Source organism: Corynebacterium nasorum, assembly GCF_032821635.1.
Classification (GTDB): domain Bacteria; phylum Actinomycetota; class Actinomycetes; order Mycobacteriales; family Mycobacteriaceae; genus Corynebacterium; species Corynebacterium kefirresidentii.
The window spans coordinates 56681-113890 of record NZ_JAVBIE010000003.1; the positions used below are offsets into that span (position 1 = coordinate 56681).

The window sequence follows — 57210 nt, forward strand, 5'->3', positions numbered from 1 at the left end:
GAACTCACGTGGGATGAGGCTGTAGAGCGCACCATTACCGGGACGCGGAGGTATGTGCGCCGTCAGCGCTCCTGGTTTAACCGTGATAAGCGCATTACATGGCTGGATGCTGCGGGCGATACGGCCGCCCAGGCTTTGCGCGCGCTAGGGTAGGGAACATGAAATTTGCCAAGGGCCATGGAACTGAAAATGACTTCGTCATCGTGGAAGACCACGCGGCTGCCACGCCGCTTAGTCCCGAGCGCGTAGCGGCGCTGTGCGATCGCCGCGCCGGTATCGGAGGCGATGGTTTGCTGCGCGTCGTGCGCGCCGATGCTTTGCTCGCAGCCGGTGAAATCGCCGAACTGGCCGAGGGCATTGCGCCCGATGATTGGTTCATGGATTACCGCAACGCCGATGGCTCCGTGGCCGAAATGTGCGGCAACGGAACCCGCGTATTCGCCCACTGGCTGCGCTCGCGCGGTCTGGTGGACGAAGATAAGTTCACCATCGGCACTCGGGCGGGCGCCAAGCTCGTTACTGTCCATTCGTGTGATGCACACGCGGCCGAGGTCACGGTGGAGATGGGGCCGGCCGAAGTAACTGGCGTGTCCACCGCATCCATGGCGGGGGAAAAATATGCCGGTTTGGGCGTAGACATGGGAAACCCCCACCTGGCGGCCGTGTTGCCGGGGCTGGAGGCTAAGGAGCTCGCGGCAAAGACGCTGGAGCAACCCGTTGTCGATGCGGCTTTCTTCCCGGATGGCGTAAACGTCGAGCTGGTGACTCCACTGCGCGACGGCCACGTGCACATGCGTGTCTTCGAGCGCGGAGTAGGAGAGACTCGCTCCTGCGGCACCGGCACCGTAGCAGCAGCGACCGCCGCACTTGCCGACGCCGCCGTTGACCACACCAGCACCCCCCACGGCACCGTGCACGTACACGTACCGGGCGGGGAAGTTATCGTCGATATTTACGAGGGCGGCTCGCGCTTGACCGGACCTTCCGCGATCGTCGCCACCGGCGAGACCTCGCTGTAGACCGCCTCGTGTCTGGCTAGTGTTTAGGCGCTGCGCCCTTCGCCTTCCTCGAAGGCTTGCTCTTCGAGTTCTTGGCGGCGCAGCGCGCGATTTTCTACTTCGTTCTTTTCATACTTCGGCCCGAGCGCGAAGGCAGCACGGCGGGCAGACAACCACGTTTCTTTCAGTTCGCGGGCGCGCTCATCGGTGACCCTGAGCAAAGATTCCAACTCGTTGGTGCTAATTTCTTCCGCATTAACGCGCAAGTTCAACCGACGCAGGAACCGCCGGGCGCCGGAAAGCTCGTAATGGAAGGCTTGGATGGTGGGGTCGGAACAATCCAAATCTAAAAGCGCCGGCCGGTAGAGCGTGCGGTCCGCCATTTTTTCGGCGGCCGCGGAGGAGCGGAAGTCCTCGTATTCCGCCACGACGTCGTCGATGTCTTCCGCCGAAAGGCGAATAGAACTGCGCAGGGCTGCCTGCTCTGAGGCATCCGGCCGGGTATGCAGCATAAGCAGCGCCGCCGCGATGAGCAGCGCTGCAATGAAAACCCCGGGGACTTTCAGGGTTGCCACAACCGCTGCTGATCCCACCAGGATCAGCACGAGAACCATTACCCGCCGGTTCCTCGCATTTTCAGGGAAGGGCATCCACACAGCTATTTCACCAGGCCTTTATGTCCGTTCTAATGGCCGCCGCAGCCGCAGCCACCGGAGCCACAACCGCAGCCAGCGCCATCGCCGCAACCGCCGCTGGGCAGCTCAATAGACGCCGTAAGCATCGCGGTACCGGCCACGATAGAGTCCTTCGCCGGTAGCTCGCCGGCTCCCACTGGCAGGCAGAGGTCGAAGGGGAATAGGCCATCCATGACGAGGTGAGCGAATTTCTCCCCGGTCAGCTCGTTGGTGCGCCACTCAGATTCCATGACGCGTGCGGCAAAGGAGGCGGCAGGGGTCGGGACCTTGGCACCGGAGCCAGAGGAGATAACCTTGGCCCCCGCGGATTCGAAGAGCGCGGGGAACTCGCCCTCGGCCGCCTCATAGGCAGCGGCGGAATCGTAGGTGCGCACATCCAGCCCCATGGCGGTTAGGGAAATTTGCTGCCACTGCTGCAAGGGTTCGTCGACAAGCAAAGGCCCCTGCGCCAGGTTTGCGGTGGCCTGGGCGATGGTGGTGCCGAAAGGATCGATGATTTCCAGCAGGGCCAGGACATCGTTGACCATCTCCACGTGGGCAAACCCTTGCGTGACGGCATCGAAGCCGATGAAGGTAGCAAAGGGCTCTACCGCGAGGATATTAAGCTGCGCGCCCGACGGATCGGTGAACTGAATGAGCTGGCCACCGCGCACCTCACCGGTAACGGCTAAGCGGTCGCTGGCGATGGCCGCCTCGACCGCATCCTGCCAGCGCTCGAAATTGAGGCCAATGGCCTGCATCTCGGTATTCTGCTTCACCCCAGTGTCCTTAACGTTCATGCCCGCCATTGTATCGCCTTGTCCAGCCAGCTAAGAATCCGAAATTCCCGCTTTCGGCCGCAACATGCAAAAATGAAAGGTAGTATGACCGAATTTTCCCAGCATAATAACGACGATCTCCTCGCCCGCGCCTTTCGCGATAACGACGCCCCGGCCACGCCGGAGGCGACGCCCACCACCGGTGACCTCGATCTGGCAGAGCGCAACGCCTTCCGCCGCGTTACCCGTGAGACCACCATCCGCGCCGAGGACACTACCGATGGCTACGAGGTGGAGTACCGAAAGCTGCGCCTCGAGCGAGTCATTTTGGTCGGCGTGTGGACCGAAGGCACCGTGGCCGAAGTGGAAGCCACCATGGACGAGCTGGCCGCGCTTACCGAAACCGCCGGCGCCGAAGTAGTGGAGATGATTTACCAAAAGCGCGATAAGCCGGACTCCGGCACCTACATCGGCTCCGGCAAAGTGAAGGAATTGCGCGATATCGTCGAGGCCACCGGCGCCGATACCGTGGTCTGCGATGGTGAGCTTAACCCCGGCCAGCTCACCGCACTCGAGCGTGCGCTAAACACCAAGGTCATTGACCGCACCATGCTCATCCTTGACATCTTTGCCCAGCATGCGAAATCAAAAGAGGGTAAGGCCCAAGTCTCATTGGCGCAGTTGGAATACCTGTATACGCATACCCGTGGTTGGGGTGGCAACCTCTCGCGCCAGGCAGGCGGCCGCGCGGGATCCAACGGCGGCGTGGGCCTGCGTGGTCCCGGTGAGACCAAAATTGAGACAGACCGTCGCCGTATCCGCACGGAGATGGCCCGCCTGCGCAAGGAACTGCGCGCCATGAAGACCGCACGTGAGGTCAAGCGTTCCAAGCGCCAACGCTCAACCATTGCGCAGATAGCTATTGCGGGCTACACCAATGCCGGAAAGTCCTCCCTCATTAACGCCATGACCGGCGCCGGGGTATTGGTGGAAGACGCGCTCTTTGCCACATTGGACCCCACCACTCGCCGTGCCACGCTTGCCGACGGCCGCCAGGTCGTCTTCACCGATACCGTCGGCTTCGTCCGCCACCTGCCCACGCAGCTGGTCGAGGCCTTTAAATCCACCCTGGAAGAGGTACTAGCCGCCGATATTATGCTGCACGTGGTCGATGGCTCAGACCCGTTCCCACTAAAACAGATTGAGGCGGTCAATCAGGTCATCTATGACATCGTCTCTGAGACAGGGGAGCAGGCCCCGCCCGAAATTATCGTGATCAATAAGATCGACCAGGCCGATCCGCTGGTGCTTGCTGAGCTGCGCCACGTCCTTGACCATGAGGACGTCGTCTATGTATCTGCCCGTACCGGTGAGGGAATCGACGAGCTTACCGCGCGTGTGGAACTCTTCCTCAACTCCCGCGATAGTCACGTTAAGCTGCAGGTTCCCTTCATGCGCGGGGATGTGGTGGCACGCGTGCACGCCGAGGGCACGGTGCGCCACGAGGAGTATACGGCCGATGGCACGCTTGTCGACGTCCGCCTTCCCGCACCCACCGCCCGTGAACTCGCTGAATTCATCGTGGAGGACGTTTCCTAAACCAGCTCCGGTGATCCATAATTAAGGCTCGTGAGCTTAAAAGGTTGGACCGTCCACGGGGACGGTAAAAAGATTGCCCCAGGCGCGGTGGTGGCGCCGGAAGAACGACTCAGCTGGGGCCGCACCATCGGCATCGGTATGCAGCACGTGGTGGCCATGTTCGGCGCCACGCTGCTAGTTCCCACCCTGACCGGATTCCCCGTCAACACGACGCTGCTCTTTTCCGGCCTCGGCACAATTTTGTTCCTGCTTATCACGCGCAACCGGTTGCCGTCCTACCTCGGCTCCTCGTTCGCGTTCATCGCACCGCTTTCGGCGTCGCAGCAGTACGGTATCGCCGCGCAGGCCGGCTCCATTTTGGTTACTGGCCTTGTCCTTGCCGCGGTGGGCGTCGCCGTAAAGTTCGCCGGCCGCCGCGTGTTGGACGCAGTCATGCCGCCGGCCGTAACCGGTGCGATTGTGGCACTTATCGGCCTGAACCTGGCACCGAATGCGGCCGAGAACTTCGCCTCCCAGCCGCTCGTGGCGGCGGTGACGCTGATGGTAATCCTGCTGGCCACCGTCGCCGGCCGCGGCATGGTTTCGCGCCTGTCCATTCTCCTCGGCGTGGTCGTGGGCTGGATTTTCGCCGCTCTCACCGGCAACCTCGGCGATGACGCCGTCGCGGCCATTGATGCCGCCCCGTGGGTGGGCCTGCCGCAATTCCACGCACCTTCCTTCAACGTCTCCGCCATTGCCGTCGCGCTTCCCGTGCTGGTGGTCCTCATCGCGGAAAACGTCGGCCATGTCAAGGCCGTTTCCGAGATGACCAAGCGCGACTTGGATGACTTGGCCGGTGACGCTCTTATCGCCGATGGCCTCGCATCCACCCTCGCTGGCGGCTTCGGCGGCTCTGGCACCACGACCTATGCTGAAAATATTGGCGTGATGGCCGCTACCCGCGTCTATTCCACCGCCGCGTACTGGGTAGCAGCCTTTACCGCCATCCTTCTGGCTTTCGTGCCGAAGTTTGGCGCGCTGATTTTCACCATTCCTACCGGCGTTCTTGGTGGGGCCTGCATCGTGCTTTACGGCCTTATTGGCATGTTGGGTGTGCGCATTTGGATGGACAATAAGGTCAATTTCAATAACCCGGTCAACTTGACCGCGGCCGCAGTGGCGCTCATCGCGGGCATCGGCAACCTGACTCTCAGCGTTGGTGGGGTTTCCCTAGAAGGCATCGCGTGGGGTTCAGTGGGCATTATCGTCGCCTATCCGATCATGAAGAAGCTATACGATTCCGTCGGCGAAGGCTACGCCGCCAAGTACTAATTTTTCTGCTGTGGATAATTGCCCGCCGCGCGCCCGCGGCGGGCAATTTTGTTGACGGAGCAACGCGGGTTATCCACACCGCTCCTGTACCTGGCTCGCGTGGGCTTGCGCGGGCTGTTTAACTCAGCGGCATGACCGCATTGGACGCATACTTAGACGCCATGAGCGCCGGAATGGACATCGTCGCCGCCGCTCAAGGGCTCAGTGATCGCGAGCTCATCGCGCAAGGTGCTTCCGACATTGCCGCGCGTGACCTGCTACGACTGTGCGATACTTACTTTGGCAAGTGCGGCTTTTCTGCCAAACAGCGAGCAGCGCGACAGACTACTCATTCCCTCGACGTGCTGCTGCTCATTGAAAAATACGCCCTGCGCTTGCCGACGCAGCGAGATGCCTGGACCCTACGCTGCGAACTGTGTGCCTTTCGTGGCAGTGCTACAGCACTAGAAAAGCGTGCTCGGGCCTTGGTCCGCGAGCTGCGCCCGCGCCGCACACCGGAAAAAGGCGTGCGCATTACCCGTCGTTCCGGCGGCCCGTGGTCGCTGACCATTACTGGGGATTCAGCCGATGTAGCAGATATGCACGCCGCATTGGATGCCAATAAGCCGCTGGAATCTGCCAAAGACCTCTTTTTCGGGAAAGCGAATGCAGCACGCACGACGGTAACGACACAGGTAGTGCTCACCCTCGATGAGCTCGACCGAATAGTCGACGGTGGGGGCGAAGAAATTACCCTGCAGTTGACCAATGGCGCTCAAATGACGGGAGCGGAGCTCGTGGCGCGGACACTAAGCGATCACGGCTATGTCACACTCGTCCACCCGCACGAGGGGCCGGTAAACCTTTATCGAACCTCGCGGCTAGCCAACGACAAGCAGCGGCTGATGGCGGCTGCGCTAAACCCGGTGTGCCCGTGGGAGAGCTGTAATTTTCCCGCGGATGAATGCCAGGTCCACCACCTGAAGGCGTGGAAGCACGGCGGAGAGACTAACGCTGCGAACCTCGCGACTTGTTGTCCCTACCATAATGGAGTCAATGACGATGACCCCAATGCCCCGCCTCGCCGAGGACGGCTGGCCCGGGTGAACGGGCAGGTGAGCTGGGTGCCACCGTGGGGATAGGTGGCGTCGGCAAGCGAAAAGCTCCCCACCACACAGGCGGGGAGCTTTAAAGCGAACCGTTTTAGGGCTTAGGAAGCGTCTAGGTCCTTTTCGATGAGGGCAGCAATCTTTTCTACCGCTTCTTCGTTGTCGGAAGTAACAGTAACCTCATCGCCCTGTTCTGCGCCAAGAGCCATAATCATCAAAGAAGAGGCCGCATCGGTCTCATCTTCATCGTCATCGCCAACGAGGTTGAGGAAGATGTCTTCGTCGAACTCGCCAGCTGCGTCCGCGATAATGGAGGCGGGACGTGCGTGTAGGCCTACAGAGGAACCTACCTTTATAGTCTTGGAAGCCATGGAAAAGATCCTTTCTTATGGGGATTGTTGCAATCCAGTGTACGAGTGTTTGGTTTATGCCGCCACGTTCTGAGCAGCTTCTTCGACGGCTTTATTAGGCCAGAACTGCTTCATTGCCAGCACCGCTGCGGTCGAGACAACCACACCGGCCGCGATAGCGACGAGATAGCCCCAGAACGGGTCGATGGCGAAGAGGACGAACACACCGCCGTGTGGAGCTCGGGAGCCGACCGACAAGGCCATCGAAACCGCGCCTGTCACCGCGCCGCCGGCCATCATCGAAGGGATAACGCGGAAGGGGTCGGCCGCGGCGAACGGGATGGCACCCTCCGAGACGAAGGACAGGCCCAGCAACCAAGCGGACTTGCCGTTTTCCTGCTCGGCCGGAGTAAACAGCGACTTGCGGATGAACGTGGCCAGGGAGAGCGCAATCGGTGCAACCATGCCGGAGGCCATAACCGCGGCCATGATCTGCATGGAGGACTCGTCGCCGGTAGAAAGTCCGGCCGTAGCGAAGAGATAAGCCGCCTTATTGACAGGGCCGCCCAAATCAAAGCACATCATCAAGCCGAGGATGATTCCTAGGAGCACGGCCGAGGAACCGGACATCGACGAAAGCCAATTCTGCAGGCCATCCATGATGGCTGCCAGCGGTGCGCCCAGCAGTAGGTACATCGCAAGGCCGACGACGAGCGAGGTCAGTAGTGGGATGATGACAACTGGCATAAGCGAGCCCAGCCAGCGTGGTACCTTCCAATTGCCAATCCACAAAGCGACGAAGCCCGCCAGAAGACCAGTTACCAGGCCACCGATAAAACCAGCACCTAGGGTAACCGCGATCGCGCCGCCCGCGAAGCCTGGGGCGATGCCTGGACGGCCGGCGAGCGCGTAGGCGATATAACCGGAAAGAGCAGCAACGATAAAGCCCATCGCTGCTTGGCCAATGGCGAAAAGAACAGCACCGAGATACAGCAAGAACCCGGAGCGCTCGAAATGCATAAGTTCGCCGTCCACGGTTACGTCATGACCAGGAAGATTGCCTAGCGAAAAGTCCGTCGACAGTGCCTGCCAACCGTTTGCCATATCGGCGCCGCCAAAAAGGAACCCAAGGGCAAGCAGAAGACCACCGGCCGCGACGAACGGAACCATATAGGATACGCCGGTCATGATGGCCTGCTGGATGCGCTTGCCCCAACCGAGAGACTTTCCCTCTTCTTCTGCATCGGCTCGGGTAGCGGTGCCGGATACCCTGTGCGCGTGGGGGTTTCGGGCGGCGGCGATGGCCTCGTCGAGCATGGTGCCAGGCTCGTTGATAGCGCGCTTGACACCAGACTCAATTACCGGCTTGCCAGCGAATCGCTCCCGGTCGCGTACGCCAACGTCCGTGGCGAAGATGACCGCATCGGCCGCATCGATGGCGGCTTGGGAGACGGACTCATTATTCGACGAACCTTGCGTTTCTACGGTCAGCGCTACGTCATCGCGTTCGGCCGCGGTCTGTGTGAGGGCGTCGGCCGCCATGTAGGTGTGGGCGATGCCGGTAGGGCAGGCGGTGATGGCCACGATGCGGGTGACGTTGTCCGAAGAATCCGCGGTAGTTGGGGTCGCGGCCGAGGACGAGCCGTTGGAGGCGGCGGAGGAGCCTGTACCGGCGGCACCAGCGGCGGGGGCAGTCGACTCGGTGGCCGGTTTCTTCTTTGGCTTTTCTGCGTTGACTACATCCAAGACAAGGCGAACGATTTCTTCCTTGGTGGGGGCGCTGCGCAGTGCCTCGAGGAAGTCTTTTCGGACAAGGGCGCGGGCTAGCTTGGACAAAATCTTTAGGTGAGCCTTGCCGCCACCGGCCGGAGCGGCGATGAGGAAGACCAACTGGGCGTCTCCATCAGGGCCGGAGAAATCTACACCGCGGCCTAGGCGGGCGAATGCGAGGGTTGGTTCGGTGACAGCCTCGGAACGGCAGTGCGGGATGGCAACACCGCCGGGTACGCCGGTGCCGGCTTTAGCCTCGCGGTCGATGGCGGGTTGGGCCAATCCGGCGACGTCGGTGGCTCGGCCGGTGTCGTGGACTAGCGTGGCTAGGTTGGTAATGACGGAGTCAACACTGTCGCCAAAGTCGGCGTCAAGGGCGACAAGTTCCGTAGTAATGAGTTCGGAAGCCATTTTGGGGCGCTCCTTAGGCTAGCGAGTTAACGGTGGTATTAGCGATATCTATTTCTTCAGGACGAGGAAATTGCGTGCCTTGCTTGGATGCAGCCGCGGTCCCGTAGGCCACGGATCGGGCAAGGCTTGCGGCCGGAGATTTACCAGCGGTGCGGCCGAGAAGGTATCCGGCGAGCGCTGCGTCTCCAGCACCTACGGTGGATTTCACGGTGGCTGGAGGGGGAGTGGCAGCCCATGCTCCTTCAGCCGTAACCAGTACGGCACCGGCGCCACCGAGGGTGACGAGCACTTCTGCGATGCCTCGCTTGACGACGTCGCGTGCCGCGCTAACCACTCCCGAATAGTCACCGCGTGCAGCTTGTGCTTCCAGCTCGCGGCCGTCGGTGCCGGTGAGTTGGCCGAGCTCTAGACCATTGGGCTTTATAAGATCGGGTGCCGAAGACTCGAGATTTTTCCCGATGGCCAGCATCGGAGCATCGGAGGTATCTACCGCGATGCGGGCCTGTGGTGCGGCCGCACGGACAGCGGAGATGAGCTCGCAATACCAATCGGTGTCCACGCCGCGCGGTAAGGAACCTGCCAGCACCACCCAGTCGGCCGCGAGGGCGCGGGCGGTGAGGGTGGAGGTAATGGCTTGGGCATCGGCGTCGGAAAGCACGGGGCCTGGGCCGTTGACCTTGGTGGTGGTGCCGTCGGGCTCGGTGATGGTGGTGTTGACGCGAATGGAGCCATCCATAGCAGTAGCCGAAGAAGGCAATCCGGCCGCGTGGATGAGATTCAGGAAGGAATCGGAGTCGTGGGACGGAAAAAGTGCCAGGGTTTGCTCGCCGGCTAGGTGCACGGCATGGGTGACGTTTACGCCCTTGCCGCCTGCAACCTGTGTGACCTCGCTGGCACGGTGGACACCACCGGAAGTTAAAGGCCCGCTGAGTACGAGGGTGGCGTCGATACTGGGATTGGGGGTCAGCGTGAGAATCAAGTTGTCCCTTTCGCAGGTTATATATTGGGGCCGAACGCCGCTGGAGAGAACCTTTGGGAATGGCCCGCCCTTAATGTTGATTCTTGTCCGAATGTGTCCGAAAGTCAACAGAAAACTGTGGTATACATTGCTTTTCTATCCGTTTTGTGGTGTTCTGGAAGTCAATAACCGCTATCTTCGAAGGAAGTATGCTCATGGAAAACGCGTCTCAGTCCACAATCAAAGGCACCGGTGTCGTTGCCGGAGTCGCCTACGCCGAAGCCGTGTGGGTCCGCCCTCGCCCGGCCCTGCCTACCGAGGGAAGCATTGACCCAGAGCAAGCGAGTGAATCCGAGTACAACCGCTTTCTTGCGGCCGTAGATACGGTTGCTAATCGATTGGAGAAGCGCGCGGCAGCCGCAGAGGGCCAAGCGGCCGAGGTTCTCACTGCAACCGCCGGTATGGTCAAAGACCGTGGCTGGCACAAAACAGTGCGCAAGAATATCCGCACCGGTAGGAATGCGGAATTTGCCACTGTTGGCGCGACTGACAAGTTTGTCACCATGTTCGAAGCCGCTGGTGGCGTGATGGCCGAGCGCACGACCGACTTGAAGGACGTACGCGACCGCGTCATCGCTGAGCTACGTGGTGAAGATGAGCCAGGCCTCCCTTTGGTAGATGGCGAGGCCGTCTTGTTTGCAGATGACTTGGCCCCGGCCGATACCGCAACGCTAGATACCAAACACATTAAAGCCCTTGTTACGGAGCTCGGTGGCCCCACTAGCCATACGGCCATCATCGCGCGCCAATTGGACATTCCGTGCATCGTGGCGGTGGGCGCTTCGCTTGGCGACATTGAAAGCGGCACGCTGGTATTTGTCGATGGCGCAGTAGGAACCGTGACTTGTGGTGCTGATGCGGAGACCTCCACCAAGGCCGTCGCTGAATACCGTGAGCGTGCAGCACGCGTTGCTCAGTGGCGCGGACCAGCTAAGACCAAGGACGGTCACAGCGTGCAGCTGCTGGCAAATGTTGCTGATGGCAATGCCGCCCGCATCGCTTCGGAGTCTCAGGCAGAAGGCATCGGCCTGTATCGCACGGAGTTGTCCTTCCTTTCGGCCAGCGAAGAGCCCAGCGTGGAGGAACAAGCAAAGATCTACGGAAAGGTTTTCAAGGCCTTCCCCGAATCCAAGGTTGTTGTGCGCACATTGGACGCAGGCTCCGATAAGCCAATTTCCTATGCCACGCTAAGCTCTGAGGAAAACCCGGCATTGGGCGTTCGCGGTCTGCGTATCGCGCGCGACAATGAAGCTTTGCTGACCCGGCAGCTTGATGCAATTGCGCAGGCTGCCGAAGCCCGTGATGATAAAGCCTCTACGTGGGTGATGGCTCCCATGGTTGCCACTTCTACCGAAGCGCAGTGGTTTGCCAACTTGTGTCGTGAACGCGGCCTGACTGCTGGCGCTATGATTGAGGTTCCCGCCGCAGCGCTTATGGCGGATAAAATCATGCCGCACCTCGACTTCGTATCCATCGGCACCAATGACCTGACTCAGTACACGATGGCTGCAGACCGTCTGTCCCCGCAGTTGGCCTACCTGACCGACCCGTGGCAGCCGGCCGTGCTGCGACTTATCCAGCACACCTGCATTGTGGGCCAGGCCAATAACGTTGCGGTAGGCGTATGCGGAGAAGCAGCGGCCGACCCCATGCTGGCCTGCGTGCTTACGGGCTTGGGCGTGAATTCGCTGTCCGCAGCGTCTACTGCAGTAGCAGGCGTAGGCGCACAGTTGGCAGAAATTACCTTGGAACAGTGCCAACAGCTCGCTGAGGTGGCATTGGATGCGGAAAGCCCTGATGCCGCCCGTACTGCAGTGGTAGAAACCATGGCATCCTTCGCCTAGCTTGAGGCGAAGGAGCGGGATTTATTCGCTGGCGAGTACGACTTCAATTTCGTGCTCGCGCAGCGCCTCCACAAAGGAATCGGGGGCTGCGGCGTCAGTGATGACGACATCGATATCAGCGGCGGGGGCGAAGCTTACCAAGTAGTCATTGCCCAGTTTGCTGGAATCGCACATCACTACGACCTTGTGGGCGTTGGTGACAAAGGCAGACTTGATGGCTGCTTCTTGGGGATCGGCCGTGGAAAGCCCGTGATCCAGGGTCAGGGCATTGGTTCCGATGAAGGCGACGTCGGCGCGCATGAGCGCTAGCGTGCGCAGGGCGGTGTCGCCGACGACAGCTTGGGTGATCGCGCGAACCGTGCCGCCAAGCAGCTGGACGTCCGGTACTCCGCTGCCTGCTAAGGACAAGGCGATGGGCAGACTATTGGAGACGATGTTGAACTGGCCTTGGGGGTATTGCTGTCCTATCAGCTCAGCAAATGCATTAATCGTAGTTCCCGCGTCGAGGAAAATGCTGCCGCCGCCGTGGGGAAGAAAATCCAGCGCAGCTCGGGCGATGGCGGCTTTCGCGCCGGAGGCGGAACGCTGCCGGGTGTCTAGGGTAAGTTCCGCAGTTTGAAAGGACTGGGATGCTACCGCGCCGCCATGCACGCGATGGACGACGCCCTCTCTATCCAGCACCGCTAGATCGCGTCGAATGGTTTCGGCCGTGACTTCGAAGCGCTCGGATAGCTCAGTGACGTTGACGCGACCTTCAACGGCGGTGAGAGACGCTATCTGGCGGCGCCGCTCTTCTGCGTACATTATTCCTCCTTGGAATTAAGCACACCGCGGGGAGTAGCGGGGGTAAAAATTCCCGGATTTTGTGGATAGGAAAGTCCCGCGATGTTGTTTTTCTTAGTCCATTGTCTCAAAAATCGGGAATAACCGGACTAAAGCAAAAATTTGCACAGCTATCGCCGTGCCGCGAAGTATGAAAATAGCTGGTCAAGACAAAAAGTGGGAAAGTGGGATTTTCGTCTCCTTTGCTGTCTGGGTCCAAAATGGCGCCAAAATGGGGGTGGCTGGCGGAGAAGCTATCTCAATGCTAAATGTGCGCAAATAAGCCCCGCACGGCCCGGGGTGGCCGTTGCGGGGCGGAGTGAAGCTGGGTGAGTGTTTAAAGTTTGCGGAACACGGATACAACCTTGCCCATAATTTCTGCATCATCGCCATTAATGGGTGAGTAAGCATCGTTGTGGGGAAGTAGCCATACGCCCGAGGAATCGCGGTGGAATTCCTTAACGGTGGCCTCGGAACCGTCCAGCAGCGCTGCGACAAATTCGCCTTCCTCAGCAACTGACTGGGAGCGAATAATCACCCAGTCACCGTCGAGAATCCCTGCATCCTTCATTGAATCGCCGACTACCTGCAGCATATATAGGTCGCCGCTGCCGACAACCTCGTCAGGCATGGGGAAGTACGTGTCGACGTTTTCCTCAGCGGTAATGGGTGCTCCCGCAGCGATGCGACCGACCACAGGAATATAAGACACAGCGCCTGCGTCCTCGGGAACCTGCTGTTCGGGCTTAGCGGGCTTGCGGCCAGGCTTCTTGGTGCCTTCGTCTGTGTTGAGGTGTCGAACATCTACGGCACGCGGCTTATTTGGGTCGCGCCGCAGAAATCCCTTTTCTTCCAATTGCTTCAGCTGATAGGCAACTGAGGATGTGGACTGCAGGCCTGCTGCATCGCCGATTTCGCGAATGCTTGGTGGGTAGCCACGCAGCATGACGGCGTCACTAATGACATTGAGGATTCGTCGTTGGCGGTCGGATAGGGATGCGTAATCGGTCTTCTCGGCGGACTTTTTTGGCTTGCGGCCCATTGCTGGCTCCTACGTAGGGTCGGGTGACTTCGTTGTCGGTCTATTAGTGGGCGGATTTAGAGTGCCACAAGTCATTTGTAGCACGAAAAGTACAGATGTTCGAGATTTGTGTCCACGGGTGGACAAGTATTCGAAGCGGTGCTATAAATCGAACGTACCAACTAAATCGAACATTATGGCGACTGTTTCAAATTAAGTGTCCAGTGGGATGCCTATGGTGAGTTCGGTCGTCGAAAGGAAAAACATGTCTCTACTTATTAATTCTCGAAATGACCTGGCAAAGCGTAATTCTGCAGACGCTCTAGTGGTTTCTCCCGCATCTGTATGGGATGTGGATCGATATGCTCCTCGCGCAGCGCGAGGGAGCGGTGATTCGCGGTATGTTCGAACTCTCCGCGTGGAAGATCGAACGACATATCGTTCGAATCGAGTGAAATCTGGCGGGGGCGACGGTCTTTCACAGAGAGCTCAACGTAGCGCGGTGAAGTCGAACACAGGTAACTACGTTTTAGGTGGCGTGTTTGGAATCGCGGTCTTTTTGGGCACGCTCCTAGGCGGATTGGGAGGGGCGGAAGGAAGTAGTGCACCGCAACCGCCGACCTCAGACATTCAACAGGTCGAGGCTGCTGTAGTGCATTAGTGAGGCGGTGGCCTTATGCTCGGTGGTTGGGCGGACTGCTGGGCGAGTAAACTACTGGGGTAACAACGTCAGTGAAAGGACCTCTGTGTATTGCCCCTTCTGCCATAATGAGCAATCCCGTGTCATTGACTCCCGCGTCGTCGATGCTGGAGCGTCGATTCGGCGCCGGCGTGAGTGTGCTTCGTGTAAGGGGCGTTTTACCACGGTCGAAAAGGCCGTGTTGTTGGTGGTCAAGCGGAACGGACTCGCGGAACCTTTTAGTCGAGATAAACTGATTCGCGGCGTACGGCGCGCCTGTCAGGGGCGAGATGTGGGTGACGATGCCCTGAAAAAACTGGCGCAAGAAGTGGAAGAAACCGTACGCGGGCATGGTTCCTCTCAGGTCAACGCGAATGAGATTGGCCTGGCCATCTTGGAACCGCTTCGCGATCTTGATGAGGTGGCCTATCTGCGTTTTGCCTCGGTCTACAAGTCCTTTGAAAGCGCTGATGATTTCGAATCTGAAATTCGTCTCATGCGAAGGCGCGACCGAGAGGATTTCTAGCGCAATTTGTCAACGGCCTTCTGGATGCGGCGGAGTGACACTGCGTGAGCGGTGCCGAGGCGTTGGGCGAATAGTGAAACGCGAAGTTCCTCCACCATCCAGCGAATGTCCTTGACTTCGCGCGTCTTTTCGCGGCCAGGTGGTAGGCTGCGCAGCCGGTTGGCGAGGTAGGCCTTGGCGTTATCTACCTCGGCCTGGCGGTCTGCGTCACGGTCAGGGTCAAGGTTCATGTCCTCCAAGCGAATGCGCATGGCTTGGATATAGCGTGGTAGATGACGCAGGTGGGACATGCCATGGATTGTGATGGCATTACGGGGTAGGAGGAACTCCAATTGCTCGCGCATGTCATCGATGGCCGCACCGTCCCAGTGGGCGAGTTCGGCTCGCAGGTTGGAATACTCGGCGAGTCCTGGGGCGATAGCCACCACCGCTTGACGCACACGGCCCGGAACCTGGGGCTTGATGGTGTCTTTGAGCTTCTGGAAAGCGGAAGGAGTGCGGACGGGTCCGCCGGCCTCTAGCATCAGGTCGCGTATGGCAGCGACGCGGGCGTCGTTGACCAGGCCATCGGCACCGCCGTGGGGATAGGAATCGACGGCGACGCGTTGTTGCAGCGGCAGGCCCTTGACCATTTGTGCAGTATTGACCGCAATGTCGCGCATAAGCAGGGTAAGGGTGGTGGTAACCATAGCGGCATCGGCTGCGGCCTTGGTGGGATGTACCTTGAGTTCAACGCCGTCCTTTGTGGCGACGAGGGCGGGGTAAGCCGTGACTTCGTGGCCGTCGACGTTGGTGGTAACCGTGTCATCGATGGCACCTAGAGTATCGTCGGTCCACTCGCTGACAGCGGTGGACTCAGCGGTGCGAGAGACACGGGACACAGAGGATTTGATATGCCCGGACTGGCGGCGGATAAGCGCTGCGAGGTCGCGGTCGGAGTCGACGATCTTGCCGCGCTTGTCGATGGCCCCGTAGTTCATCCTCAGGTGCATCGGCAGCTTGCCGGGCTGGAAATCGGTGGCGTTGATGCCTTGGCCGCCGAGTTCATGGAGGACGTCGGCAAGCTGCTGGGTGATGGTGCCTTCATAAGGGACGAGGCGGTCGATGGCGCGCTCAGCGAATTCGGGCGCTGGAACAACAGTGCGGCGCAGGGCCTTGGGCAGGCTGCGGATGAGTTCGGTTACGAGCTCGAGACGCAGGCCAGGGACGAGCCAATCGAAGCCTTCGGTATCTAAGCCGGCGAGCATGGGGATGGGCACCATCACGGTAACGCCATCGAGTGGATCGCCGGGTTCAAATTTATAGGTTAGTTCGTAGTCGATGGAACCCTTTCTCCAGTGGTCGGGGAAGGAGTCTTCGGTGACCTCGTGGGAGTCATCGATGAGCTTTGTCGGATCAAAATCCAGCAATTCAGGGTTGCGACGGCGTTCTTTTTTCCACCACGAGTCGAAATGACGGCCGGTTGTTACCTTTGCTGGGATGCGCTGGTCATAAAAGTCGAAGAGGGTGTCTTCGTCTACGATGAGGCCGCGGCGGCGGGCTTTTTCTTCGTATGCGGCGGCGTCGTCAAGCGCTTGGGCATTGGTTTTGAAGAAGGCGTGGTGGGTATTCCAGTCGCCGGCAACGAGCGCGTTGCGGATGAACATATCGCGCGCGGCGGTGGGATCGACGCGGTGGTAGGGCACGGTGCGGTCGGCCACAATGGGTACACCGTAGAGTGTGGACTTCTGGTGAGCGATGGCGGCGGCGCGTTTGCGGGACCAGGTGGGCTCGGAATAGTTGTGCTTGAGCAGGTCTGCGCCCAGCTTTTCTACCCAGGCAGGATCGATGGCGGCGACGTCGCGCGCCCAGAGGCGGGAAGTTTCCACCAGCTCGGCGGCCATGAGGAACTCCGGCGGCTTTTTGGCCAAGGCGGAGCCAGGAAATACCAGGAACCGGGTGTTGCGCGCGCCTTGGAATTCTTTGGAGTTGCCATCGCGGGCGCCGATATTGGATAGCAAGCCTGACAGGAGTGACATGTGGATATCATCGGCGCGGCGCTCGGTACCTTCCTGGTATGTCCAGCCCAGCTGCTTGGCGACGTCCTTGAGCTGGCGTACCAGGTCAAACCACTCGCGAATGCGCATGTAATGGAGAAACTCCTGCTTCATGCGTTTGCGGAATTTATTGCCGGATTGCTCGTTGCGGGTTTGTTTAATGTAATCCCAGAGCTTAAGCATGGACAAGAAATCCGAGGACTTGTCCTTGAAGCGGGCGTGGGCTTGGTCGGCCTGGGCCTGGAAATCAAGGGGGCGTTCGCGAACGTCCTGGATGGTCATGGCCGCGACGATGACCATGACATCATCCAGGCATCCGTTGGTATTGGCCTCAATGAGCATGCGTGCCATACGCGGATCTAGCGGGATGCGCGCTAGGTCGCGGCCAGTAGCGGTCAGCGTGGGCTTATCCTGCTTGTCGTGGAGAGCGCCGAGCTCGTGCAGGAGGTTAAGGCCATCGCGGATGGCCTTGTGCTCGGGCGGTTGGATGAACGGGAATTGTTCGATGTCGCCTAGCTTGAGCGAGACCATCTGCAAGATGACGCTGGCGAGGTTGGTGCGCAGAATTTCTGGGTCGGTGAATTCGGAGCGGCTTTCAAAGTCCTGTTCGCTATAGAGGCGAATGGCGATGCCATCGGCAACGCGGCCGCAGCGGCCGGAGCGCTGGTTGGCGGAGGCCTGCGAGATAGGCTCGATAGGCAGGCGCTGGACTTTGGTGCGCGTGGAATAGCGCGAGATACGGGCGGTGCCGGTATCAACCACATAGCGGATGCCGGGCACAGTAAGCGAGGTTTCTGCAATATTCGTGGCCAGCACGATGCGGCGGCCACGGTGTTCGCTGAAAACGCGATGCTGTTCTTGATTAGATAAGCGGCCAAAGAGGGGAGTGACCTCGACGTTTTTCCACTTCTTGCCTTCGATGGCCTCCATGGCATCGCGGATATCGCGTTCGCCAGGGAAGAAGCAAAGGATATCGCCGTCGCCTTCGTGCATCAGCTCTTCGATTGCCTCGGTCAAACCGTCGAGCGGGTCTTGGTCCACCACCTTTCCGCCGGCCTCGAACTCGAGGGGCCGGTAACGGATTTCTACCGGGTAGGTGCGGCCGGAGACCTCGATAATGGGGGCAGGGTTTCCGTCGGCGTCGGCAAAATGGGCAGCGAAGCTTTCCGGATCGATGGTTGCGGAGGTAATGATGACCTTGAGATCGGGGCGCTTGGGCAAAAGACGCTTGAGATAGCCCAATAAAAAGTCGATGTTGAGGGAGCGCTCGTGGGCCTCATCGATGATGATGGTGTCGTACTTGTTGAGGAAGCGGTCACGCTGCATCTCGGCGAGTAGGATGCCATCGGTCATGAGTTTCACCGCGGTGGTCTCAGAGACGCGATCATCAAAGCGGATGGCGTAGCCGACGGATTCGCCAATCTTTTGGTCCAGTTCTGAGGCGATGCGTTCGGCCACGGTGCGTGCTGCAATGCGGCGTGGCTGGGTATGTCCGATTAGTCCGCGGCGGCCGCGGCCCAGATCAAGACAGATTTTTGGGATCTGGGTGGTCTTACCGGAGCCGGTCTCGCCGGCAATGATGACTACCTGGTTATCCCGGATGGCCTCGGCAATGTCGTCTCTACGGGCTGTGACGGGGAGGGCGTCGGGGTAGGTGATGGTGGGGACGGCGGCGTCGGTAAGCGCGACGCGCTCAGCCGCAGCGTGGATTTCAGCGCCGATTTCTTGGAGCGCTTTCGGGGCACGGGCCTTTTTCAGGCGGCGGCGGAAGGAGCGGGCTTCGGCCAAGGTGACATTTTCGAGTGCGGCGAAAAGCTCGTCGCGGGAAGGGGTTTCATTCATAGTCATGACTAGGCACAGATTTTACCTGCCCGCCTGAAATGAGGAAAAGTTGTTAAAGTGAAAATACTTATCCATGCACTGATTCGCATTCCTTAAGGAGGAACCCCGGTTATGACGAACCCGTATTCGGGTGGAAATGATGATTTTCCGCGCTACGAACCGACCGATCACCCCGAGGACCGACCAAACTACGGACAGCTTCCGTCCTATGGCGGAAGCCATGAAGAAAATACCCAAGGCTATATGGGCTACCAAGCAGGCCAGCGGCCGTTTACCGGTAAGGCCTCCGCAATAGATGCGGTTTCTTGGGCTTTTAGGACTGTCTTTGGCAATTGGAAGCTGTGGATTCTAGGAGCACTAGCGCTTTTTGTTCTAAGTATCGTTTTTGTAGCCGTTGCAGGCGGCATCAATGCCGCGAGTTACTCCGGTACGGGTGATCCAACCGCGGGTTCTTGGGTTTCTCAGCTCATCTCGACTGTCCTAAGCCTTGTATTGTCGCTGGTAATTATGCGTCTGGCGCTTTTCCAGATTGATGATTCTCGCACCGGCTGGGGCTATCTGTTTAAGAACGTACGCTGGTGGCAGCCGCTGGTCATCATGCTCGTCATCGGGGCGGTGGCGAGCCTCATTGCATTCGCTGCAGTAGGTGGAACTGTCTATGGGTTGCTTAACGACGCCGAGAATATGACGGAGGACGAAGCAGTTGCGGCAGTATTAAGCGTCATGGGCATCATGGGCGTGCTTTTGCTCATTAGCTTCTTTATCCAACCATTCTTCTCGCTGATGCAATGGTTCGCGGCCGACGGCGATAGCGTTGGTGACGCCGTGAAGAAGGGCTTTCAGGCAGGTAAGAATAACTACGGTCAAATGTTGCTACTGGCAATTTTGAACTTTTTCATCATCATCGGTGGATTCTTGCTTCTGGGTATCGGCCTCATCGTGGCTTATCCGGTTACGTTCTTGGCGCAGGCACATTTGTTCCGCCAGTGTGCTGGGCGCAATACGCTCCCGCAGGCATAGCTCGATAAAGACAAAGGCCACCGTTTCCTACGTGGAACGGTGGCCTTTGGTGTGTTGTGTGCAGCGCCGCGTTACTTGCGGGAGCGCTCAACCGCCTGGTTATAGGCAGAAGTGATGAGCTTGCCGAGTTCAGTGAATTCTTCACTACGGGCCGCGGAGGAGCGGAAGACGAGGCCGACTTCGCGTTCGGCGGTGACATCGGAGGCGAAGTGAGCTATGGCTACATCCTTACCGTGGCATTCGGTGGCTAGGGCCGATTCTGGGACGAGGGTGCAACCCAAGCCGCCCATGACCAGCTGCATGATGGTAGTAAGAGAAGAGGCGCGAGTGACGGAGTTGGTGGCCTCGGCCGGGTTGACGTCGGCATGGCGGCAGAGATCGACGATTTGGTCGCGCAAGCAGTGGCCGTCGTCAAGCAGCAGCAAATCTAGGTCCTTGAGCTCGGAAAGCTGGACGTCCTCGCGGCCGGCGATGGGGTGATCGGGAGGGCAAACGATGGAGAATTTTTCCGTGTATAGCGGGCTGTCGACCATGCCGGTGGTTTCGGACGGAATGGCCATGATGGCGAGATCCAAGTTGCCGTTGCGCAGGCGGGTGATGAGGTGCTGGGTTTGCTCTTCTACAAAACGCGGCTCGAGATCCGGGTAGACCTCGGCGAGCATGGAGAGTAAGTCAGGCAGGATATATGGCGCAATTGTGGGGATAACGCCGATGGTGAGCGGGCCTGCGAGGGTGCCGTTGGCACCGCGTGCGTGGGCCAGGAAAGTATCGGCTGCTTCAAGCGTTGCCTTGGCGTAGGGGAGGAGGGTCTCACCAGCCGAGGTGACGATGACCTTGCGGGTGGAGCGCTCAATAAGCTGCAGGCCCAAGCCCTGCTCGAGGGCAACGAGGCCCTGGGAGAGGGAGGGCTGGGAAATTTCGAGCTTGGCGGCTGCGGTACCAAAGTGCTTGTTTTCCGCAACGGTGACGAAGGTACGCAGCTGAGCAAGTGTAGGGCGATACTCTTTATTATGCATGCCTATCACTCTAACACTCACCTATAGGATTTGCTATTGACGCGAGCCGAAAAGATGGTATAACTGATCGTGTTGGGCCGGACACGGTCCGGCCCCGCTGCTTGTACGCCAAGCGGCAGGAAACTTAGAGGAAAAGCCTTTGCTAAAGGAGTTGAAGACTATGCCTATTTTGACCGTCGGCGAGAAGTTCCCAGAGTTCAACCTCACTGCCCTGACCGGTGGCGATCTGCACGACGTCAACGCTAACCAGCCGGAGGACTACTTCGAGCAGGTATCCCTGGACAAGTACGAGGGCAAGTGGAAGGTCGTCTTCTTCTACCCGAAGGACTTCACCTTCGTCTGCCCGACCGAGATCGCTGCCTTTGGCAAGCTGGACGAGGAGTTCCAGGACCGCGATACCCAGATCCTCGGCGGCTCCACCGATAACGAGTTCGCTCACTTCAACTGGCGCGCAACCCACCCGGAGCTGAAGGAAGTTCCATTCCCAATGTTCTCTGACGTGCGCCACGACCTCATCCGCGCACTGGGCGTAGAAAACGCTGATGGTGTTGCTGACCGCGCTACCTTCATCATCGACCCGGATGGTGTTATCCAGTTCGTCTCCGTTACCCCGGATGCTGTCGGCCGAAACGTAGACGAGGTTCTGCGCGTGCTCGACGCTCTGCAGTCCGAAGAGGTCTGCGCTTGCAACTGGGAGAAGAACGACCCCACCAAGAACATCAACAAGATGGACGTCGTTCAGTCCGCGCTCTAAATCTCACTGAGATGCAGGTTAACCCCGCTTTCGTGGCGGGGTTTCCTTTTAAATCCAGTGCAGTAAATTCCTATCAAAACCTAAAAGGAGAAAAGCTATGTCTATTGATAATCTGAAGTCTGCACTGCCGGAGTACGCCAAGGACCAGAAGCTCAACCTCGGTGCGCTGACCCGTTCCAAGGACTTGGACGAAGAGCAGCTGTGGGGCTGCCTGCTGGCATCGGCCGCAGCAACCCGCAATGACACCGTGCTGGCAGAAATCGCTGAGGAAGCAAAAGAGCACCTCTCCGAGGAGGCTATCGAAGCAGCCTACGGCGCAGCCACCGTCATGGCGATGAATAACGTTGCTTACCGCGCCAAGGGCTGGTTGGGCGATGACTACGCACAGGTAAAGTTTGGCCTGCGCATGAACATCATCTCCAAGCCAGGCGTGGACAAGGCCAACTTCGAGCTGTGGAATACCGCAGTCTCCGCCATCAATGGCTGCGAGCACTGCCTGGGTGCTCACGCTCACGAGCTCAACGAGGCTGGTCTGAGCAAGGAGCAGGTCTGGGAGGCCGTCAAGGTCGCTGCCGTGGTTCAGGCTGTGGCACAGGCTGTCCAGATTGAGGCCGCACGCTAAAATAGCCGGCCTTTAGCCGCCCTCGCGCTTGCCGACGTCCCCCTCACTCGGGGCGTGGCAGCTAGGGCGGCTTTGTCGTTTTGGCTGGCTAGTACTCCACGCGCAGGTCCGACAGTCGGACTTCGCCAGCCTCATCGGAGGCATCGAGATCTACCGTAGCGACGAACTGGTAGGCGTGGTCGCCGTCTGGGTCCTTGATGATCTGGCGCACGGACCACGCACGCGAGTCAGTATCGCCTAGGCGGAAAAACTCCGGGCCGCGGGCCTCGGGGCCGGAATCGATGTCATCATACTCATCGAAGTAATCATCTAGGATAGCGCCGAAGCCCGGCACCTCGTCCAGGTAATCGAGCAGCTCCGCCAAGCGGTCTTCTTTTTCTAGCGCGAAAAGCTGCACCAAACGGAACATGTAATTGCGCACCATAATGGTAAAGGCGCGGCGATTGGCCGTAAGAGCGGTGGGGTCCTCCACGCCGAAGGCAAGCTCGCGGTCCACGGTGTCTTGGTCGATGGGGGAGTCTTCGCCGGCCATCTGCGCCCATTCGTCGACAAGCGAGGAATCCACCTGGCGGATAAGCTCACCCAGCCAGATGACGATGTCCTCGAGCTCCGGGGTGTTGTACTCATCGGGGATGGATTGTTTGAGGGTACGCCAGGCATCGGTCAAGTAACGCAAAATCACGCCCTCGGAGCGGGCCAAGCCGTAGGTGGCGACCAAATCCGAGAAGGTCATTGCATTCTCGAGCATGTCGCGCACCACGGACTTGGGTCGCAGCTCAAACTCCTTGACCCACGCATTGCTCTCAGCGAAAGTGTCGTAGGCCTGCTCCAATAGCTCCTCGAGCGGCTTCGGCCAGGTGATATCCTCCACGATATTCATGCGGTCGGTGTAGTCCACCCCGTCCGCCTTCAGCGCGGCAATTTCCTCACCACGGCGCTGTTTCTGCTGGGCGATGAGCACCTGGCGCGGGTCATCCAGGATGGACTCGAATACGGAAATAACGTCCAAGTTATAGTTTTCCGCCTCCGGATCCAGCAGTGAGAGCGCGGCTAGGGCGAATGGTCCCAGCGGTTGGTTAAGCGCGAAATCGCGGGGGAGTTCTCGCACTAAATGATAGGGTCGGCCGTAGATATCCAAGCCCTTGGTGGATTTTTGCACTACGCCAGAATCCACCAGCCCGCGGAAAAGGTCGAGGGCTGTGAGAATGTCCTTATTCTGCTTGCTGCGATTATCGTGATTGTCCCGCAGCAGATGGCGCATGTGTTCATAGCCATTGCCATGCCGCGCCAATACATTAAGCAGCATCGAGTTAGAGACGCGGAATTGAGACGTCAGCTGCTCAGGCTCAGCCTCAGTAAGGCGCGCAAAGGTCTTTTCGGACCACGAAACCTCGCCCTCTCGAGCGGACTTTTTCTTTAGCTTCTTCAAGCGTTTGGGGTCATCACCGATGCGGCGGCGTTCCTTAGCGTTTTCGATTTCATGCTCGGGGGCCTCAACCACCACGGTGCCCTCGGTGTCATAGCCGGCGCGGCCGGCGCGGCCGGCAATCTGGTGGAATTCGCGCGACTTGAGGATGCGTTGGCGCTGTCCATCGAACTTAGCCAGCCCCGTCATCAGTACGGTACGGATGGGCACGTTAATGCCCACCCCCAGGGTATCGGTGCCGCAAATGACCTTAAGCAGGCCCTTTTGTGCCAGGCGCTCTACTAAACGGCGGTATTTGGGCAGCATGCCCGCGTGGTGGATGCCGATGCCCTTGCGCAGCAGCTTGGATAAATCCTTGCCAAAGGCAGTGGTGAAGCGGAAGCCGCCGATTTCTTGGGCAATGGCCTCTTTTTCTTCTTTGGTGATTATCCCCGAAAGCGAGGTGAGCGCCTGGGCGCGCTCGGCCGCTTCACGCTGCGAGAAGTGCACCACGTAGATGGGTGCCTTCTTATCGGCCAAGAGCTCCTCGATGGTCTCGTGCACCGCGCTAAAGACATAGGAAAAATCTAGCGGCACGGGGCGCGTAGTACCGGCAACCAGGTCGGTAGCGCGGCCGGTACGACGGCTAAGGTCTTCTTCCAACCATGTGGTATCGCCCAGGGTGGCGGACATAAGCAAGAACTGCGCGTTGGACAATTCCAGCAGCGGCACCTGCCAGGCCCAGCCGCGGTCCGGTTCGGAGTAGTAGTGGAACTCGTCCATCACCACCTGGTCGATATTGGCCTCGGCGCCATCGCGAAGCGCAATATTAGCCACAATCTCAGCCGTAGCGGCGATGATGGGGGCATTGCCGTTGACGGTGGCGTCACCAGTCATCATGCCCACATTTTCCGCGCCAAAGATATCGCAGAGAGCAAAGAACTTCTCACTTACTAGAGCCTTGATGGGCGCCGTATAAAAACTGCGCTGGCCACGGGCCAAGGCGATAAAGTGTGCGGCATTGGCCACCATGGACTTTCCGGAGCCAGTCGGGGTAGCGAGGATGACATTATCGCCGGCCAAGATCCCCAGCGAGGCCTCCTCCTGCGCTGGATACAAATTAATGCCCCGGCCGGTGGTCCACGAGGTAAAGGTATCCCAGATCGCCTCATCTACGAGGGACTCGGGCACTTCCGATAAATCTGGCAGCAGCTGAGATAAGTTCACCCCCACCACCTTAGCGGTGATGAGGGTGGGTTAGTTAGATATCGTCACCTAAGTCGCCATCGCCCTGAGCGGAATCTGAATCATCCGTGCCGTTATCGGCTTGAGGGCCCTCGCCATCGGCGGAATCTTCGCGGTCATCTATGTCAGAGTTAATGATCTGCTGGCTTTCTTCCTTATCCAAAGAAGCCAAGAAGGCTTGGAACTCCTCGCTGATTTCCTCGCCGGTAGGCACAGCTTCCTCGCCGGGCATGATAGCCTGCGGGTGTTCCTTGCGGTAGCGCTCCATATAGGCGTCATACTGCTGCTCGAGTTGCTGAACCACGCTTTCTATCTCATCCGAGCCACCAACTTGTTCTTCCAGTTGGTTTTCTACGCGGGAAATATCAGCCTCGATGCTGCCCAAAGGAATATTGAGGTGCGCGGCCCGAGCTACCGAATCCAATAACTGGAACGTGGCTTGCGGGTAGGGCGAAGCCGCAAGATAATGCGGCACGTGGACGGTATATCCGGCTACGGTGCGCTGCTTATCCGCCAGTGCTTTTTCCAGATACAGTGCAGCAGAGCCTGGGACCATCATGGTGGAATCCATCGACAACATATGCTCAGTCAGACGGGAGGAAGTGCCATGCGCCGTGACCACCGTGGGGCGGGTGTGCGGAACCGGCATAGGTGCTGCATAGAGCATGATGGTGTCATTGATATTGAACTTTTCCACCAGCTTGACCACAGCAGTGGTAAAAGCCTCCCAGCGCATGTCGGGCTCTGGGCCAGACAGTAGTAGGAAGGTTTTGCCGGAATTATCGCGCAGGACCTTGATACCCAGGTCCATCGATTCAATTTCTAGCGCCCGATCCTTATCGATGGTGACGGCTGGCCGGCGCGAGCGGTAATCAATCAGCTCATCAGAGTTAAACGAGGCCAGTTGGCGGCCTTCCAAAGCTGCCTTCAAATGGTCCGCACTAGCCTCGATGGCCTGGCCGGCGTCTGCATAGCCGTGCATGGCAACAATCATGGTGGGGCCTTGTCCGTCACCGGAATCATCCCTAATCACCGGGGCTGGATACTCCAGCTCATACATGCGGCGATCTTCTTCGTGCATGTTGTGTTACCTCCTTGCTTTCTTACCTACCCCAACGCCGCAGGCGGGCTCAGTATTCCCGCGCGCACTGGGAGGTTAAATAACTGATTGTGCCCCAAATCGCCGCACATTGCCAGCGCAATCCCGGGCGGGGTGTGGACAAGCCGCCTGCCGACGCCCCCTCACCCCGCCTATCCCCAGATTCTTACCACTTCTCGATGCTTGTCCTATACATGGTTGCGCGCGTGGCTGAAGCTGGGGCCATGAACATCTCAACACCAACTCAGCCCATTCGTACGCCCGGCGATATCCTCGCCAATATCCCAGGAATTCTCGGATTCTTCCCCTCCGAATCAGTCATCCTCATCTCCATCCAGCCCAGCCCACGCGGATACAGTATGGGGCCGGTAGCCCGCCTCAATCTGAACGATGTCCCTGCCGCCTTGCAAGAAGTGATGGATGCATTTCACTGCGGCAACCCCGAAAGCATCTTTGGTTTCGTTCTCTCTCAACGCCAAGAAGAAGATTTATGGGATATCTTGCACTCCCTCTACCGCTTTCAGGATCGCTCTGGTGTGGGCATTGACGCTTGCTGGCTGGCCGAAGAGCTATCTACTGATACCGCCTACGACCTCATTTTTGGCCACGCGTCCGAGGACGGCGAGGGCCCGCTGCAGAATTGGATGGAAGGAACCATTCCCGCCATATCGACGAGCCACTCCATGCGTGCGTGCGTGAATAATGGCATGCTTCCTGAACTCAGCCGCAATGATTTGGTTCAGCGTTTTAAGGACCACAACCCATACTTTGGGAAAAAAGAAATTAGCGCAATGGAGCGATGCTGCAGAGAAATCGCCCGCCAACTGCGCGCCGGGCGCGGTTACCAAACTTCAGATCCAGTGCAGGTGGTCAAGCGCCTTATCGCTGATGTCCGCTTCGTGCTCAGTGAGGTGGAATCGCTGGAGGAGACTTTGGAAAATGAGGAATTGCTGTGTGCAGCAGCCATGTGGATGTCTACCACGTGGACCCGTGACCTAGTCATCACAGAGCTGGTGTCTGCGCCGTGGGAAGCAGGGGACCTCCTCCTAGCGGTGGCACGTACATTCCAGGGGTCCATCCGCTATAACGCCCTAGCCTTATACGCAGCTAGCCAGGTATCCCATGAATTCGGAATTTATGCGGGTCCGGCGCTTTCTGTACTAGTAGAAGAGGCGCCCCATCATAATTTGGGGCGCCTCATAGCGCAGGGGTATCGCAGCGGCATGGGAAGGCGGTTGGTCACGAGCCTCTGCCATGGCTGTGAGTTAGCCCGCGAAGCGGCGGGGCTTGGCGCTGATGCCCCGCAAAGTAGCTTCGGAGGCTAGGCCCGCTTCGCTGAATGTGCCTTATCACCTAGTTGGCGGGTGAAATTCCATGCATCGGTAACGATCGTTTCCAGATCCGTGCGGGTGGGGTTCCATCCGAGCTCCCGCTTGATCTTCTCTGAGGAAGCGATGAGGGTGGCGGGGTCGCCTGCGCGGCGCGGAGCCACCTCAGCAGGAATGTCGTGGCCGGTGACCTTGCGGCACATCTCAATGACCTGCTTGACGGAGTAGCCATCACCAGAACCCAGGTTGTAAATGCGGTGACTACCAGATTCATTGGATTCGAGAGCAAGCACATGGGCATCGGCCAGATCACGGATATGGATATAGTCACGCACTGGGGTGCCGTCTGCGGTATCCCAGTCATCACCGAACATGAAGATCTTATCGCGGTGGCCCAAGGCCACCTGCAACACGATGGGGATGAGGTGGGTTTCTACCTCGCGGTTCTCACCGATGTTTCCGTAGGCTCCAGCCACATTGAAGTAGCGCAGGGAGGTCGCCCCCAATCCATAGGCGTGGGCGAAAGAGGTGATCATGTAGTCGATGGCAAGCTTGGTTGCACCATAGGGATTGGTGGGCTGGGTTGGCATATCCTCTGTAATCGGCACTTGGTCCGGCTCACCGTAGGTTGCAGCGGTGGAGGAGAAGACGAGATTTTTGACCTCGTTATCCCGCATGGCATTGAGCAGCGTCAGGGTAGTAACGACATTGTGCTGCCAATACTCATCGGGCTTTTCCACGGATTCGCCCACCAACGAGCGCGCCGCGAAGTGGATGACACCCGCGAAACCACCTTCTCCCAGGACCTCGGCGGCCTTATCCGCCACGTCGCCCTCGACGACGCGGGCTGTTTCTGGAACGGCTTCGCGGTTTCCGGTGGAGAAATTGTCAATGATGGTTACATCATGGCCTTGTTCGACCAATACAGCGGCGCACACGCTGCCGACATAGCCGGCGCCACCGGTGACAAGAAGTTTCATGGTTATACCTCCACGCGCACTGCGTGCGCCAAGTCGTCGGAAAGCACGACGCTGCCGCCATCCGGTGTCGACAACGTAATCGTGCCGCTGTTATTGACTACCGATACCTTTGCTCCCACGCGGATTCCGGCAGCGGTGAGTTCCTGGAAGGTGCCATCATCAACCTGCAAAATCTCATTGACCTGGATGACGGTGGCGGAGACCTCATCACCATTGGGGAGATCGACTGCGCGGGTGCCCTGGTCCGGCTGCGGAGCATCGAAGCCCAGTGCAGACAGCGCCGGGATAGGGTTGCCGAATGGTGACCGGGTTGGATCATCGAGAACCGCGACCATGCGTTTTTCTACTTCTTCGCTCATCACATGCTCCCAACGGCAGGCCTCGTCGTGAACTTTTGCGATGTCGAGCCCGAGGACGTCGGTAAGCAAACGCTCTGCCAAACGGTGCTTGCGCATGACTGCGGTAGCCAGGTCGCGGCCCTTGTCCGTGAGATCCAAACTGCGGTCGGTACGCACGTGCAAAAGGCCGTCGCGTTCCATGCGAGCTACAGTTTGAGAAACCGTAGGCCCAGACTGCTCCAAACGCTCCGCGATGCGGGCGCGAAGGGGAGTAATACCTTCTTCCTCTAGCTCGTAGATGGTGCGTAGATACATCTCCGTTGTATCAACTAGGTCCCTCACGTGGGCATACCTTTCTGTGTGAATACAGTTTCGCGGCTAATCTCCCGACCAAGGACGGGAAAGCGCTTTCTAGACTCTGCAGTCCAGATTAGCCTACCTAAGCCCTTGCTCGCCGCGTCGAACTAAGCCGCTGCCTTTCTAACGCCAAACCCCGAGCCCGTGGCAGTATTGTGCCGAATGGACTCGGGGAGGGGGACTGGGCGCGGAGCGCTGCCAGCCCAGATTAAAGAGCGTACTCGCGCAGGCGATCGGCGCGGTTGCCATCGCGCAGCTTTGCCATAACTTCGCGCTCAATTTGGCGTACACGTTCGCGCGAAAGACCGAAGCGGCGGCCAATCTGATCCAAGGTGCGCGGAACACCATCATCGAGGCCGTAGCGCAGGCGAATTACGTCCTGCTCGCGCTTTTCCAAGGTGTCAATCACTCCGCGAATATCGGAATGACGCATGGAGGCTACGACCGCGGTTTCTGCATCGGTAGCTTCGGCGTCTTCAATGAAGTCACCCAAAGGAGCTTCTTCATCGGTACCTACCGGCATATCGAGAGAGACTGGGTCGCGTGACTGACGCAGCAGCATCTCAATCTTGTTTTCGTCAATGCCTGATTCTTCCGAAAGCTCTTCATTGGTAGCTTCACGGCCCAGGGATTGATACATCTCGCGCTTAATGCGGGACAGCTTGTTGACCTGTTCTACCAAGTGGACTGGGAGGCGAATGGTGCGAGACTGGTCAGCCATGCCGCGGGTAATTGCCTGGCGGATCCACCACGTGGCATAGGTGGAGAATTTAAAGCCCTTGGCGTAATCGAACTTTTCCATCGCGCGGATGAGGCCGAGGTTTCCCTCTTGGATGAGATCCAGCAATGGCATACCGCGGCCGGTGTAGCGCTTTGCAAGCGAAACCACGAGGCGCAGATTGGCTTCAAGCAGGTGGGAGCGTGCCTTTTTGCCTTCGCGGGCGAGGATTTTAAGATCACGCTTTTCTGCACGGGTGAGCTTTTCAGCGTTATTGAGCTTGTACTCCGCGTACAGTCCAACTTCGATGGCCTGAGCGAGTTCTACCTCATCTTCCGCGCTGAGCAGTGCGGTCTTGCCAATGCCGTTGAGATAAACACGAACGAGGTCGGCAGAGGGGTTGTCGTTGGTTTGGTTGCGGCGAGATCCGCGATCTACTTCCTGTTCTTCATTAGTAGTGGCAGCTGAAGCGCCCTTGGCGGTGGTGGCAGATGTCTTCGTCATAGTGAAGCCTCCTGAATTTGTCGCCGGTTTCACAAAGTACAACGGAGTCTTTAGAGATTTAGTTCCCAATGTGGAAAGAATTGATAAAACGCGGCGTTCCCCGTGGTACGACTCCACCTTTTCGGGGGAGATGTGCCACGGAGAACGCCGCGCTCTGCGATGGGGCAGGTACGTAGAAGTACTATCCGCGTACCTGTACGAGATAGCGGTAGATGGTGGGTTCGGAAACACCTAGCCGCTCTGCTGCTGCGGCAATTCCTCCCTTAAGAAGGAAGAATCCTGCATCCTCCAAATCTGAGACCACCTCGAGGCGCTCCTCGCGCTGCATGCGAGGGGCAGGGGTGTTTTGGTTAGAAATGGCGGAATCCAACATCGAGTCCAGAAGGTGTTCCACGTTGGAACGCAAAGACTCGCTGACTCCTTCCTTGTCCGCTTCTTCCTCTACCGGTTCCTTATCTGGAACTGGGTCTGGTACTGCAACGGGGCGGTTGGGTAGCTCAGTTTCACCTGGGTAGCCGCCGAAAGCCTTTGACTTATCGAATGCGGGATCATCGGCCTTGCCGATGAGTGCTGCGGCCGCATCGCGAATGTGTACCAATTCGGATACATCAACATTGATGCACAGCATGCCGCGCATATGCCCGGAGTCGTCTCGGATGAAGTAGCTAGAGGAGCGGCAAATCTTGCCTTCCGCATTGACGGCGCGGTAGCCGGTCATCATGGGGATTGCTGCGGCATCGCCCTGTTTCATAAACCATAGAGCGAAGTCGGTCACCGGGCCGCCAAGTTGCCGGCCGGAGATGTGCCCATTGGCGATGGCCATGATGGATTTATCGGGAACGTCGAGATCGTGGAGCACGATTTCGGTGTTGGGGCCCATTGCCTTACCGAGGAATTCGACGAGGGGAATATACTGCTCGAGGAAGTTTTCTTCGGAGGCACTGCCGCTAGGAAAATTCATTAGCTGAAGCATGTCCTTTAATTCCTGTCAGGTTATAGCGAAGGTACCACACGGAAGCGACTCGGTGGAAGAAAGGGAATAGTCCGAAGAAAGCCGGGTGAACACTAGCGGCTTAGCGCTGTGCTCACCCGGCTCATCGCTTCATTACAGGGTGGTCTTTATCCACACACCGGGACTGGTGGGTGAACTGCTAGGGCCAGACCACCTTGTGAGGTCTCCCTGTACTTGGCATTCATATCCTTACCAGTCTTGTACATGGTCCAGATGACTTCGTCCAAAGAAACACACGGCTTGCTCTCACGCTCTAACGCCATGCGAGCACTGGTGATGGAGTCGACCGCAGCAACGGCGTTACGCTCAATGCAGGGTACCTGAACCTGTCCGAGGACTGGGTCACAGGTCAAGCCAAGCTTGTGTTCCATGCCAATCTCAGCTGCGATGCATACCTGCTCTGGGGTAGCGCCCATGAGCTGAGCGAGTCCGCCGGCAGCCATGGAGCACGCCACACCAACTTCACCCTGGCAGCCGACCTCAGCGCCAGAGATGGAAGCGTTCATCTTGTACAGGGAAGCAATCTGGTTGCAGGCGAAGATGTAGTCAGCGAACATCTCCGTGGTAACTGGCTCGACAAACTTGTCGTAGTAAGCCAGGACTGCGGGGACGACACCACAGGCGCCGTTCGTAGGAGCGGTAACAACGCGGCCGCAGGCTGCATTCTCTTCGGAGATAGCCAGTGCAAACATGTTTACCCAGCTGAGGATGTTCAAACCATCGTGCGGTTCGGACTGCTCAAGACGACGCTTAAGGGCAGCCGCGCGACGCGGAACGAGCAGGGAACCAGGCAGCGGACCATCGGTGGAGGAACCACGCTTGATGCCGGTGTACATGACATCGCGAACCTTGCGCAGGTGCTCATTGACCTCCTCTTCAGAGCGCAGTGCCAATTCGTTGGCCAAGCCCAGCTCGGGGAGGGTCATATCGTTCTTTTCACACAGTTCGAGCATTTCTGCAGCGCTGGCATATGGGAAGGGGATATCAACCTTGACGTCCTGCCGCTTTGCAAAGTCTTCCTGCTTGACGATGAAACCGCCGCCGACCGAGTAGTAGGTCTTGTGCAGGATGTCCTCTTCGCCGGCGAAGGCGATAAGACACATACCATTTTCGTGCATCGGGAGGTATTCGTCGTGGAAGAAGAAGCCGCCGTCCTTGGGGAATTCTACCTCGTGGGTGCCGCCCAGCATGAGCTTCTCGCTGCTGCGGACGTTCTTCATGAATTCGGAGATGCCGTCGATATCAACGGTCTCTGGCTCTTCACCGGCCAAGCCGAGGAGGATGGCCTTGTCGGTGGAGTGGCCGATACCCGTGAGGGAAAGGGAACCGTAGACATTTGCCTGCACTCGAGTGACCTTGTCAAAGAGGTCTTTTTCCTTGAGCTCGTCTACGAAAGCCTTGCCGGCCTTCATTGGCCCTAGGGTGTGTGAGCTTGAGGGGCCGATACCAATCTTGAACATATCGAAGATGCTGATGAACATTGTTCTTTCCTTGAATCCTCTGCGAATTTCTCGTCTACGGCGGTGCTTAGAAGGCGTGGACGATGGAGTAGATGATGGTTGCTAGGGCGACGAGGCCCATGAAGAAGACGAAGTAGTTGGAAGCCTTGCCCTTGTAGCGCTGGAGAGCAGGAACCTTGTGGATAGCGACCATCGGGATGATGAAGAGCATGATGGCAATCGTTGGACCACACAGGGTTTCAATCATGCCCAGGATGGACGGGTCAGCCCAAGCGACAAGCCAAGCGGTAACCAGCATGAAGATGAGGGTGATGGTGTCGAGCTTGTGAGCAGACTGTGCGTCATCCTTGCTTGCGTTCTTGCTGCCCTTGACGATGAGGCCCTCGAAGCCTTCGGCTGCGCCGAGGTAGTGGCCAAGGAAGGACTTAGCAACTGCAATCATGGCGATGATAGGAGCAATCCACTGGATAAGTGGGGTATCGAAGTGGTTGGCCAGGTAGGACAAGATGGTGATGTTTTGTGCCTTAGCTTCTGCCATATCAGCCGGGGAGAGGCTCAGGGCGCAGGAGAAGACGAAGAACATAACCACGACGACCATGAGGATCTCAGCGCGGAGCAGGGTCTTGCGGGACTTGGCTTCTGCGAACTTGCCGTAGGTCTGGCGGCGGTCAACGGCGAAGGAAGAAATCATCGGGGAGTGGTTGAAGGAGAAGACCATAACCGGAACCAAGAGCATCAGGGTAACGCCCATGCCGTGACCAGAGGCTTCGCGAGCAACGTTCAGGTCAAAGGAATCGAAGAGTGCGGTGTTCCACTTCGGGATGAGGTAAAGGGAAAGGAGAACCAGGATGCCGATGAACGGGTATACCAGGTAGGACATGACGTGAACCACGACGTCCTTGCCCATGCGGACAATCAAGATGAGTCCACCAACGAGCAAGAGAGAGGTTAGCCAGCGGTGCGGCGGGGTAACGCCGAGCTGGTGCTCCAGGAAAGAGTTGACCGTGTTGGTGATGGTGACTGAGTAAACCAGCAGGATGGGGTAGACCGACAGGAAGTACAGGATGTTCATGAGAACACCGGCCTTCTTGCCAAAGTGCTCTTCGACGACGTCCGTGAGGTCACCGTCTGGCTTGGAGCTGGACAGTACCAAGCGGGTCATTCCGCGGTGAGCCCAGTAGGTCATAGGCAGTGCTACGACCGTCATGATGAGCAGCGGGATGATACCGCCGATACCGGCGTTGATGGGGAGGAAGAGGACACCGGCGCCGATGGCGGTGCCGAACAGGGAGAGCATCCATACGGTGTCTTCCTTATTCCACTTCGGTGCGCCCTTCTGGCCATCGAAGGGGGTGTCGATGCCAGGAGCCGGTGCGGCTGTCTTGGGGGTTTCGGGCATTTCTGCCCTGTTTTCTGGGTGCTGGGCTGAATTGCGCCGCTTGAGTGAGTGGGACATTTTCTTTCCTACATCTAGTTGGTCGGCCGAAGCGTTTGGGCTTCTGCAACCGTGACTGAGAAAAAAATTCTCATTCAACTTTGCGTTAGTAGGACCTTGAGAAAAGTTCTCTCATCCTGCTTGTCCAGCCCTTTTGCTTCGCTGTGCCTTCAGTATAGAACAGAAACTTGCAGGATGATAATAAATTATTGCACTACAGGTAGGGCATTTATCACTCTCGAAAAATTTGCAATCTGCCATTCTTTATGGCTTGTTCCATATAATTTCACCGAGAGTGGCACCAGTCACAAGTGCTCTAATGAAAGTCCTGCTTAATACGTTTTGAGGATCGTTGGGGCGGGAGAAGGGCGCGCAAATTACGTCTCAACTAAAACGGTGAAAGGGCCTTCATTTACAGAAGAGACGCGCATTTTAGCCCCGAATTGGCCTGTTTCTACTGACACGCCGCGTTCCTTGAGGTGGTTGATAATCGTTGAAACAACCGGCTCAGCTTCCGGACCTGGCGCGGCATCCGCCCATGAAGGGCGTCGCCCCTTGGCAGTGCGACCATACAAAGTAAATTGGCTCACTACTAGTACCGGAGCTGCGGCATCGAGCACCGAGACCTCGCCGTCAAGAATGCGCAGTTCTGCAATTTTGCGCGCCATTTTCTCTGCTCGAGGCTGCCAATCATCCATATCCTCGCGCGAGACGCCGACGAGCGCGAGAAGACCGCCGGTATCGGGACAATCAATGGCCCCGACGGTCTCTCCATCGACGGTTACTGTGGCCTCTGAAACTCGAGTCAAAACTGCGCGCACCGCTTACTTCTCCTTATCTATCCAGTGGGTTGAAAATGCGGTATCAGCTAAGGTTCGTTGAACCGGTGTCCAAGAGGAGATCTGCTGGGATAAGCAGACCGTGGCGGACCATATCGATGACTGCAGGGAGGGCAGCGGCGGTGAGTTCTTCCTCATCGAATCCGTGCGCCGCCGCATACAGCCCAATTGTCTCTTCTAGGTTCAGACCCTGTGGGTTGAGACCAGCGACAATTGCGGCAATGTGTTCATCTACCTCGTGGCTCCAACGCGGGCCGTCTGTGCGGGTTAGGCGCAAGGCGGCGCGGGTGAATCCCTGTCCCAAATCTTCATCTGGGGTGCTGATATCTTCGCGTGCCAAGCCGGGCCTTACTTGGAAGTGCTTTCCCTGCAGTTCTCCCGGCACAAGATCGCGCAGCCACGCCACACGGGCAAAGTATTCTTCCACTTCGGGGCCAAGCGGATCGCTGAAGGCCTGCGGCATTTCTTCGGCCAAGATATCTGCAGGCTCATCGTCACCGATGCGTTGAATAGCTACGAAACCAAAACCAATGCCGTTTACTTCGTGTTCCTGGAAATGTTCGAGCCAGGCGCGAGAGCGCTCTTGCCCCTCAGGGGAGCGAATATCGAGGGATTCATCTTCGAGCCAGGTGGACACATAAAGTGCGGGATCGGCAACGTCGCGCTGAATGACCCAGGCGGCGATCCCTTTATCCGGCAACCAGGAAGCAACGCGTTGCTGCCATGTTTCGCCACTGGTGTGTACCCATGCAGCCAGAAGGTGAGCGGTTCCGCCGGGCGTCAGGTGATCGGTGGCTTGAGAGACAACCAATTCACTGGCTCCGTCGAGGTTTAATCCGGAATCGCGGTAGACGTGGCCCACTTCGGGAAGGCCTACAACAAAAGGCGGGTTAGCTACTAGACGGTCAAAGCGGCGACCAGCTACGGGCTCAAACCATGACCCAGGGAGCAATTCCACTTTGTCGCCCTCACCAGCGGCCGCGATGGTGGCCGTGGCCAAATCCAAGGCACGCTCATGCACATCGGTCGCGGTGATTTTTTCTGCGCATTCGATTTGCCCCAGCAATTGAACACCCGAGCCGGTGCCCAGATCGAGAACGCTGCTGACTGGACTTACTGGCGTGGACTGCAGCAAAGAGAGACTCGCCGCGCCTACTCCCAGCACATGGTCAGGGCCGGGTACGTGATCCACGAGGGAGGCATCGACGTCGGAGAAGATGAGCCGGTTAGCGCCCACGATGGTGTGGGGGCGGATGTCGAGGGCAATGTAGGCCATGCCGTGGGCGTCGGCAAGCGCAACCTTGGCATCCAGCAACTGGGTAGCCAGGCGCGCTCCTACGGCCTCACCCAAAAGCGTGGCAGGCAGGTGCTCGTGCAGGAGGAAAAAGCGGATCAACAAGTCCATCTGAGATTCGCTGTGCGCGGCTAGCGAAACAGGTGCCGGCTCGCCGCGGAATAGGGCTTCAGTAACCTCCGGCCCTAGGTACCCGGCCACGCCATCGGTAGTAAAACCGGCGGCGGTAAAGACGTCGGAAAGCTCAGGGGCCAGCTTGGCTAGCGCGGGGGCATCAAAGTCGGGGCCAAAAGCGGTCGTCATGTGGGCAGGAATCCTTTACTCTTCTTCGTGATCGATGATGTCGTGGTGTGCCTCAATGGGCCGGGCGGTGCCGCCGGATACCTGTGGGGCGTGGGCTTGGCTATAAAGCTGCCGGTTCATGGCTGGCTTGTACACGTTCTTTTCGCGCTTATCCTTCTTTTCTCCCCGGCCGTTGCCAATTACCACGGCGATCCACGGGAGGGGAAAAGTCACGCCCACAACGATTGCGGCTAACAGCCACCAATGCATATAAAGGAAATAGCCGGCGATGAGTAGGGAAGGAACGCGCAAAAACTGGAAGATTCCGTACCGAATTTCGCGGCGCTTGCGGTCCTGGCCAGGCGTGAGCTTGGCATCTGTGATGAGGTAGCGCTCTTTTTTGCCAAACAACCTAAACTCGGCTCCCCTCGCGCGCGGTAGTCATCCCTCGATATGGGGAAAGGGGCGCAGTGGCTGGCGTGCATGAGGTGTCCATGTTCTCCAAGGGTAGACGCATGACTCGCAAAGTTCGATGCCGATGCGGCAAAATAGAGGGCGTGACTACGACTACGAAGACAATTGAACGGCCAGATATTCGTGAAGACACTTCGACGACGGATAATGACACGCCGAAGTTCTTCCATTACGTCAAAAAGGATCACATCCTCGATTCCGCGGTCAACGGCAAGTATGTCGTTGCCCTATGCGGCGAGACCTTCCCGGTGACCAAGCAGGCAAAGCCGGGTTCTCCGGTATGCCCCGATTGTGAGCGTGTGTATAAGGGTCTGCGCCGCAAGTGAGGACTTTTAAAAAGACTAACCTTCGCGCTTGGCAGCAATCCGCCCTTGATAAATTCCTCGCCACTAAGCCGCAGGATTTTATGGCGGTGGCGACTCCGGGCGCCGGCAAAACTACCTTCGCGCTGCGCATCGCAACCGAGCTTATGGAAGACCGCACGGTCGAACGCGTTATCGTGGTGGTGCCTACCGAACACCTCAAGACCCAGTGGTCTAGCGCTGCCGCGCGAGTAGGTTTAGCGTTGGATCCTGCGTTTAGCAATTCTTCTGCTGTCAATCCCTCGATGGATGGCATTGTGGTGACCTATGCGCAGGTAGGAATGCACCCCTTCAAGCACCGCGCGGTGGCCTCTGCCCGGCGCACTTTGGTGATCCTGGATGAGATTCACCACGCCGGTGATGCCAAGAGCTGGGGTGATGGTGTCAAGGAGGCCTACGATGACGTTAACCATCGCTTGGCGCTGACGGGTACGCCGTTTCGTTCCGATGACTCGCCCATTCCCTTTGTTCAGTATGTAGACGACGGGGAGGGACACAAGGTCTCTCGCTCGGACCATACCTATGGCTATGGCGATGCGCTTGCCGACGGCGTCGTGCGCCCCGTTGTTTTCCTCTCTTACTCCGGCGAGGCCCGCTGGCGGGATTCGGCTGGCGAGGAACATGCCGCGCGCTTGGGTGACATTATGAATGCGGAGCAAACCGCCCGTGCGTGGCGCACCGCGTTGGACCCCAAGGGCGAATGGATCCCTGCAGTTCTGCAGGCAGCGCATACCCGGCTCATGCAAATGCGGCGCAATATGCCGGATGCCGGTGGCCTCGTGTTGGCATCGGATACGACGACCGCACGCGCGTACGCCAAGATCCTCAAACAGCTGTCCAATACTCCGGTGTCGGTGATTTTGTCTGATGATCCCGGCTCCTCGGACCGCATTCAGGAATTTTCTGAGTCCACCGATGAGTGGATGGTGGCGGTGCGCATGGTGTCTGAGGGAGTGGACGTCCCGCGCCTAGCAGTGGGCGTGTATGCGACGTCCGCATCGACCCCACTATTTTTCGCCCAAGCCATTGGCCGTTTTGTGCGCTCGCGCATGCCGGGGGAGACGGCGTCCGTTTTCCTTCCCTCGGTGCCTGTCTTGCTGGGCTTGGCCGAAAATATGGAAAAGTCCCGCGATCACGTTTTGGGTGAGGAAAAGCCGGACAAGGAGGGCTGGGACGATGAGCTGCTAGAGCAAGCGAATCAGAAGAAGACCGAACCGGACATGCTGGAGAAGTCTTATGAGTCGCTTGGTGCCGAGGCAGAGTTCTCGGGCCTGCTTTATAACGGTTCTCAGTTCAACACTGGGGACATGACCACGGATGAAGAAGCCGATTTCCTTGGTATTCCCGGATTGCTCGATGCGGAACAAGTCAAGGACCTGCTGCGCAAGAAGCAATCTGAGGAAATGGACCGCCGCGAGGCGGAGGAAAAGGCGCGGCGCGCGGCTGAGGCCGAGGAGGCTCACCGTCGCAAGCTCTATGGCATGGACTATGCCCCGGCCTCGCGGAAGAAGGCTGCGGAAGCTGAGTCAAGCGATACCGGAGTCGTCGATGAGCTAGGCCAGCTGCGCAAGGAGCTCAACACGGTGGTTTCTATTGCCGCCCAACGCTCTGGCCGCCCCCACGGTGCTATTCACACCGAGGTCCGCAAGGCCTGCGGTGGACCGCCCACCGCGCTGTGCAACGCTGAGCAGCTACGCGAGCGCATCGAATACCTGCGCAAGTGGTAGTTTGGCCACAACCGCCTGAGGGCAGCTACGCAAAAGCCCGCACCAGAAAGGTGCGGGCTTTGTTCTTGTCCACGTAAAACGATTAGTCGAGATAATCGCGCAATACCTGGGAGCGAGAGGGGTGGCGCAGCTTCGACATGGTCTTGGATTCGATCTGGCGAATGCGCTCGCGGGTAACGCCGTAGACTTGGCCGATTTCGTCTAAAGTGCGCGGCATGCCATCGGTCAAGCCGAAGCGCAGACGCACCACACCGGCTTCGCGCTCGGAGAGGGTGGTCAGCACGTCTTGGAGCTGATCCTGCAGCAAAGTGAAGGAGACAGCGTCGACCGCAATAACGGCTTCGGAGTCCTCGATGAAGTCACCCAACTGGGAGTCGCCTTCGTCGCCAATGGTTTGATCCAAGGAAATGGGCTCGCGGGCGTACTGCTGGATTTCGAGCACCTTTTCCTCGGTGATATCCATCTCCTTTGCCAGCTCCTGCGGGGTAGGCTCGCGGCCCAAGTCCTGCAGCAACTCGCGCTGGATACGGCCCAGCTTGTTGATGACTTCCACCATGTGGACCGGGATGCGGATGGTACGAGCCTGATCAGCCATGGCGCGGGTAATAGCCTGGCGGATCCACCACGTGGCGTAAGTAGAGAACTTATAGCCCTTGGTGTAGTCGAACTTCTCCACAGCGCGGATAAGTCCCAAGTTGCCTTCTTGGATGAGGTCCAAGAAAGCCATGCCGCGACCGGTGTAGCGCTTTGCCAAGGAAACCACCAGACGCAGGTTTGCCTCCAACAGGTGGTTTTTGGCCTTGCGGCCATCGCGGGCGATGCTGCGCAGGTCGCGCTTTTCCATGGGGGAGAGCTTAGCGGCCTTATCGCCTTCGGCGCGGGCCTTTTCCATCTCATCCATGCGGTGCTGTGCGTAAAGACCAGCCTCGATACGCTTGGCCAAGGAAACCTCTTGCTCGGCGTTGAGCAGGGCCACCTTACCAATCTGCTTGAGGTAGGCACGAACGGAGTCAGCAGAGGCAGTCAGCTGCGCATCCTTGCGTGCCTGACGCAGTGCAGCGGATTCTTCCTCGTCCCAGACGGAGGAGGAGTCCTCCTCTTCGTCATCGTCCTCATCGTCTTCGTCCAAGTCCTCTTCGAGGTCATCGTCCTCGAGGTCTTCACCGCCTGCGAAGTCATCATCTTCCTCGATGTCCGCATTGGTGGGATCGAAGTCGACATCTTCGTCGTGCTCGTCCTCGTCGAGCTCTTCTTCTACCTCCGGCTGTGCTTGCTTTTCGGACTCAGCGGGGGATTCCTGCTTCTTCGCCGCGGACTTGCGGACCGTCTTCTTCGTGGCCTTCTTAGCAGACTTTTTAGTGGTCTTCTTGGCCGACTTCTTAGCGGTCTTTTTCGCAGTCTTTTTGGCTGTTTTCTTAGCGGTCTTCTTGGCCGTCTTTTTAGCCGTCTTCTTCGCGGTTTTCTTTGCCGTCTTCTTGGCGGTCTTCTTTGCAGGAGTAGATGCCCCGGCGGCGTTTTCGCCCTCGCCGAGTGCCTGGTCTGAAGATTCAGTGGCTGCCACGTACGCCCTTTCGACTTACTTCTTGATTAAAACAGCTCAGTGCGCCCTAGCTGGGCGCTCGTCCATCACTGTGATGTTAACGCGTTGTGGCCTTATGCAGGCCAGACACGCCTTAGAGCTATTTAACTTAGGATCGACCGCCCAGTATAGAGGATCTTTCTCCTCTGCCGGTGGATAGGGTCACCAGCAGTGCATAAATTTTATGGTTTCAAGCCCTCTACCGCCGCCATTGCGGCACCAACAATCCCTGCACGATTGCGCAATTGTGCAGGCATGACGGGGGTGGCAATGTCAAGGTGCGGGCCCCACTTTTCAAACTTGCGCGAGATACCACCCCCAATGAGGAAAGCCTGCGGGTTAAAAAGCTTTTCATACTCCGCAAGGACCTTATTTAACCGCTTAGCCCAGTGCTTGTACTTGAGCCCTTCGCGGTCCTTGACGGCCGAAGATGCAATCCTTTCGGCTTCATCATCACCCACCAGCATGTGCCCTAGCTCGGTATTGGGGAAGAGCTGACCATTCAAGAAGAAGGCCGAACCGATGCCGGTGCCCAAAGTCAAAAAGATTACGGAGCCCTGCTTGGCGATGTCCTCTCCGTAGGCAACCTCGGCTAGTCCCGCCGCGTCGGCGTCGTTAAGCACGGCAAAATCCGCATCCAAGTAATCAGCGAATAGCTCTGTAGCATTAATGCCAATCCATTCCTTGGAAATATTCGCTGCCGTTTCTACCTCTTGGTTGCGGACAACGGAAGGCAGGGTAATGCCTACTGGGCCTTCCCACTGCTTTTCCTGGATGATCTGGGCTACCACCTTGGCAACATCGTGCGGAGTCGATGGCTGCGGCGTGGCGATTTTCATACGCTCGCCCACGAATTCGCCGGTGGCAAGGTCCACCTCTGCGCCCTTAATGCCCGAACCACCGACATCGACGCCAAAAGAATGTCCAGAAAGAGTAGTCATGCCCGACAGTGTAGAAGAAGGCACAATAGTTGGCATGACTGAGCACATCGATTTTCTCCAATTGCGGGATTTTGCCGTCTCTACCGCCACGCGAGCGGCCGAACTAGTTGCCGCCCGGCGCGCAGAGCTTGTCGCCGGTGACGGCATCGCGGCACATACCAGCACCAAGTCCAGTGATGTGGATCCGGTAACTGAGGTCGACACCGCCACAGAGGAATTCATTGCCACCACCATTCGTACCCAACGCCCAGGGGATGGAATCTTTGGGGAAGAAGGCGCCAATGTGGAATCCACCAGCGGTGTTACCTGGATAGTGGATCCGATTGATGGCACCGTAAATTTCCTCTACGGGGTGCCGGATTTTGCAGTTTCTATCGGTGCGGAATATCAGGGGCGCCTGGTAGCTGGCGCGGTGGTCAACGTGGCTCGCGGGCGCACTTATGCAGCCGCGGCCGGTCAGGGCGCCACGGTCACCGGCCCGGACGGGAAGGCGCACCCATTGCAGTGCGCCCACACCAAAAATCCCGCGTTGGCATTGGTAGCCACTGGCTTCGGATACGATGCCCAACGGAGAGCAGCGCAAGCCGAGCTGCTCACCAAGCTCTTGCCCCAGGTACGAGATATTCGCCGCATCGGTGCTGCCGCGCTGGATTTATGTCGCGTAGCTGAGGGCACGGTTGATGCCTACTTTGAGCACGGCATCAATGCTTGGGATTTTGCCGCCGGGGCAGTTATTGCCCGCGAAGCAGGCGCGGTGGTGCACCATCCAGGCTTTGAGAAGGGGTCTGCTCAGGGCGAACTTACCTGGGCCGCGGGGGCAGATTTGGCCCCCGCCTTTGAGGAACTTTTGGCAGCACACAACGCCACAGGCGCGTTGTGGGGGTAATAGTTTTCCACGCTAACGGCCGGTGAGATGACATCTAGCCATTTGTGCTTTACTATGCGCGATCGATAATTACCCATTCCTTAAAGCAATTTGACCATTAGGGGCGTGCATTATGGCCACCGATTATGACGCACCGCGCCGGCGCGCGGAAGATGAACTCGAAACTGACTCCCTAGAGGGGCTCAAAGCCGCTGAAAGCGACAACAACGGCATGGACGATGACGGAGAAATCGTCGAATCGTTCCAGCCGCCAACAGTTGACCTTACCGGTGAGGAGCTCAATGTTGAGGTAGTTCCCCGCCAAGAAGACGAGTTTACTTGCGGCTCTTGTTTCCTAGTGCAGTCCAATAAGCGCTATTCCCACGATGAGGATGGCCAGCCTATCTGTAAGGACTGTGCTTAAAGGAAAAATCGCAGCAGTAAAGAAACCCCGCACACGGCAACTTGCTTAAAGCCGAGTGCGGGGTTTGGTGTTGTGGCCGCCTCGAATCTGCCGGTTCGAGGATGCCTACAAAATCTTTAAAATTTAGTGCTGTTCCGGCAGGAAGGCATGGAGTAAAGCTTCTGGGTCCTTCGAAGCGATGAGCCAATAAGGGGTATCGTCCTCAGGATCATTGAGCACCATCATGGCGTGCTCATCCACCCAAGCGTGGGAGACCAAGAACGCCGCGGGATCGAATTGCGGGCCTAGCGCATTACGCCGTGCAGATTTGGGAACCGTGATAGACCGCGAGACCACGTCGTTGGGTAGTTGGGCGTCTTTGACTGAGAGCCAACGCGTTCCGTCTGGGTCACGCTCTACCACGATGACCGTATTGGACCACGTAATAAGTACCCACACGGCGATGGCGCCAAGGAGTATTGCAGGAATAATGGTCCACCACATGGAGCGGTTTAGCCCGGCGGTAGCAGAAGTAAGTGCCACGATGCCGGCGGCAAAAAGCCAAAAGTACCAAGGCACCCATTGGCGTTCGCGGTAGAGCACCTGAGGGGCCATCGTGCCCTGTGCAGAAGCGGAGCTCGACGGTGCTGGAGTTGCGGAAGAAGCAGATGTATCAGACACGTCTAGCTAGTCTAGTCCACACGCACCACAGAATGAACCTGCTAAGGCAGGTAGGATTGGCCAGGTGACTGACTCGTTTCCATATTCTCAGCCAGAAAGCCCTTTCGGCGATATTAAAGTCAAGCGTCTAGACAAGGAGCTTCCGCTGCCGAAACGCGCCCATCGCGGCGACGCCGGTGCGGACCTCTACGCAGCAGAAGCACTTACGTTGCAACCCGGCGAGCGCGCCCTTGTAGGCACCGGGATTGCAATTGCGCTGCCACTAGGAACAGTCGGTTTGATTCATCCACGGTCCGGGTTGGCTGCTAAACAAGGGCTTTCGGTAGTTAATACTCCGGGGACAGTGGATGCTGACTACCGCGGGGAAATCAAAGTCTGCCTTATCAACCATGACCGGCATACCCCTATCGAAATCGAACGCGGAATGCGTATCGCTCAGCTCGTGGTCCAGCGCGTTGAGCTAGTGGGATTTGCTGAGGTCGAAGAATTGGAGGACACGGACCGGGGAGCCGGTGGCTATGGCTCTACCGGCGTGTAGCTAAAGCAATAGAGACTTAACGAAACTTCTAGAAAGGATGTAGCAACCATGGGAATCTGGCCCTTTGGCAAGAAGAACGAGGATGCGAAGAAGGAGCAGGCACAGCCTGCAGCAAAGGGCGAAAAGCCGGCGGGCCCCGAGTCCGTGGATAAAGATGCCCAGGAATCATATGCTCCGGTAGAAGATACCGCAGCCGATGCTGCGGTAGCTTCTGGCAATGAACCACGCGAATTTGCCCATGACGCTATCAACGGTCAGACCGGCCCCTTTGATGGTGACTCCGTAGATATCGAAACTTTCGATTTCAGCGACTTTTCCATCGGCATTTTAGATTTGGGCTCTCTGCGCATCCCACTGCCAAAGGAGTCCCAGGTACAAGTAGAAATGGGCGAGCAAGGCCCGCGAATGCTGCACATCGTAACCAAGGTGGGCCGAATTACCCCCGTAGCCTTTGCCGCCCCACGCAAGCCGGGCCAGTGGGCAGAATCCGTCGAGGAGATCAGGGAAGGCATGAGCCGCGACGGTCTCACCGTTACTACCGAGCCAGGCCCGTGGGGTGCTGAGGTCGTGGGTAAAAACGACAATGGCCAGGTTCGCGTCATCGGTGCAGATGGCCCACGGTGGATGCTGCGCATGACGCTGGCGGCACCGGCAGGAATGGAAGCTGACCTGGCAGAAATGGCCCGCGAGGTAGCCGCGCGCACCTTTGTCTACCGTGGAGAAGACCCCATCTTGGCCGGAAACGCTTTGCCGGTCATCATGCCCGAGCAGCTCGTAGAGCAAGTCAAGCAGGCCATGGACCAGCGCCAGCAGGAGCAGCAGGCAGCCGCTAATGCCCAGAACCACCCAGAAAACGGCGTTGGCGGTCCAGACCCTGCAGCAGAAGCAGAGGCGGAACAGCACTTGCGCGATTTGGGCGGCACCCCACAGGAGGGGGAGAATGGATCGTCCCCGCAGGACCCCGATGAGGGTTCTGCACCTACTTCCAAAGACTAGGCAAAGCAGTAAACCACGTGACACATTCTTCCTCGCCGCAGTCCTCCCAGGACGCAAAGAACCTTGACGCTAATGAGTCTCAAGCCGAACCCACCCTATTGGAACAAATGGGTGGGCTATCCGGGCTCGTTTCCGCTACCTTGCCGGTCCTTGTGCTGATTCCAGTCAATAACTTTTTTGGGCTGGGCCCAGCCCTCGCAGCGGCGCTTGGTGTAGCCGTTGCTATCGCTATCTGGAGGGTGCTTCGCAAAGAGACCCTTCAGCCAGCCATATCGGGGCTTTTGGGCGTCGCTCTGTGTGCGGCAATCGCCTGGTTTACCGGTGATGCCAAAGGGTATTTCTTGTACGGTATCTGGATGTCGTTGGCGCTATGCATTGCCGCCGTACTCTCGATCCTATTCCGGTGGCCCGCGGTGGGCGTTATCTGGAAGGGGATTAACGGCGAGGAAATGCAGTGGCAGAAGATTACCCCAGCGCGCCGGGCCTATGCCATAGCTACCGGTGGGTGGGCGGTAATCTTTCTCGCCCGTTTTATTGTCCAGCGCGCCATCTATGATGCCGATGCAACTACAGCATTGGGAGTGACCAGAATCCTAATGGGATGGCCCCTGACCCTTCTGGTAACGGCGCTTACCGTGTGGATGGTGCGGCGCGCGGACACAGCTGTGGAGGAAGCTACAGGCGCGGGTGAGCGTACGCAGGCACAACCAGAACCACTACAAGAGGCCGAGGTAGAAAATGACTGAACCTACGATTAGCCGGGGCGATAGTCTTGAGGTGAGAATTGACCGCATGGCACACGGCGGGGAAGGAATCGGCCAGGCGCCTGATGGGCGAGTTGTATTTGTTCCACGCGCATTTCCAGGAGACGTCGTTAAGGCTAAGGCCGGCCGAGTCAAGAAGTCGTTCATTAAGGCGGACCTGGACAGTGTAGTGACCCCGGGTGCGCTGCGCGTGCCATCGTCGTGCCCAGCTGCGGAACAAGGGGCAGGCTGCTGCGATTTTGCAGAGCTAGATCCTGCGGCCGAAACTGGGATTAAGGCAGAAATCTTAGCGGAGCAGCTGCGCCGCACTGGCGTTAAAACCAGTGCGGGCCTAGACATTGAACAACACACCCTAGAGCCGGTGAGGGGCTGGCGCACTCGGGTTCGGTGGGGCGTCGACAAGCAAGGGCGTGCTGGAACCCGTGAGCGTCGGTCCAATGAGCTCGTTACGGCAGCCGCCTGTACGCAGCTGGCTCCGGGATTGGCAGACGGCCTCGTCGGAGAAGGCGCACGTCGTTTTACCCCAGGTGCAGAGGTCATTGCTGTTGTCGATGGCGCGGGAGACCGCCATGTAGTAGAAACCCGCAAAGCCCCGCGCGGACGCCGCGTAGAGACCATCCGTGAGGTGGTAGAAGGCAGCGGCCAAGTGCAAGAACATGTGGGTAGTAGGACGTTTAGCTTCCCCGCCACTGCCTTTTGGCAAGCCCATAGTCAGGCGCCGGCAGCGTATACCCAGCTGGTAACTGAGTGGCTCGGTCAACGTGAGTACCAGGAACGTACCGCCTGGGATCTTTATGGCGGCGTTGGGCTTTTCGTTCCAGCACTGGCAGCAGCCGTGCAGGGCAAGGTCATCTCCGTGGATTATTCGCCAGCGGCAACGGCAGCGGAGCAGCCCTGCCTGGCGGACTGCGATGTGGAACTAAAATCCGCGAAGGTGGAGCAGGTTGCTGCGCAGTTACCTAAACCAGGCGCTGTAGTCCTCGATCCCCCACGCACCGGCGCAGGCAAAGACGTGATTCGTTCCGTGGCGGCCGCTGCACCCCAAGCGGTCGTGCACGTGGGATGTGACCCAGCAACCTTTGCTCGCGATCTGCATTACTGGGACGAACACGGGTACGGGATTGAAAAAATGGCGCTCATTAACGCGTTTCCCGGAACGCATCACTTCGAAACGATTGCGCTCATTACCCCTGCCTAATGCGCCGCATAGGTGCCCAGGCGCGGCCGGGTACGGTGCCGCGCCCTAGCCGGAATATAATATTCACCGCCCGCCGCGGGTACGGTAGAAAAGAAGAACTAAGCACAGAAGGAGTTGAAGGCCGCTCCATGACTATCTTGGATACCATTAACTCGCCGCAGGATCTCAAGGCACTGTCCGCAGACAAGCTTGAAGAGCTTGCGGCAGAGATTCGGCAGCGTCTCATTGATAAGGTTTCCGTCACAGGCGGACATTTGGGTCCCAACTTGGGCGTGGTGGAACTGACCATAGCGTTGCACCGCGTATTTGATTCCCCGCGCGAGCCCATTATTTTTGATACCTCGCACCAGTCTTATGTGCATAAAATGCTTACCGGTCGCACCGATCAATTCGATACCTTGCGGCAAAAAGATGGTCTTTCGGGGTACACGGACCGCGGCGAGTCCGAGCATGACTGGACCGAGTCCTCGCACGCTTCGGCCTCGCTGTCTACGGTGGATGGCTTGTCGAAGGCCTTTAAAATCCGCGGCGATGGTCACCGCAACGTTATCGGCGTCGTTGGTGATGGCGCCCTGACCGGCGGTATGTGCTGGGAGGCACTCAACAATATCTCCGAGGACAAGGACCGCAATGCGGTGATTGTGGTCAATGACAATGGCCGCAGCTATTCGCCCACCATCGGTGGCCTCTCGGAAAATCTTGGTCGTATCCGCTCTCAGCACGGCTATGACGAACTTATGGAGCAGGGCAAGCGCCGCCTGAAACAAATGGGTTGGGTAGGCGAGCGAGCCTTCGATGCCCTGCATGCCATGAAAGAAGGCGTCAAGTCTACGGTCTTGCCAACCGAGATGTTCCCGGAACTAGGCATGAAGTACATCGGTCCCATTAACGGGCACGATATCGATAGCTTGGTGCATGCCCTGACCTATGCCCGCGATTATGACGGACCCATCATTGTGCATGTGGTTACTGAAAAGGGCCATGGGTTTGCCCCAGCCGTCAATGAGCCAAAGGATCAGATGCACTCAACCGGTGCTATTGATCCGGTCACCGGTGTGGCAAAAGGAACTAAGCAGCCTGGCTGGACCGCAGCTTTTTCAGAAGAGCTTGTAGCCGCTGCTGAAAAACGCGAAGACATTGTGGCCATTACCGCTGCCATGGCAGGGCCGACTGGGCTCACGCCGTTCCAAGAGCGCTTTCCTGAACGCTTCTTTGACGTGGGAATCGCAGAGCAGCACGCGATGACCTCCGCCTCTGGTCTTGCGCTCGGGGGTATGCACCCAGTCGTGGCGGTATATTCCACCTTTTTAAATCGAGCCGTGGATCAGGTCATTATGGATATTGCGCTGCTGAAGCTGCCAGTAACCATCGTGCTCGACCGGTCCGGGGTTACCGGTTCCGATGGTGCATCGCACAATGGTGTGTGGGATATGGCGCTGATGAGCATCGTACCGGGCATACACATTGCCGCCCCGCGCGATGGCGCGCGCCTGCGGGAGCTCTTACGGGAGTCGCTAGAAATCGAATCCGGCCCCTCCGTAGTTCGTTTCCCTAAAGGCAACCTGCTGCCGGATATGGATGCGGTAGAAACCTTGGGGGATGGCGTCGACATCCTCCACTACGGCGAAGCCGACGCTGGCGAGGACACCCCAGAGGTGCTTATCGTCTCTATCGGTGCCATGTCCGCGCGCAGCATCGAGGCAGCGAAGCTGCTCGGAGAGCAAGGCGTTAACGTAACCGTCGTTGACCCGCGTTGGGTTGTGCCGGTTCCAAGTTCTATTGTGGCACTCGCCGCTGACCACGATCTGGTGGTTACGGCAGAAGACGGCCTTGTACGCGGCGGTATTGGCTCCATGATTTCTGAAGCCCTCAGCGCAGCCGAGGTAAATACCCCTGTGCGCCGACTTGGCGTTCCGGGATACTTCCCTAAGCACGGCTCGCGCGGCGAGGTCCTAGAGGAATTCGGGCTTACCCCTGAACTTATGGCGGCCTCGATTAGCGAGTGGGTAGAAAACTTCACTGCTGATGCCAATGAGCTGGGAAATGAAGGCTAGGCCTGTCCTGGTAAATATCTTCTAGAAAAGACCGTCCACGATAAGCGGGGCGGTCAATTCTATTTGCCATTCGCGCGCGCCTTCCCCGCGGAGAAACGCAGCGACGTCGTCTGGCTGGCGGATGGAACCGGCAACAGAATCAGGTCCGCGGTGGCGTTTATCAGCACGTACCCCTACCTTCGCCCATACTGCGGCGCGCACGGTGGCGGGGCGGATAATAAGCTCGGAGGACATTCCAAGATCATCGCCTAGTTCCGCGATGTCGGCGCGAATAGTTTGATATATCTCCCAGAGATCAGGGTAGTCCTTGGTCCAGATGGTCTTGGAAGGGACCGGATGCGGGGTACGGTGCACGCGAGGCCGCTGGTGCGGGGGAATGGCGCGCGCCTGGTTTAGCACCGCCATCCAGCGGGCGGTGGCCCCCTTGCGCCGGCGGGGAAAACCCTTGATGCGGGCCAAATCGCTACCAGAGGTGGGGAGAACGCGCGCAATTTCTACCAGCGTCTTATTCGCTAAAACCCGGCCGGGTGCAGTATCGGTGCGCCGAGCTATTGCGTCCCGTTTGAGCCATAGCGCTCGAGCGGCGGCAAGCTGGCTGCCGTTGCGCAGGTTGGAGACTCCCTTTAGGTCGCGCCAAGTAGGTGGCTGCGGGTGAGTATCACCGGCATGCTCGCGGACAATGGAGGAAAATTCCTCTAGCGCCCAATCCATTTTGTCTTGTTCGGCCAAGATATCGCGTAGTGAATCGGCTAGCTCGAGGAGCAGCTCCACATCTAGTGCGGCATAGGCCTTGAGTTCCTCGCTGAGCTGCGGGGTTGACCAGTCAGCGTCGCCGTAGCCTTTTTCTAATTCGATATCAAAAAGCTCTGCAATCATTGTGCCCAGATTCGGGCGGTCGAAACCAGCGAGCCGCGCCGCTAGCTCGGTATCAAAGATGGAGCCGGGCAATAGCCCAAGCCACCCTAGGCAGGGCAAATCCGAATGCGCGGCATGAATTATCCATTCCGCCCCGTTGAGTACTGGGGCGAGGGCAGCGGTGAGCTCCGCGCGATGGCCTTCAGGGGCAAAAAGCATGGTGCCTGCGCCGCGGCGGCGAATTTGAACTACGAAGGCGCGGTCATCGTAGCGATAACCAGAGGCGCGTTCAGTATCGATGGCAAAAGGGCCCGTACCTGCAGCTAGGCGTGCGGCGGCAGCGGTGAATCCATCCCGGGTAGCAAGGACCGCCGGGATGCCCTCTACCGGCCGGCTGCGCAATTCTGGCATTCTAGTGGCCGAGCTTGGTAACGCCCTCAGGAGGGAGGCCGGCAACGTTAGCCAATACCTTTGCAAAAGCCTGCACGTGAGGCGCCAGATCGAGGCCTTCAGCGGTCCACGAAGCACGCATTTCGATTTGATAGGCGCGCGGTGGGCCACCAATCTCCCCAAATCGAACGGACGCGGTAGAGGTGACGGTGCCACCCAAGTTGGTGTGGTCGGCGCCTTCCTCTTCTAGGCCTTCATTGAGCCACTGCCAAGCCACATCGGGCAAGAGCGGATCTCCTGCTACGGCATCATCCATATCGGCCTGAATATACGCCACAAGGCGCATAGCGCCCTCCCAGGCTTCCTCAGCACCCGGATCGTGGAGCAAGATAAGGCGGCCAAATGCATCGCCTTCCGCATCAGTGGGCACGATGTCTGGGTTGTCTTCGCCTCCCACCTCGAGGCCGATAGCGTGGCTAAACGGCGCAAGGCGCTGCGGTGGGCGAATGGAGCCCAGGGTTATCTCGGGGCGCAGGTCGGCCGCGTGCATTGACTCCACTGCTTGGGTGAATGCGGCGGGGGTAGCTGGTTCGTGGCTTTCCGCTTGCCTGTGCAAAGGAGTGGGGGCGGAAGCCTCGGCGCTGCGTGGGGTGGTCGATTCGGAATTGCTCACGACGTTCAAGCTATAGTTTCACAGCCTCTAGCTGGGGGAGGCGCGCCGATGCGAGAGCGTGTCGGCATCCCCGCGGCGGGGGAAGTGACAAGGTTTCATATCCAACTTATGATGGATATGTCCGATTACCCAGAGGCTTTGGCAAAGGAGAACGCAATGGCGAAGCTAGACTACAAGGAACTCAATGCGGTTCAGCAATATTCCCAGCACGCAGTTTTTAAGGTGATCCCGGGGGCGCTCGGCACCGAGCGAGCGGAAATCATCGCCCAAGCGCAGAAGTTCTTCGCCGACGTTGAAGAGGCTGGCAAAGTGACGGTGCGCGGTATCTATGACCTCACGGCTATGCGCGATTCTGCTGATTTTATGATCTGGTGGCACGCCGAGGAATTCTCTGACCTGCAGAAGGTCTTTGGGGACTTTCGCCGCGAGACCACCTTGGGCCAGGTTAGTGAAGTGACCTGGGTAGGCAACGCTTTGCACCGTCCAGCGGAGTTTAATAAGTCGCACCTGCCGTCTTTCATCATGGGCGAGGAGCCAAAGGAGTGGATCTCGGTCTATCCCTTCGTGCGCTCCTATGACTGGTACACCATGGACGAGGAAAAGCGCCGCCGCATCCTTATGGAGCACGGCATGCAAGCGCGTGATTATCCTGATGTGCGAGCTAATACCGTACCGGCTTTTGCGTTGGGTGACTACGAGTGGATTCTGGCCTTTGAGGCGGATGAGCTCCACCGTATCGTCGACCTGATGTACCTGATGCGCTATACCGAAGCCCGTCACCACGTGCGCGAGGAAATTCCTTTCCACACCGGCCGTCGCGTCAAGGACGTAGCAGAACTCATTGCAGTACTGCCCTAAAAGAAGCGTCGCCCAGCAAAAGCCCTGCTTGGCGACGTCCCGGGCTGCGCCCCGTCACTAGCCTGGCAGCCAGGCTAGTGACGGGGTGTAAGTTGTGTCGAGGCCCTTTAAGCGGTGCCACCTTCTACAGGTTTTTCCTCCAGGTCAAGGCAAATGGAGTTAATGCAATAGCGAAGGTCAGTAGGGGTGTCGTAGCCCTCGCCCTCAAAGACGTGGCCTAGGTGCGATTCGCAGTTGGCACACAAGACCTCTACTCGGCGCATGCCTAGCGAGTTATCTTCTCGCTCGATGATCTTGTCTCCGGCAAGCGGGGAGAAGAAAGACGGCCAGCCACAATGGGACTCAAACTTTTCCGTGGAACGGAAAAGCTCCGCTCCACACGCGCGGCAAGAATAGACACCCTCGGTAGTGGTATTGGTGTACTCGCCTACATGGGGCGGCTCCGTACCTGCCTCACGCAGAACATAGTATTCCTCGGGGCTTAAGCGCTGGCGCCATTCGGTATCAGCAATGAGCTTGAAATCGGTCATGGGCCGAGTCTAAACCGCTCTGCGCGCGGCACGCCACCAGCCAGCGACCGTAGCGAAAATTGCGACGATAAGCAGCGCCCATCCTGCCGTGGCCGTGAAAAAATTCATCCACCGTCCAGCATCCGGGTGCGCTGTAGACGCCCACGAGACCGGAGCCAAAAAGAGAAATGCCGCCAACCACGCTCCCGCGGAATGAAATACCGAGCGCGGGAGCACAACGGTAAACATCAGCGGGAAAAGCCACATGGAATAGTACTGCTGGCCTAGGGAAGACAGGAAGAAAATTCCCACCATTATCGCCCCGCTAGTGGTCAGTGCCCACAAGGTTGGGTCGGAGTTGCGCCAGCGTAAAAGCCCGAGAATCGCTGCGGCCGTAAGACCGGCAAAAATCAGCCACACGGTCCAATACAACCCGGCGCCAAAATTCACGTAGGCGTGGAAACCCGCCCAGGAAGAATTGGCATAATCACGAGTTTCCGAAAGATAGGGCAGCAGTTTTTCGAAAAAGCCGCTGGCGCCCGGCACCACCGGCCACGCCAGTAGATTGAGAATCACCGGAACTCCGATGCCCTCGGCGAGACTGCGCCACTGGAGCTTTACCAAGGGCAGGAAGAGCAGCGGCGCAAACTGCGGCTTAATGACGATGGCAAGGCCAATGACCACGCCTGCCACCCAGCCCAACCACGGGGTGCGCTCGGCCCGCAAAAAGGCCCACAAAAACACGGCCAGACACAGCAAGAGAACGCCGTTGATATTGGTAAAGGCAAGCGTATTGGTCACTGACTCCGTGACAAACGCCAGCGCAATAGATACCGGCCACACGGGCGAGGTGAGCTTGCGGTCCACTATAAGGGTAAGCACCGCCAGTGCCGCGATGATCGCGGCCGCATTCGCCACGATGAATAGTCCTCGCGCAAGTGAGAAGTCTAGGTGCCCTAATGGCGCAAGCAGCAGCGTGGCTCCCGGGGTATACAGATACAGCGGGTCAACGTGATTATAGGCCTGCTCGTAGACCGGCTGGCTGCTGGACATGCGCGCCACCGCGTTATACACGGTGGTGAAATCATCCGTTGGCGTGCCGTTGCGCGCAATGATGAATACGCGGTGCACAACGAGCAATAAGGCCACGGGCCAAGCGGCAACATTGATTCGGGAATTCACGGCCCCTTAGTCTACGTCCTCGCGGGTGCGGGAATACCGCAGAAACACCGTGCCATCCGTATCGGCCGCGACATTTTCCAACTGCATGCGCCGGTGGGAATGCTCGCCCTTAAAAGTAGCCATCGGAGTCTCTACGCCGGTAGACAGATGCGGATCTAGGGTCAAATACATCTGGTCAATCGCATCGGCGTCCACTAATTGCCCAATCATTCCTGGTCCGCCTTCACATAGCACGCGCTTAAACCCGCGATCCTTCAGGACGGATATGTAGTCGCGCACGCTTCCTTCACCGGCATCGCAGACCTCCGCCCCCGTGCTTTCAATAGCCTCGATTCGGGTAACGATGTCTTCATCCTCCCAGCTGCTGTGTGGGGCCAAGATGACAGGTGGGGTAGTAAAGTCTGTAAAAAAGTCCGAGTCGATATCGAAATCAAGGCTGCGAGAAGGCACTGCAATAGGAGCTGGGCGCGAGCCATCGGTGCTAGGAACAACGCCGGAGTAATCTTCTGCGCGCACCGTTTGCGCGCCCACCAACACCACGTCTGCCCAGTCCCGTAGAGCTGCAAAAAGTTGTCCATCGGTGTCATTTCCCATGTCTTCTGAGACATGGTTCATCGTCGCCGATCCGGTCAACGTGCTGACCATATTCGTACGGATGGTGAATGTGTCGCGGGAATCAGGACCCAAAAGCGAAGAGATATCCATGTCATCCCAGTGTAGCCAGAGCGGCGAGTGCCCAGCATGGCAATAACAGCGCCATAACCTCAGCAAGACGGGCTACACCAGACGGATGAGAATCACACCGGCCAGTATCACTGCAATGCCGGCTACCTGGCGCAGCGTTACGCGGGCGCCACGCAAGCGATCAATAAGTACGGACCCCAGCATGGAGCCGAGGAGCGTCGCAACCACGGTAAGCCCCGTTCCCAGCTGCGGTACTAAGGCCGCGTTGCCAAAAACAAACAAGGCACCCAGGACGCCACCAACCCACATCCACCAGGGATTGTTCTTCCCCTCGGGGCGCTCAATGCGAGGTCGCCAGCGTAGAACAATATTCACAATGGCAAGGGCAGATACCCCGACGCTAAAAGAAACTAAAGCCGCGCTAACAGGTGAGCCAGTAATCTGGCCCAGGTGACCATTGATCGCGGATTGGCTTGCCGTAAAACAGCCAAAAACAAACCCCGCTAAGCGCCACATCCACAGCGCTGTGGCACTGTGCTCACGCTTCGTGGGCGCGCCGGGGCCGGCGACGATGGCGATTACTCCGCCTAGGACGATGAGAGCCCCTAGCATGCGAACCACGGTCAGCGGGGATATAGGGGAGTCAAAGAGCCCAAGGTGATCGATGACGAGCCCCATGATGATCTGACCGGCGATGGGAAGAACTACGGTCTGGACGGCACCCAAGTGGGGAAATAGGAGAATATTCCCAGTAAGCGCAACTACGCCGAGCAAACCACCGAACCATATCCACAGTGGTTGGCCACCGGTGCGGGAAAGGCCGAAATCACCGCCGGTGACAGCGGTGGCAATAACGAGCAAAGTAACCGTGCCCACGGCGAAAGAGATAAGCGAAGAAGAAAAGGGGGTGCCCGTCGATAAGCGCAAGCGCGTATTAACCAAGGTCTGTACGGGCAAAACAAGCCCAGCAAAAATGCCTAAAAGGATCCACAACACGACGGAACACCTTACCGGCACACAAAGAAACCCGCCCAAGCTACCTGTGAAGTGGAGCGCAGGGCGGGGAAGTGGTGGTCCTAACTGGGATTGAACCAGTGACCTTTCCGGTGTGAACGGAACGCTCTCCCACTGAGCTATAGGACCGTGCGGTGGCTAAATGTACACCGCTTGAAATTCAAACGCCTAATTGGCTGCGTAGGGCTACTCATGAGCGGGAGGCGGCTGGGCGCCTGCGGTCCACAAGAATCACACCGGTGTGATTTGGGAACGTACAAACGTGGAATATCGGCGGTTAAAAGCAAGGCGCTGGGCTGGGGATTTGGAAACTGGCGCGGAGCACGATAATGTTTCTTCTCGCACCGCAACGGAATAAAAGTTTGCGGCGCAATGCGGATGTAGCGCAGTTGGTAGCGCATCACCTTGCCAAGGTGAGGGTCGCGAGTTCGAGTCTCGTCATCCGCTCCACGCTTTTCAAAGGGCTACCTGTGAAGAGTGATTCTAAGTGAATAGCGCGCGATTAGCTCAGTGGGAGAGCGCTTCCCTGACACGGAAGAGGTCACTGGTTCAATCCCAGTATCGCGCACAAGGACTTTGTCCTAGAAACCGGGCCTGGTTTCGCATGCGGATGTAGCGCAGTTGGTAGCGCATCACCTTGCCAAGGTGAGGGTCGCGAGTTCGAGTCTCGTCATCCGCTCCAGCACTGTATTGTGTGAGGCGGTATCGCCACGGTGGAATGGCCGAGTGGTGAGGCAACGGTCTGCAAAACCGTGCACACGGGTTCGATTCCCGTTTCCACCTCAACTTCTTAATGCCTTCGGGCATTAAGCGCGATTAGCTCAGTGGGAGAGCGCTTCCCTGACACGGAAGAGGTCACTGGTTCAATCCCAGTATCGCGCACGAGAGTCTCTTTTTAGGCTCTGTAGCAAACTCCGGTTTGTTGTGCGGATGTAGCGCAGTTGGTAGCGCATCACCTTGCCAAGGTGAGGGTCGCGAGTTCGAGTCTCGTCATCCGCTCCATGTAGCCGCCCCAGAGACGGGGCGGCTTTTTTCTTGTCTCCTTCCGTGTGCTGTGCGATACGCTTGCCTTTGAAGAGTCATAACCCAAAGCGGAGGAGGAAAGATGTCACGCGCACTAGTGGTACCGCTATTGGTTGGAGCCTGCGGCTTCGCGTCTTTTGTTTCGGGGACTGTGCTTTTCTTTATGGGCCTTACTGCGGCAGATGCGGCTGAAGGCAGTGGCAGCGGGGCGTGGCCTTTGACGCTCATCGGTGTTGGCGTCGCCCTGGTTATTTTTGCTCTGATGGTTTCTGGTCCGTTTTTTAATGCCCGGCAGGGGGAGAGGTCCTAAGGCTAGGTCCGCTGGAATTGAGTCAACTTGGCTTAAATAGTGATAAATACCTCTTTTTATTAAGGAAGCGGAACTCGAGCCCAGTTCAAGCCGACATATGACTCGACGCGCTGCTTTTTGTGATTGCCGCTATGGCAAGTCGCGGGCTAGTATGTCTGACAATTCAACTTGTGCTTTTCCAACATCACAAAGGAGCTATCTATGGGCTACCGCGTACCTTGGCTGCGCCGCACAGCCGCAGCAGTGGGCACAGCCGCACTGGTCTTGGGCGGGTCGATGCCTGCCGCATTCGCGCACGACTCCGTTATTGGCGGTTCGGTCAAAGACGGCGATCAACTCGATGAGTTCCCTAAGGAAATCACCCTTGAGTTTTCTGGCATCCCCAAAGAGGACTTCAACACCTTTGCCGTAACCAACGCCGATACCGGTGAGAAGCTCTTTAGCCAGGAACCGCAGCTCCATGAACGAGACCTCACAATTGAGACTCCTGAGGGGGTTAACCCTGGGCCGGGCAACTACCAGGTGGGTTTCCAAATCACGTCTTCGGATGGACACGCTACTCGCGGTGGTGTGGAATTTTCCGTTAAAGGTGACGGGGCCGAAAACCCCGAGGCTGGCGAGTCTGACGCGACAGACCAGGAAGCAACCGAGGGG

Annotated in this window: 52 protein-coding genes and 7 tRNA genes (2 of these 59 only partly in view); 29 read left to right on the plus strand and 30 right to left on the minus strand. The window is 58.1% G+C overall.

The window, feature by feature from the left end; genetic code table 11:
- Together miaA and dapF are read left to right on the plus strand one after the other, a co-directional pair.
- A protein-coding gene (gene miaA / locus RAE07_RS03625) for a tRNA (adenosine(37)-N6)-dimethylallyltransferase MiaA (RefSeq protein ID WP_316328208.1) crosses the window boundary here: on the plus strand, window positions 1-153 show its end. 744 nt of this gene lie to the left of the window's left edge; the window shows 153 of its 897 coding nt (coding positions 745-897); its start codon lies off the left edge, out of view; its stop codon occupies window positions 151-153.
- Between the two features lie 5 nt (window positions 154-158).
- Entirely contained in the window at window positions 159-1019 is an 861-nt protein-coding gene (gene dapF / locus RAE07_RS03630) for a diaminopimelate epimerase (RefSeq protein ID WP_316328210.1), read from the plus strand.
- Window positions 1020-1042: 23 nt separating this feature from the next.
- Here the strand turns inward: dapF and RAE07_RS03635 are convergent, their stop codons facing one another.
- Both RAE07_RS03635 and RAE07_RS03640 read right to left on the minus strand, forming a co-directional pair.
- Complete coding sequence (locus RAE07_RS03635; protein WP_316328211.1) at window positions 1043-1648, minus strand: hypothetical protein; 606 nt, start codon at window positions 1646-1648, stop codon at window positions 1043-1045.
- Window positions 1649-1683: 35 nt separating this feature from the next.
- Window positions 1684-2481 (minus strand): hypothetical protein, encoded by a 798-nt coding sequence (locus RAE07_RS03640; RefSeq protein ID WP_023021371.1) that lies wholly within the window; start codon window positions 2479-2481, stop codon window positions 1684-1686.
- Between the two features lie 75 nt (window positions 2482-2556).
- Here RAE07_RS03640 and hflX point away from each other — a divergent pair, with 75 nt between their 5' ends.
- The 3 genes from hflX (at window position 2557) to RAE07_RS03655 (ending at window position 6482) form a co-directional block, all read left to right on the plus strand.
- Window positions 2557-4050 carry a GTPase HflX gene (gene hflX / locus RAE07_RS03645; protein WP_317001372.1) on the plus strand — a complete coding sequence of 498 codons (1494 nt, stop codon included), beginning with the start codon at window positions 2557-2559 and terminating at the stop codon, window positions 4048-4050.
- Between the two features lie 30 nt (window positions 4051-4080).
- The gene (locus RAE07_RS03650) at window positions 4081-5361 is read left to right on the plus strand and encodes a uracil-xanthine permease family protein (protein WP_317001373.1); all 1281 of its coding nucleotides are present in this window, start codon (window positions 4081-4083) and stop codon (window positions 5359-5361) included.
- A gap of 131 nt (window positions 5362-5492) precedes the next feature.
- Complete coding sequence (locus RAE07_RS03655) at window positions 5493-6482, plus strand: HNH endonuclease signature motif containing protein (protein WP_316330682.1); 990 nt, start codon at window positions 5493-5495, stop codon at window positions 6480-6482.
- Window positions 6483-6550: 68 nt separating this feature from the next.
- On the opposite strand, the gene RAE07_RS03660 is transcribed toward RAE07_RS03655, so the two are convergent.
- The 3 genes from RAE07_RS03660 to RAE07_RS03670 are packed head-to-tail and all read right to left on the minus strand — an operon-like array spanning window position 6551 to window position 9959.
- Complete coding sequence (locus RAE07_RS03660) at window positions 6551-6820, minus strand: HPr family phosphocarrier protein (RefSeq protein ID WP_317001375.1); 270 nt, start codon at window positions 6818-6820, stop codon at window positions 6551-6553.
- Between the two features lie 54 nt (window positions 6821-6874).
- Complete coding sequence (locus RAE07_RS03665) at window positions 6875-8980, minus strand: PTS fructose transporter subunit IIABC (protein ID WP_317001377.1); 2106 nt, start codon at window positions 8978-8980, stop codon at window positions 6875-6877.
- Between the two features lie 13 nt (window positions 8981-8993).
- Window positions 8994-9959, minus strand: coding sequence for a 1-phosphofructokinase family hexose kinase (locus RAE07_RS03670; RefSeq protein WP_284798478.1), 966 nt, complete (start codon window positions 9957-9959; stop codon window positions 8994-8996).
- A 194-nt stretch (window positions 9960-10153) separates the two neighbouring features.
- Here RAE07_RS03670 and ptsP point away from each other — a divergent pair, with 194 nt between their 5' ends.
- Complete coding sequence (ptsP, locus tag RAE07_RS03675; RefSeq protein WP_023021378.1) at window positions 10154-11842, plus strand: phosphoenolpyruvate--protein phosphotransferase; 1689 nt, start codon at window positions 10154-10156, stop codon at window positions 11840-11842.
- 21 nt (window positions 11843-11863) lie between these two features.
- Here ptsP and sugR read toward each other — a convergent pair whose 3' ends face one another.
- Together sugR and lexA are read right to left on the minus strand one after the other, a co-directional pair.
- On the minus strand, window positions 11864-12646 hold the full coding sequence (sugR, locus tag RAE07_RS03680) for a transcriptional regulator SugR (protein ID WP_023021379.1): 783 nt from the start codon (window positions 12644-12646) through the stop codon (window positions 11864-11866).
- Window positions 12647-13001: 355 nt separating this feature from the next.
- Entirely contained in the window at window positions 13002-13706 is a 705-nt protein-coding gene (gene lexA, locus RAE07_RS03685) for a transcriptional repressor LexA (RefSeq protein ID WP_023021380.1), read from the minus strand.
- A 725-nt stretch (window positions 13707-14431) separates the two neighbouring features.
- Between lexA and nrdR the strand changes: the two genes are divergently transcribed.
- The gene (nrdR, locus tag RAE07_RS03690) at window positions 14432-14890 is read left to right on the plus strand and encodes a transcriptional regulator NrdR (protein ID WP_049361220.1); all 459 of its coding nucleotides are present in this window, start codon (window positions 14432-14434) and stop codon (window positions 14888-14890) included.
- On the opposite strand, the gene hrpA is transcribed toward nrdR, so the two are convergent.
- A complete protein-coding gene (gene hrpA, locus RAE07_RS03695; RefSeq protein ID WP_317001380.1) occupies window positions 14887-18774 on the minus strand; it encodes an ATP-dependent RNA helicase HrpA in 3888 nt (1295 codons plus the stop codon). The two genes, nrdR and hrpA, sit on opposite strands and share 4 nt — an antisense overlap.
- Window positions 18775-18879: 105 nt before the next feature.
- On the opposite strand from hrpA, the gene RAE07_RS03700 reads away from it, so the two are divergent.
- Window positions 18880-19788: a hypothetical protein gene (locus RAE07_RS03700; RefSeq protein ID WP_316359946.1), complete on the plus strand. Its 909-nt coding sequence runs from the start codon at window positions 18880-18882 to the stop codon at window positions 19786-19788.
- 71 nt (window positions 19789-19859) lie between these two features.
- Here the strand turns inward: RAE07_RS03700 and RAE07_RS03705 are convergent, their stop codons facing one another.
- On the minus strand, window positions 19860-20804 hold the full coding sequence (locus RAE07_RS03705) for a hydrogen peroxide-inducible genes activator (protein WP_317001382.1): 945 nt from the start codon (window positions 20802-20804) through the stop codon (window positions 19860-19862).
- A gap of 160 nt (window positions 20805-20964) precedes the next feature.
- Between RAE07_RS03705 and RAE07_RS03710 the strand changes: the two genes are divergently transcribed.
- Both RAE07_RS03710 and ahpD read left to right on the plus strand, forming a co-directional pair.
- On the plus strand, window positions 20965-21558 hold the full coding sequence (locus tag RAE07_RS03710; RefSeq protein WP_023021385.1) for a peroxiredoxin: 594 nt from the start codon (window positions 20965-20967) through the stop codon (window positions 21556-21558).
- 97 nt (window positions 21559-21655) lie between these two features.
- On the plus strand, window positions 21656-22180 hold the full coding sequence (gene ahpD, locus RAE07_RS03715) for an alkylhydroperoxidase, AhpD family (protein WP_049361224.1): 525 nt from the start codon (window positions 21656-21658) through the stop codon (window positions 22178-22180).
- 88 nt (window positions 22181-22268) lie between these two features.
- Here ahpD and RAE07_RS03720 read toward each other — a convergent pair whose 3' ends face one another.
- Together RAE07_RS03720 and RAE07_RS03725 are read right to left on the minus strand one after the other, a co-directional pair.
- Window positions 22269-24812, minus strand: a complete 2544-nt coding sequence (locus RAE07_RS03720) for a DEAD/DEAH box helicase (RefSeq protein WP_317001384.1) — start codon at window positions 24810-24812, stop codon at window positions 22269-22271.
- Window positions 24813-24846: 34 nt separating this feature from the next.
- Entirely contained in the window at window positions 24847-25911 is a 1065-nt protein-coding gene (locus RAE07_RS03725; RefSeq protein WP_284835388.1) for a proteasome assembly chaperone family protein, read from the minus strand.
- A gap of 242 nt (window positions 25912-26153) precedes the next feature.
- On the opposite strand from RAE07_RS03725, the gene RAE07_RS03730 reads away from it, so the two are divergent.
- Window positions 26154-27254 (plus strand): DUF4192 domain-containing protein, encoded by a 1101-nt coding sequence (locus RAE07_RS03730; RefSeq protein WP_317001385.1) that lies wholly within the window; start codon window positions 26154-26156, stop codon window positions 27252-27254.
- On the opposite strand, the gene galE is transcribed toward RAE07_RS03730, so the two are convergent.
- The 9 genes from galE to RAE07_RS03775 form a co-directional block, all read right to left on the minus strand.
- Complete coding sequence (gene galE / locus RAE07_RS03735) at window positions 27251-28237, minus strand: UDP-glucose 4-epimerase GalE (protein WP_317001386.1); 987 nt, start codon at window positions 28235-28237, stop codon at window positions 27251-27253. The two genes, RAE07_RS03730 and galE, sit on opposite strands and share 4 nt — an antisense overlap.
- 2 nt (window positions 28238-28239) lie before the next feature.
- On the minus strand, window positions 28240-28917 hold the full coding sequence (locus RAE07_RS03740) for a metal-dependent transcriptional regulator (protein WP_239207617.1): 678 nt from the start codon (window positions 28915-28917) through the stop codon (window positions 28240-28242).
- Window positions 28918-29140: 223 nt separating this feature from the next.
- Window positions 29141-30154 carry a sigma-70 family RNA polymerase sigma factor gene (locus tag RAE07_RS03745; protein WP_023021392.1) on the minus strand — a complete coding sequence of 338 codons (1014 nt, stop codon included), beginning with the start codon at window positions 30152-30154 and terminating at the stop codon, window positions 29141-29143.
- A gap of 181 nt (window positions 30155-30335) precedes the next feature.
- Entirely contained in the window at window positions 30336-31127 is a 792-nt protein-coding gene (locus RAE07_RS03750; protein WP_023021393.1) for a helix-turn-helix transcriptional regulator, read from the minus strand.
- Between the two features lie 146 nt (window positions 31128-31273).
- Window positions 31274-32647, minus strand: coding sequence for an L-serine ammonia-lyase (locus tag RAE07_RS03755; protein WP_284798483.1), 1374 nt, complete (start codon window positions 32645-32647; stop codon window positions 31274-31276).
- A gap of 46 nt (window positions 32648-32693) precedes the next feature.
- Window positions 32694-34082, minus strand: coding sequence for an SLC5/6 family protein (locus RAE07_RS03760; RefSeq protein ID WP_200288970.1), 1389 nt, complete (start codon window positions 34080-34082; stop codon window positions 32694-32696).
- A 356-nt stretch (window positions 34083-34438) separates the two neighbouring features.
- A complete protein-coding gene (gene dtd / locus RAE07_RS03765; protein ID WP_200288971.1) occupies window positions 34439-34882 on the minus strand; it encodes a D-aminoacyl-tRNA deacylase in 444 nt (147 codons plus the stop codon).
- Between the two features lie 43 nt (window positions 34883-34925).
- Window positions 34926-36497 (minus strand): DUF7782 domain-containing protein, encoded by a 1572-nt coding sequence (locus RAE07_RS03770; RefSeq protein ID WP_317001387.1) that lies wholly within the window; start codon window positions 36495-36497, stop codon window positions 34926-34928.
- Window positions 36498-36512: 15 nt separating this feature from the next.
- On the minus strand, window positions 36513-36887 hold the full coding sequence (locus RAE07_RS03775; protein WP_316328361.1) for a DUF3099 domain-containing protein: 375 nt from the start codon (window positions 36885-36887) through the stop codon (window positions 36513-36515).
- A gap of 104 nt (window positions 36888-36991) precedes the next feature.
- On the opposite strand from RAE07_RS03775, the gene RAE07_RS03780 reads away from it, so the two are divergent.
- Both RAE07_RS03780 and RAE07_RS03785 read left to right on the plus strand, forming a co-directional pair.
- Window positions 36992-37276, plus strand: a complete 285-nt coding sequence (locus RAE07_RS03780; protein WP_049361236.1) for a DUF3039 domain-containing protein — start codon at window positions 36992-36994, stop codon at window positions 37274-37276.
- Window positions 37273-39039 (plus strand): DEAD/DEAH box helicase, encoded by a 1767-nt coding sequence (locus RAE07_RS03785; RefSeq protein WP_316328363.1) that lies wholly within the window; start codon window positions 37273-37275, stop codon window positions 39037-39039. Before RAE07_RS03780 ends, RAE07_RS03785 begins: the two co-directional genes overlap by 4 nt.
- A gap of 82 nt (window positions 39040-39121) precedes the next feature.
- Here RAE07_RS03785 and RAE07_RS03790 read toward each other — a convergent pair whose 3' ends face one another.
- Both RAE07_RS03790 and ppgK read right to left on the minus strand, forming a co-directional pair.
- Window positions 39122-40600 carry an RNA polymerase sigma factor gene (locus RAE07_RS03790; RefSeq protein WP_316328364.1) on the minus strand — a complete coding sequence of 493 codons (1479 nt, stop codon included), beginning with the start codon at window positions 40598-40600 and terminating at the stop codon, window positions 39122-39124.
- 200 nt (window positions 40601-40800) lie between these two features.
- Window positions 40801-41559 carry a polyphosphate--glucose phosphotransferase gene (gene ppgK, locus RAE07_RS03795; RefSeq protein ID WP_023021402.1) on the minus strand — a complete coding sequence of 253 codons (759 nt, stop codon included), beginning with the start codon at window positions 41557-41559 and terminating at the stop codon, window positions 40801-40803.
- Here ppgK and RAE07_RS03800 point away from each other — a divergent pair.
- Window positions 41558-42445: an inositol monophosphatase family protein gene (locus RAE07_RS03800; protein WP_284798560.1), complete on the plus strand. Its 888-nt coding sequence runs from the start codon at window positions 41558-41560 to the stop codon at window positions 42443-42445. The two genes, ppgK and RAE07_RS03800, sit on opposite strands and share 2 nt — an antisense overlap.
- 112 nt (window positions 42446-42557) lie before the next feature.
- Window positions 42558-42848 (plus strand): DUF4193 domain-containing protein, encoded by a 291-nt coding sequence (locus RAE07_RS03805; RefSeq protein ID WP_023021404.1) that lies wholly within the window; start codon window positions 42558-42560, stop codon window positions 42846-42848.
- 123 nt (window positions 42849-42971) lie between these two features.
- Here the strand turns inward: RAE07_RS03805 and RAE07_RS03810 are convergent, their stop codons facing one another.
- A complete protein-coding gene (locus RAE07_RS03810; protein WP_034655386.1) occupies window positions 42972-43508 on the minus strand; it encodes a DUF3093 domain-containing protein in 537 nt (178 codons plus the stop codon).
- Window positions 43509-43572: 64 nt separating this feature from the next.
- Between RAE07_RS03810 and dut the strand changes: the two genes are divergently transcribed.
- From dut to dxs, 5 genes are all read left to right on the plus strand, one after another.
- On the plus strand, window positions 43573-44046 hold the full coding sequence (dut, locus tag RAE07_RS03815; protein ID WP_023021406.1) for a dUTP diphosphatase: 474 nt from the start codon (window positions 43573-43575) through the stop codon (window positions 44044-44046).
- 48 nt (window positions 44047-44094) lie between these two features.
- Complete coding sequence (locus RAE07_RS03820) at window positions 44095-45042, plus strand: DUF3710 domain-containing protein (RefSeq protein WP_023021407.1); 948 nt, start codon at window positions 44095-44097, stop codon at window positions 45040-45042.
- 17 nt (window positions 45043-45059) lie between these two features.
- Window positions 45060-45788, plus strand: a complete 729-nt coding sequence (locus tag RAE07_RS03825) for a DUF3159 domain-containing protein (protein WP_239204127.1) — start codon at window positions 45060-45062, stop codon at window positions 45786-45788.
- Entirely contained in the window at window positions 45781-47004 is a 1224-nt protein-coding gene (locus RAE07_RS03830; RefSeq protein ID WP_316328368.1) for a class I SAM-dependent RNA methyltransferase, read from the plus strand. The genes RAE07_RS03825 and RAE07_RS03830 overlap by 8 nt, the downstream gene beginning before the upstream one ends.
- 128 nt (window positions 47005-47132) lie before the next feature.
- Window positions 47133-49058, plus strand: coding sequence for a 1-deoxy-D-xylulose-5-phosphate synthase (gene dxs / locus RAE07_RS03835; protein ID WP_023021410.1), 1926 nt, complete (start codon window positions 47133-47135; stop codon window positions 49056-49058).
- Between the two features lie 21 nt (window positions 49059-49079).
- Here dxs and RAE07_RS03840 read toward each other — a convergent pair whose 3' ends face one another.
- Both RAE07_RS03840 and RAE07_RS03845 read right to left on the minus strand, forming a co-directional pair.
- Complete coding sequence (locus tag RAE07_RS03840; protein ID WP_316328370.1) at window positions 49080-50324, minus strand: HRDC domain-containing protein; 1245 nt, start codon at window positions 50322-50324, stop codon at window positions 49080-49082.
- Between the two features lies 1 nt (window position 50325).
- Window positions 50326-50919: a DUF3000 domain-containing protein gene (locus RAE07_RS03845; RefSeq protein ID WP_232212620.1), complete on the minus strand. Its 594-nt coding sequence runs from the start codon at window positions 50917-50919 to the stop codon at window positions 50326-50328.
- A 213-nt stretch (window positions 50920-51132) separates the two neighbouring features.
- On the opposite strand from RAE07_RS03845, the gene hemQ reads away from it, so the two are divergent.
- Window positions 51133-51834, plus strand: a complete 702-nt coding sequence (gene hemQ, locus RAE07_RS03850) for a hydrogen peroxide-dependent heme synthase (protein WP_034655844.1) — start codon at window positions 51133-51135, stop codon at window positions 51832-51834.
- 107 nt (window positions 51835-51941) lie between these two features.
- Here the strand turns inward: hemQ and msrB are convergent, their stop codons facing one another.
- The 5 genes from msrB to RAE07_RS03875 form a co-directional block, all read right to left on the minus strand.
- Window positions 51942-52364: a peptide-methionine (R)-S-oxide reductase MsrB gene (gene msrB, locus RAE07_RS03855; protein ID WP_023021414.1), complete on the minus strand. Its 423-nt coding sequence runs from the start codon at window positions 52362-52364 to the stop codon at window positions 51942-51944.
- 9 nt (window positions 52365-52373) lie between these two features.
- Window positions 52374-53525 (minus strand): glycosyltransferase family 87 protein, encoded by a 1152-nt coding sequence (locus RAE07_RS03860; protein ID WP_248098631.1) that lies wholly within the window; start codon window positions 53523-53525, stop codon window positions 52374-52376.
- A 6-nt stretch (window positions 53526-53531) separates the two neighbouring features.
- Window positions 53532-54230, minus strand: a complete 699-nt coding sequence (locus tag RAE07_RS03865; RefSeq protein ID WP_248098629.1) for a pyrimidine reductase family protein — start codon at window positions 54228-54230, stop codon at window positions 53532-53534.
- A 72-nt stretch (window positions 54231-54302) separates the two neighbouring features.
- The gene (locus tag RAE07_RS03870) at window positions 54303-55205 is read right to left on the minus strand and encodes a DMT family transporter (protein WP_301732001.1); all 903 of its coding nucleotides are present in this window, start codon (window positions 55203-55205) and stop codon (window positions 54303-54305) included.
- 72 nt (window positions 55206-55277) lie between these two features.
- A tRNA-Val gene (locus RAE07_RS03875) sits at window positions 55278-55352 on the minus strand.
- 245 nt (window positions 55353-55597) lie between these two features.
- On the opposite strand from RAE07_RS03875, the gene RAE07_RS03880 reads away from it, so the two are divergent.
- The 8 genes from RAE07_RS03880 to RAE07_RS03915 all read left to right on the plus strand — a co-directional run.
- Window positions 55598-55673, plus strand: a tRNA-Gly gene (locus tag RAE07_RS03880).
- Window positions 55674-55719: 46 nt separating this feature from the next.
- A tRNA-Val gene (locus RAE07_RS03885) sits at window positions 55720-55791 on the plus strand.
- Between the two features lie 38 nt (window positions 55792-55829).
- Window positions 55830-55905: transfer RNA gene (locus RAE07_RS03890), tRNA-Gly, on the plus strand.
- Window positions 55906-55935: 30 nt separating this feature from the next.
- Window positions 55936-56006 (plus strand) — tRNA-Cys (locus tag RAE07_RS03895).
- A gap of 27 nt (window positions 56007-56033) precedes the next feature.
- A tRNA-Val gene (locus RAE07_RS03900) sits at window positions 56034-56105 on the plus strand.
- A gap of 44 nt (window positions 56106-56149) precedes the next feature.
- Window positions 56150-56225 (plus strand) — tRNA-Gly (locus tag RAE07_RS03905).
- Window positions 56226-56328: 103 nt separating this feature from the next.
- Window positions 56329-56556 carry a hypothetical protein gene (locus RAE07_RS03910; protein ID WP_316328524.1) on the plus strand — a complete coding sequence of 76 codons (228 nt, stop codon included), beginning with the start codon at window positions 56329-56331 and terminating at the stop codon, window positions 56554-56556.
- Window positions 56557-56757: 201 nt separating this feature from the next.
- Window positions 56758-57210, plus strand: partial view of a copper resistance CopC family protein gene (locus tag RAE07_RS03915; RefSeq protein ID WP_023021419.1) — the 5' portion only. It continues 114 nt past the right edge of the window; 453 of the gene's 567 nt are visible here — the first part of the coding sequence; its start codon is at window positions 56758-56760; its stop codon lies beyond the right edge, outside the window.

Bases quoted from the DNA above. Each gene is read 5' to 3' on its own strand.
- RAE07_RS03780 (WP_049361236.1), top strand. From the start codon at position 36,992: ATGACTCGCAAAGTTCGATGCCGATGCGGCAAAATAGAGGGCGTGACT.
- galE (WP_317001386.1), bottom strand. From the start codon at position 28,237: ATGAAACTTCTTGTCACCGGTGGCGCCGGCTATGTCGGCAGCGTGTGC.
- RAE07_RS03755 (WP_284798483.1), bottom strand. From the start codon at position 32,647: ATGTTCATCAGCATCTTCGATATGTTCAAGATTGGTATCGGCCCCTCA.
- RAE07_RS03725 (WP_284835388.1), bottom strand. From the start codon at position 25,911: ATGCACGAAGAAGATCGCCGCATGTATGAGCTGGAGTATCCAGCCCCG.
- RAE07_RS03830 (WP_316328368.1), top strand. From the start codon at position 45,781: ATGACTGAACCTACGATTAGCCGGGGCGATAGTCTTGAGGTGAGAATT.
- RAE07_RS03820 (WP_023021407.1), top strand. From the start codon at position 44,095: ATGGGAATCTGGCCCTTTGGCAAGAAGAACGAGGATGCGAAGAAGGAG.
- RAE07_RS03655 (WP_316330682.1), top strand. From the start codon at position 5,493: ATGACCGCATTGGACGCATACTTAGACGCCATGAGCGCCGGAATGGAC.
- RAE07_RS03640 (WP_023021371.1), bottom strand. From the start codon at position 2,481: ATGGCGGGCATGAACGTTAAGGACACTGGGGTGAAGCAGAATACCGAG.
- RAE07_RS03770 (WP_317001387.1), bottom strand. From the start codon at position 36,497: ATGACGACCGCTTTTGGCCCCGACTTTGATGCCCCCGCGCTAGCCAAG.
- RAE07_RS03840 (WP_316328370.1), bottom strand. From the start codon at position 50,324: ATGCCAGAATTGCGCAGCCGGCCGGTAGAGGGCATCCCGGCGGTCCTT.
- RAE07_RS03760 (WP_200288970.1), bottom strand. From the start codon at position 34,082: ATGTCCCACTCACTCAAGCGGCGCAATTCAGCCCAGCACCCAGAAAAC.
- dapF (WP_316328210.1), top strand. From the start codon at position 159: ATGAAATTTGCCAAGGGCCATGGAACTGAAAATGACTTCGTCATCGTG.
- ahpD (WP_049361224.1), top strand. From the start codon at position 21,656: ATGTCTATTGATAATCTGAAGTCTGCACTGCCGGAGTACGCCAAGGAC.
- RAE07_RS03745 (WP_023021392.1), bottom strand. From the start codon at position 30,154: ATGACGAAGACATCTGCCACCACCGCCAAGGGCGCTTCAGCTGCCACT.
- RAE07_RS03730 (WP_317001385.1), top strand. From the start codon at position 26,154: ATGAACATCTCAACACCAACTCAGCCCATTCGTACGCCCGGCGATATC.
- RAE07_RS03710 (WP_023021385.1), top strand. From the start codon at position 20,965: ATGCCTATTTTGACCGTCGGCGAGAAGTTCCCAGAGTTCAACCTCACT.
- RAE07_RS03635 (WP_316328211.1), bottom strand. From the start codon at position 1,648: ATGCCCTTCCCTGAAAATGCGAGGAACCGGCGGGTAATGGTTCTCGTG.
- RAE07_RS03705 (WP_317001382.1), bottom strand. From the start codon at position 20,804: ATGCATAATAAAGAGTATCGCCCTACACTTGCTCAGCTGCGTACCTTC.
- RAE07_RS03910 (WP_316328524.1), top strand. From the start codon at position 56,329: ATGTCACGCGCACTAGTGGTACCGCTATTGGTTGGAGCCTGCGGCTTC.
- RAE07_RS03665 (WP_317001377.1), bottom strand. From the start codon at position 8,980: ATGGCTTCCGAACTCATTACTACGGAACTTGTCGCCCTTGACGCCGAC.
- hflX (WP_317001372.1), top strand. From the start codon at position 2,557: ATGACCGAATTTTCCCAGCATAATAACGACGATCTCCTCGCCCGCGCC.
- ptsP (WP_023021378.1), top strand. From the start codon at position 10,154: ATGGAAAACGCGTCTCAGTCCACAATCAAAGGCACCGGTGTCGTTGCC.
- hemQ (WP_034655844.1), top strand. From the start codon at position 51,133: ATGGCGAAGCTAGACTACAAGGAACTCAATGCGGTTCAGCAATATTCC.
- lexA (WP_023021380.1), bottom strand. From the start codon at position 13,706: ATGGGCCGCAAGCCAAAAAAGTCCGCCGAGAAGACCGATTACGCATCC.
- RAE07_RS03805 (WP_023021404.1), top strand. From the start codon at position 42,558: ATGGCCACCGATTATGACGCACCGCGCCGGCGCGCGGAAGATGAACTC.
- RAE07_RS03660 (WP_317001375.1), bottom strand. From the start codon at position 6,820: ATGGCTTCCAAGACTATAAAGGTAGGTTCCTCTGTAGGCCTACACGCA.
- RAE07_RS03750 (WP_023021393.1), bottom strand. From the start codon at position 31,127: ATGCTTCAGCTAATGAATTTTCCTAGCGGCAGTGCCTCCGAAGAAAAC.
- dxs (WP_023021410.1), top strand. From the start codon at position 47,133: ATGACTATCTTGGATACCATTAACTCGCCGCAGGATCTCAAGGCACTG.
- RAE07_RS03700 (WP_316359946.1), top strand. From the start codon at position 18,880: ATGACGAACCCGTATTCGGGTGGAAATGATGATTTTCCGCGCTACGAA.
- RAE07_RS03800 (WP_284798560.1), top strand. From the start codon at position 41,558: ATGCCCGACAGTGTAGAAGAAGGCACAATAGTTGGCATGACTGAGCAC.
- ppgK (WP_023021402.1), bottom strand. From the start codon at position 41,559: ATGACTACTCTTTCTGGACATTCTTTTGGCGTCGATGTCGGTGGTTCG.
- hrpA (WP_317001380.1), bottom strand. From the start codon at position 18,774: ATGACTATGAATGAAACCCCTTCCCGCGACGAGCTTTTCGCCGCACTC.
- msrB (WP_023021414.1), bottom strand. From the start codon at position 52,364: ATGACCGATTTCAAGCTCATTGCTGATACCGAATGGCGCCAGCGCTTA.
- sugR (WP_023021379.1), bottom strand. From the start codon at position 12,646: ATGTACGCAGAAGAGCGGCGCCGCCAGATAGCGTCTCTCACCGCCGTT.
- RAE07_RS03865 (WP_248098629.1), bottom strand. From the start codon at position 54,230: ATGGATATCTCTTCGCTTTTGGGTCCTGATTCCCGCGACACATTCACC.